The sequence below is a fragment of the Paraburkholderia sp. A3BS-1L genome (assembly GCF_051125215.1).
Taxonomy (GTDB): domain Bacteria; phylum Pseudomonadota; class Gammaproteobacteria; order Burkholderiales; family Burkholderiaceae; genus Paraburkholderia.
In genome coordinates, this window is the sequence record NZ_CP120443.1 from 110,751 (window position 1) to 167,937 (window position 57,187).

The window sequence follows — 57,187 nt, forward strand, 5'->3', positions numbered from 1 at the left end:
GGGCTTCGGAAAAGAGAAAATGGACCGCAGCAGCGAGACGCTGGATTCAATCCGCGAAATTAACTTGTCGTACCTGATGCTCGCGCAGCGCATGCTTCGCGAGGACAAGCCAGTCGGGATGTTCCGACTGGGCCTGTCGTCGGAACTGGCCGATCTGCTTTCCGGTCTGTCGCTCGCGCAGATCGTGAAGCTGGCCGCTTCCGACCAGCTCCTTTGTTTGTTCCGCTTCGACGATCACGCCATGCTGTCCGCGCTCACGCAGACAACCCGGCATGCCGACGTGGCGGCCACGCACACGGCCATCCTGCTTGCAGGACAGCCCGCTGTGCAGTTCGCCTGAGGAACGGGTCATGTCGACGAACCGGCGCAGCCTCACCGAAGACGCGCAAGAAGTCTTTCGTGCCATTGCGCTGATCGAACTGGGCGCACGCATGCAGGTGCTGGAGAGCGAGCTCTCGCTTTCGCGCGACCGCATGATCCGCCTGTATCGCGAGATCCGCGGCGTGTCGCCGCCCAAGGGCATGCTGCCGTTTTCGGCAGACTGGTACATGACGTGGCTGGCGAATATTCATGCATCGCTGTTCTACAACACGTACCTGTTTTTGAAGAATGAAGCGCGTTGCTCGCATCTCGACGCGCTCACCAAGGGGTTCCGGCTTTATCTGGAACACTGCAGCCACAGCGGGACCGAGCCGGTGCTCGATCTCACGCGCGCATGGACCCTGGTGCGTTTTTTTGATGCCGATATTCTGCAGATGACGCCTTGCTGCCGCTGTAGCGGCAGGTTCGTCGCGCACCGCCACGACTTGCAGCACAACGTCGTGTGCGGCGCATGCCAGCCGCCTTCGCGCGCGGGCAAGACGAAAAAGGCCGCTGCAGCGCGACGGGGCGCCGAGCAGACCGACCGCGACCTTCCGGAGCAGTTACCGGATGGCATTGCCGAGGCTGCATAAGCGTAGGAGACCAAAGATCCGGCGGGCGGAGCACGCTCAAAAACCGGACGCATCAAATCAGACGCGAAACCGTCCGGCGCTCGGAACGAGAGCCGGACGGCGAAGCGCCTTTCCCTTCTTCAGCTTCCCCTCAGCGTCCCCCAGACGAGCCAGGAATTTGCCGCCGTGATCACGGCGAAAAGCAGCCACGCAATCACGCGCGTGTGCAGCCGGTTCGCAAAATCCCCCATCAGCGCGCGATCGTTCGTCATGCGGATGAGCGGCCAAAGCGCGAACGGCAATTGCAGGCTCAACGCCACCTGGCTTGCGACCAGCAGCTTGCCCACCGCGCCATTGCCGAGCAGCCACACTCCCACGAAAGCAGGAATCAGCGCAAGCACGCGCGTGATGAGACGCCGCTGATAGCAGGGGATCTTCATCTGCAGGAAACCTTCCATTACGACCTGCCCCGCCACCGTGCCGGTGAAGGTCGAGCTCTGCCCGGAGGCCAGCAGCGTCACGGCGAACAGCGCGGACGCAACGCCGCTGCCCACCACGGGTGCGAGCAGCTTGTAGGCATCTTCGATCTCGGTGACCTGGTTGTGGCCGGTCGCATGAAAGGCCGCCGCCGCGAGAATCAGAATCGCCGCGTTGATCAGCAGCGCGAGCGTGAGCGAGCCGATGGTGTCGAGCCGCGACAGCCCGATAGCCTGCGCGAGGCTCGCGTGATCGCGCTTCACGGCGCGCGTCTGCACGATCGACGAATGCAGGTAGAGGTTGTGCGGCATGACGGTCGCGCCGAGAATGCCGATGGCGAGATACAGCGGCTCCTGCGACGAGACCGCTTGCCACGAGGGCAGCGCGCCCGCGAACACGGCGGGCCAATGCGGCTTCACGAGCGTCAGCTCGATCACATAGCCCAAGCCGATGGTGGCGATGAGGCCAGCCATGATTGCTTCGAGCGTGCGGAAATTCTTGCCCTTGAGGCCGAGCACGATCACGGTGTCGAACGCGGTGAGCACCACGCCCCATAGCAGCGAGCAGCCCAGCAGCAGATGAAACGCGAGCGCGCCGCCCAGCACCTCGGCCAGGTCGCACGCGATGATCGAGACTTCGGCCAGCGCCCACTGCCCGAGCGCAACCGGCCTGGCGTAGCGCGTGCGCGAAAGCTCAGCCAGATCGCGCCCGGTGACGATGCCAAGGCGCATCGCGAGGCATTGCAGCGCCATGGCCGCAATGCTCGACAGCATCACAACGAACAGCAACTGGTAACCGTAGCGCGAACCGGCCTCGATATCGGTGGCCCAGTTGCCGGGGTCCATATAGCCGATCGACACCAGCAAGCCGGGTCCGGCAAACTGCCAGAACTTCTTCCAGAATGGCGCGCGCGGCGAGACCTCCACGCTGCCCTGCACTTCGGACGGGCAAAACGGCGCCGTCGCCGTGGTCGGTAGTTTGAACTCCAACGGAACGTTCCTCGGGAAGCGGGCTGTCGCGCGCCCAGTTTCTCGAGTGTACCGATTCGGTTCAGGTCGTTCCCGCGCGTGCGCGCCAGCCGCCTTGCGGCTCGCGCGCATGTCGCCACGGCAGCGCTCAGCGTGAAGCGAGCGGCGCGGCAGTCGCCGAACTTGCGACGGGCGCACCGGCAGCAGGCGCTGAATCAGGCTTCGCATCGCCCCACCCGCCGCCCAGCGCGCGGATCAAATTGACGGTTGCCACCGCCTGCGAGCCTTGCAAATGGCTCGCCTGCAACTGCGAAACCAGCACCGAGCGTTCGCTGTCGATCACATTCAGATAGCTCACCTCGCCTTCTTCATACTGCGTGCGCGAGAGATGCGCGGCGCGTTGCGAGGCGCTCACCGCATCGTCCTGCGCGCCGATCTGGTCGCCGAGCAGGCGCAGGTCGGAGAGATTGTCCTCGACCTCGCGGAACGCCACGAGCACCTGCTGGCGATACTGCGCGACATCCTCGTCGTACTTCGCGCGCGACTGCGCGAGATTGGCCCGGCGCCGGCCACCGTCGAACAGCGGCAGCGTGAGCGCCGTGCCCGCGAGCGGCCCGAGCAGGAACGCGCGGCTCGACCACATGAACAGATCGCCGAGCGTCGCGGATTCATAACCGAACGCCCCCGTGATATCGAGCTTCGGGAAGAACGCCGCCTTCGCAAGGCCCACGCGCGCGTTCGCGGCCGCCATCGCCCGCTCGGCGGCGGCGATGTCGGGACGGCGTTCGAGCAAGGTCGAAGGCAGGCCGGCTGGCACCTGCACGACCACCGGCGCAAGCGGCGTCGCGGGGAACGTGAAGTCGGCCGGCGCCTTGCCCAGCAAGATCGCGAGACTATGCTCCGAAGCCGCGCGCTGGCGCGCCACGCCCACGGCGTCGGCGCGCGCGCTCGCGAGTTCGTTGCGCGCCTGCGAAACGTCGAGCTCGCTGATGTCGCCTTCCTTGAAACGGCGCTCGACGAGCTTGAGCGCGTCCTCGCGCAACGCGACCGTGCGCCGGTAGAGATCGACGTCGGAGTCGAACTGGCGCAACTGGAAGTAGTTCTGCGCGACATCGGCCTGCAACGCGAGCTGCACCGAACGGAACAGCGCCTCGCTCTGCTGCGCATCGGCCTGGGTTGCGTGCACATTCGAGCTCACGCGGCCGAACAGATCGACTTCGTAGCTCGCCGTCGCCTGTGCCCGCCACAGCGTCTGCGCAGGCACGTTGGCGTTCTGCGGCAGATACAGCGAGGCCGGCGAGGCGCGCTCGCGAGTCGGCCCGAAGCCTGCGTCGATGGACGGGAACCACGAGGCGCGCGCCGCCTGCGTCACCGCGCGCGCTTGCTGCACGCGCGCGGCTGCAGCCTTGAGGTCCTGGTTCGCGGCTTGCGCCTGTTCCTCGAGCTGATCGAGCGTGGGGTCGCCGAACGCCTTCCACCACTCGCCGCGATGCGCATCGTCGGCGGGTTGCGCGGGCGTCCAAGTGCCTACGTCGTGCGGACCGGCGAGCTGATCCTGCGTTTGCAGCGGCGCTTCCTTGTACGCCTTCGGCACACCTGCATCGGGCACCTTGTAGGTGGGCTCGACCGAGCACGCGGCCAGCCAGGCGAAAAGCGCCACGCCCGCGGCGAGCCGCGTCACGCGCCAGAATCGGCTTATATCTTCCATGCCGCGATGTTGCGCGGGCGAGGCTGAATAGTTAGTCATCTTTATCATCCTTGCTTACGCGTCCACCGTGGACCTTGTGGTGCGTGCGTTATCTTTTTGCGCGACGTGGATCTTGCCGCCCGCGATCGTGCGCAGCACGACATAGAACACCGGCGTCAGCAACAGGCCGAAGGCCGTCACGCCGAGCATGCCGAAGAACACCGCTACGCCCATCGCGTGACGCATCTCCGAGCCCGCTCCCGACGACAGCACGAGCGGCACCACACCCATGATGAATGCGATGGACGTCATCAGAATCGGGCGCAGGCGCAGCCGGCTTGCCTCGATGGCGGCCGAAAGGGGCGTATATCCGTCGTGTTCGAGTTCGCGTGCGAACTCGACGATCAGGATCGCGTTCTTGGAAGCCAGGCCAACCAGCACCATCAGGCCGATCTGCGTGAAGATGTTGTTGTCGCCCTGGGTGAGCCACACGCCGGTCAGCGCACATAGCACGCTCATCGGCACGATCAGGATCACCGCGAGCGGCAGCGTCAGGCTCTCGTAGAGTGCGGCCAGCACGAGGAACACCAGCAGCACGCTGATCGGGAACACCCAGATGCCCGAGTTGCCCGCGAGGATCTGCTGATACGTGAGGTCGGTCCATTCGAACTTGACGCCGCGCGGCAGCACCTCAGCCGCGATGCGCTCGGCCGCCGCCTGCGCCTGGCCCGACGAGTAGCCCGGCGCGGGCCCGCCGTTGATGTCGGCGGCCGTGTAGCCGTTGTAGCGCACCACCATTTCCGGACCGTAAGTGGGCGTCACCGTCACGAGCGACGAGAGCGGCACCATATCTCCGGCGGCGTTGCGCGTCTTCAGCTGCAGGATGTCGTCGGCCTTCTGGCGGAACGGCGCATCGGCCTGCACGCGCACCTGGTACACGCGCCCGAAGCGGTTGAAGTCGTTCACGTAGAGCGAGCCCAGATAGATCTGCATGGTCTCGAACACATCCGTGACCGGCACGCCAAGCTGCTTGGCCTTGGTACGGTCGAGATCGACATTCAGTTGCGGAACGTTGATCTGATAGCTCGAGAACGTCGGGCCCAGCTCGGGCGTCTTCGCCGCACGCTTCACGAAGTCCTCGGTTGCGCGATTGAGCGCCTCATAGCCGAGCGCGCCGTGGTCCTCCAATTCCATCTTGAAGCCCCCCAGCGTGCCGAGGCCGAGCACCGGCGGCGGCGGAAACACGGCGATGAACGAGTCCTTGATCGCGCCATATTTCTGGTTGAGCGCGCCCGCAATCGCGCCCGCCGCGAGCGCCTTGCTCTTGCGCTCCTTGAACGGCTTGAGCGTGACGAACACGATGCCCGCGCTCGAGCTATTGGTGAAGCCATTCACCGAAAGGCCCGGGAACGCCACCGCGCTTTCCACCCCCGGCTGCTTGAGTGCGATTGCGCTCATGTCGCGAATCACGGTTTCCGTGCGGTCGAGCGAAGCGCCATTGGGCAATTGCGCGAACGCGATCAGGTACTCCTTGTCCTGCGCGGGGACGAAGCCGCCCGGCACGACGCGCGCCATCAGCACCGTGGCGCCGATCAGCACCGCGTACACCGCAAGCATCGCGCCCTTGTGGCGCAGCACGCCGTTCACGCCGCGCCCATAGTCCTCCGAGCCTCGATGAAACACCTTGTTGAAGCGCCGGAAAAAACCGCCCAACAGCGTATTCATCACCCGCGCGAGCCAGTCTTCCTTCTCGCCGTGGCCGCGCAACAAGAGCGCGGAGAGCGCTGGCGAAAGCGTGAGCGAGTTGAACGCCGAAATCACCGTCGAAATCGCGATCGTCATCGCGAACTGCTTGTAGAACTGGCCCGTGAGGCCGCTCATGAACGCGAGCGGCACGAACACGGCCACGAGGGTGAGCGCGATCGCGATGATCGGCCCGCTCACCTCCTGCATGGCTTTATAGGTGGCGTCGCGCGCGGAAAGCCCGCTGGCGATGTTGCGCTCGACGTTCTCCACCACCACGATCGCGTCGTCCACCACGATGCCGATCGCGAGCACCATCCCGAACAGCGACAGGGCATTGATCGAGAAACCGAACGCCAGCAGCAGCGAGAACGTCCCCACGATCGACACCGGCACGGCGATCAGCGGAATGATCGACGCGCGCCACGTTTGCAGGAACACGATCACCACGACCACCACCAGAGCGATGGCTTCGAGCAGCGTATGCACGACTGCCTCGATACTGGAGCGCACGAACTGCGTCGGGTCGTAGACGATGCGGTAGTCCACGCCCGCGGGCATGTCCTCCTTGAGCGCCTTCATCGCCTCGCGCACCTGGTCGGAAATCGCGAGCGAATTCGCGCCCGGCGCCTGGTTGATGGCGAGCGCAACGGCCGGCTTGTTGTCGAGCAGCGAACGCAGGCCATATTCGGACGCGGCGAGTTCGATACGCGAGATGTCACGCAGATAGGTCACGCCGCCATCAGGATTGGTCTTGACGATGATGTTGCCGAATTCGCTTTCCGTGCGCAGACGCCCGCGCGCATTCACGTTCAGTTGCAGCGGCGTGCCGGGCACGCTCGGCGACGCGCCGATCACGCCCGCCGCGACCTGCACGTTCTGCTCGCGAATCGCATTCACTACGTCTTGCGCCGTGAGATTGCGCTGCGCCACCTTCTGCGGATCGAGCCAGATGCGCATGGCGTAATCGCCCGAGCCCCACAGCTGCACCTGGCCCACGCCGCGAATGTTCGAGAGACGGTCCTTGACGTTGAGCAGCGCGTAGTTGCGCAGGTACGTCATGTCGTACTGATTGTTCGGCGAGATCAGGTGCACTACCATCGTGAGCGTGGGCGAGCTCTTGATGGTCGTGATACCAAGGCGCTGGACGTCCTCGGGCAGGCGCGGCAGCGCCTGGTTCACCCGGTTCTGCACGAGCTGGGTGGCCTTGTCGGGGTCGGTGCCCAGCCGGAACGTGACCGTGAGCGTGAGATTGCCGTCGCTATTGGCCTGCGACTGCATGTACAGCATGTTCTCGACGCCGTTGATCTGCTCTTCGAGCGGCGCGGCCACGGCTTCGGCAATCACCTTGGGGTTCGCGCCCGGATACTGCGCATGGACGACCACCGAAGGCGGCACGACTTCGGGATACTCGGAGATCGGCAACTGGAACAGTGCTATCACCCCGGCCAGCAGAATCAGCACGGACAGCACGCCCGCGAAGATCGGCCGGTCGATGAAGAATTTCGAAATGTTCATGGGTCGCTCTATATTTCGGATGACTAACTGGCGGCGAGATCGCGCTCGCGCAGAGGGCGAGCACCGCGCTTCAGGAAGCCTTGGCCGCCCTGGCAGGGGAATTTTCAGGCGAAGGCGCAGCCGCATTGGCCACGCCCGCGTCCGGGTCGCCGTTCATCGGCACCTCGTGGGAGCGCACGGCCTCGCCCGGCCGCACGCGCTGCGTGCCGTTCACGATCACGCGCTCGCCTGCCTGCAGGCCGCCCACGATCACGCGCAAATTGCCCTGCTGCCCGCCGGTGCGCACGGTGCGGTACGCGACCTTGCCCGCGCCATCGACGACATACACGAACTTCTTGTCCTGGTCCGTGCCGATGGCCGCTTCGTCGACGAGCAGCGCAGCGTGAGGCGCGCTGCCGCTCACCTTGATGCGTGCATAGAGGCCCGGCACGAGCGCGCCGTCGGCGTTGTCGAAGCGCGCACGCACGCGGATCGTGCCCGAGGACGTGTCGAGCCGGTTGTCCACCGACTCGATCGTGCCGCTGCGCGAATAACCGGTTTCGTTCGCGAGTCCCAGTTCAACGGGGACTTTGGAGCCGTCTTTCATGCGGCTGATGTAGTCGAGATAGGTCTGTTCGTCGGCGTCGAATTCGGCGTAGATCGGCGACACCGAAACCAGCGTCGTGAGCGGCGGCGCGCTCGCCCCCGCCGACACCACGTTGCCCACCGTGATCTCGGCGCGCGAAACGCGGCCCGACACCGGCGCGACGATGCGCGTATAGCCGAGGTTGATCTGCGCGGCTTCGAGCGCCGCTTGCGCGGCCTTCAAATTCGCATTCGCCTCGCGCGCGGCATTCTGCTTTTCGTCGTAGTCGCGCTTCGCAATGGCGTTATCGCCAATCAGGCGCTGCGCGCGCTGCCAGTCGCTCTGCGCGTAGCCAGTGCGCGCCTGCGCGGCGGCCAGTTGCGCGGCGGCCTGATCGACGGCGGCTTGATACGGGCGCGGGTCGATCACGAACAGCGTGTCGCCCTTGTTCACGAGCGCGCCATCACGGAAATTCACCGAGACGATCGTGCCGGAAACCTGCGGGCGCACCTCGACTTTCTCGACGGCGGCCATGCGGCCCGAGTAGCTCTGCCAGTCGGTGACGTTGCGCTTGAGTACGGCGGCGACATCCACCTCGGGTGCGGGTGGCGCTTCGGCGGCCACGGCCGGGTGCGAATCGAGACGCATGGCGACGAGCGAGCCGAGCCCCGCAACGACGAGAACAGCGGCCACCACGAGTGCAATGCGCGTACGTGAATGCGAGTTGAGAGACATAGCGAGCTCCAGCGAAATGGATTGATTGTTTTTCGATAAATACTTTTGCGCGCCGCTGCGGCGGCGCTACCAGACCACGCCGGCTTCGAAACAACAGCGGAAAAAGCGCACCGCCTCGGCCAGCGCTTCGGGATGCGCACCAATCTGCGCATGCGAAACGCTTGGATAACGCATTACGTGCGTGCGCACACCCGCTTCGATCAGGCGCGTTGCATACTTCTCCGCTTCGATATGCAGAACATCGTTTTGCGCCGTGACGATGAACGTGGGCGGCAAGCCGGCGAGGCGCGAAGACTCCAGCGGCGCTGCATACGGATGCATGCGCTGCGAGGCTTCAGGCAAATAGGCGCGATAGCAGGCCGCGCATTCGCTCGCGGAAATGTCCGAAGCGAGCCGTGCTTCGTCACCCAGGCGCGTGAGGCTCGGGTCGAGCATCGGCGCAAACAGCGCCTGTGCGGCGAGGCGCACATCGCCGCGATCGCGCGCCATGAACGCGAGCACATTGGCGATCTGGCCGCCCGCGTCATGCCCCGCCGCAACGACGCGCTTCGCGTTGCCGCCGAATGCGCGCGCCCGTGCGCGCACCCATTGCGCAGCGAGATACGCGTCTTCGGGCGCGGCCGGAAACGGAAACCGGGGCGCGAGCGAATAATCCACCGAAACCACGAGCGCTGGTAAGTGCTCTGCGAAAAAGCGGGCGGCGCGATCGGCGTCGTCGAGCGTGCCGCGCACGAACCCGCCGCCATGGAAATACAGCAGCACCGGCAAATTGTTCGCGCCGCGCGGGCGGTACATGCGCAGCACGATGTCCTGCGCATGACCGGGGATCGTCGCTTCGCTCACGTCGATGGGCTTGGGCGCGCGTGTCTTCGCCGAAGAGGCCGCTGCCTGGCGCACGGGCGCGGGTTTATCGGCGAGCACGGACAAGTCAGCGGAAATCCACGGCGTCGAGCGTTTGAAGGGATCCATGTCGAAACAGCGCAATGCGCGAGATTAGATTCGAATGATGCGCATTGTGGGTTCGGCAGATCTGCAAATAAATGCCTATAATCCGTCAACACAATTCGGCGCACCTGAACAATCAGTTTCCTTTTATTCGCGCGACCGGCCCGGCAAAAGCGGGTGCGGGTCGGCGCGGTGTGCGTCCGATGTCTTTCGGAGAGTGGCAATGGACCGCCTTCAGGCCATGCAGGTGTTCACCCGCGTCGTCGATACCAACAGCTTCACGCGCGCAGCCGAGACGCTCGACATGCCGCGCGCCTCGGTCACGACGATCATCCAGAATCTCGAAGCGTTTCTCGGTGTGCGCCTCATGCACCGCACCACGCGTCGTCTTTCGCTCACGCCCGATGGCGCAGCGTATTACGAGCGTTGCGTGCGCATTCTTTCCGACGTGGAAGAGACCGAGCAAACCTTCCAGGACCGCAATCGCAAGCCGCACGGCAAGCTGCGCATCGACATGCCCGGTTCGATCGGGCGCCTCATCGTGATTCCATCGCTATGCGAATTTCATGGGCGCTATCCTGACATCGATCTGCAACTGGGCTTGACCGACCGTCCCGTCGACCTGCTCCAGGAGGGCGTGGATTGCGTCGTGCGCGTGGGCGCGCTGCAGGATTCGTCGCTGGTCGCGCGCCGCATCGGCTTGTTCGAAGGCGTGTCGTGCGCGTCGCCTTCGTACCTGGAACGCCACGGCACGCCGCAAACGCTAGAAGAGCTCGCGGAGCATCGCGCCGTGAATTATTTTTCGCAGCGCACGGGGCGCGTGATCGACTGGGCGTTTCTCGTCGACGGCAAGGAAGTGGAAATCAAGCTCAAGAGCATGGTTTCGGTGAACGACGCCGACGCCTATGTGACTTGCGGCATCGAAGGCTTCGGCCTGATTCAGGGGCCGCGCTACATGGTGCTGCCGCACCTGAAGTCCGGGGCGCTCGTCGAAGTGCTGCCCGACTTCAAGCCGCTGCCCATGCCGATTTCGGCCGTGTATCCGCATAGCCGGCATTTGTCGCCGAAAGTGCGCGTGTTCGTCGACTGGATCGCCGAAGTCTTCGACCGTTGCCCGCTGTTGAGCGGCCGCGCCTCGCTCGACAAGACCTGCACGATGCGCACGCTCGAAGAGCGGGAAAACGCACCGGCGCTCGAAACGCCGGTGATTTCGGAATGGGCCGCATAGGCCGGGCGGCATGGACGCTGAAGCTTGCGGACCTCCATTCGCCCCCGTCAAAATGAACTACACCCCAACGGCTGGACGGAGATCCAGTCTTCGGGGTGTTGATTGCCCCGCCCGGTCACGCGCCGCCGCACAGGTAGGCCGCGACGGCGCATAACCAGGTTTCGATCAGAACTCGTAGCCGACCTGAGCACGCGCGGCGGTATTGCCGGTGTTGGTGACCGATACGCCGCCGTTCACGAGCCAGCGCATGTTCGTCGAACGATACGTCACGCCCACGGCCGCCGCACTGCCGCCCATGTAGTAGCCGCCGCCGGCCGCGACCACGGTGCGCCCCGGACCCGAAGGCGTGAGGTTCGGCATGGCCATCGCCGCCGCCACGCCCGCGTATGCGTTCTTCGAAACCATGTTGATCGAGCTCTGCAGATTGCCGACCTGCTGGCCGAACGTGTTCGATTGCTGCGCGATCGAGTTGTTCAACTGGTTCAGGTTGACCGCATCGGTGCCTTCGGTGCCGGCCGCGACGTTGGTGATCTGACGCTCGCTGCCGCCCGCCCCAACCGAAACGGAGTTATCGCGGTTGGCCATCGAGCCCGCGCCCAGCGCGACCGAGTTGTGCGCCCGTGCCACCGCGCCCGCGCCGACCGCCGTCGACTGGCCGCCGGCCGCCACGGCATTCGCGCCCGCGGCAGTCGCGTGCGCGCCTGTTGCAGCCGCGACTTCGCTGTTGCGGTCGCCGGTTGCCGCGAACATCGGGGTGCCGCCGTTCTGCGCGATGTTGGTCACCGTGGTAATTGCATCGTTTAACTGACCGACGTTGACTGCATCGGTAGTAGCCGTACCGGCCGCCACGTTGTGGAGCGCAACCGCCGTGGCCGAGCCGTTGCCGCCGAGCGTCACCGAATCGTGCGCCGACGAATCGTACGCCACTGCATTCGCCACCTGACCGCTCAGGTTCGACATGTTGCCCTGGCGGCTGGCGATATCGGTCGTGTTCTGCGTCACGCGGCCATCGAGGTTCGTGACCGCCGAGCCCACGTCGTTGACCGTCATGCCGCCCACCACGTACGAAGGCGCGGTGACCGTGCCATCGCTGCTCACCGCCGATCCGCCGCCCAGCGCGCGAGCCGTAGAAACAGCTTGTGCGAAGAGTTGCGAGCCGTTCACGGCATCGGTGCTTGCGGCATTCACCTTGCCCGCCGACACGCCGGTCAGCGCGCGCGTACCCGCCGTGCCCGCGAAGTCCACGACCGTGCCGTCCGTGCTATTCGCGACCGTGATGTTGCGTGTCGCCGCGTCCTGTTGCACCAGACCCACCGAACCGCTGCTAATCTCGTCGGCAAGACTGGTTACGCGCCCATCGAGGTTCGTGAGCGAGTCGCCGACGTTGTCGAATGTCTTGCCGCCCACCACATACGCCGGGGCCGAGATCGAACCATCCGGATTGACCTTTGCACCGCCACCCATCGCGCTCGCCGTCGAACTGGCCACGCCATGGAGCTGCGAGCCATTCACCGCATCGGTGCTCGCGGCAGTCACCGCACCGGCCGCCACACTCTTCAGCGTGCGGGTGTTGCCGCTCTTGTCGGCAAAATCCACCGCTGCGCCATCCGTGTCCTTGCCAACGGTGAGGTCCGCGCCCGCCGATGCCTGCTGCACCATGCCAATCGTGCCGCTATTCAGGTTGTTGTTGATCGTGCTGATGTCGCCCTGAATCGAGGTGATGTCCGTGCTGTTTTGCGTCACGCGGCCGTCAAGATTCGTGATCGAAGCCGTGTTGGCTTCAATCGACGACGTGTTCGATTCGACGTGCCGATGGCGATGGCGATGGAGCGCAGCCCGCTCGGCATTGGCGGACTGGCCCATGCTGATGGCGCCTGTGCCGGTAGCGGTCGAGACGAAGCCGTTGGCGATGCTGTAGTTGCCATTGGCGAGAGACTCACGGCCCATGGCGATCGCACCGAGACCGCCAGCCGTCGAGTTGCCGCCAAGCGCCATGGAAAAGTTTCGGCTTGCGGAGGAATGCGCGCCCAACGCAACGCCGGTCTCCCCCATCACCGAAGCGCTGTCGCCCAGCGCAACGCCACCGCCGCGGCCATTGCTGTTGTAGCCGTCGAGTTTGAAGATCGCGTCGTCGGCCTTGTTGACCTTGGTGGACGCATAGATACCGATCGACACATAGGCGCCCAGTGCATACTGGTTGTCCCAACCCTTCGTGGGTGCGTACGCGCCGTTGCGGTAGAGATACTGATAGTAGTCGGTCGTGGCGCTGTCGTAGGTGCCGTACAGCGCCGTGCCGTTGGCCGCCACCGAACCGGCCTCGGCAATCCCCCGGCGCGGCCAGGCCAAACGTCAGGGTCGTCAGCGCAATCGCGGCAATCGACGACAAGAGTCGAGCCTTGCGCGAAGCGCCCTTCTTGCGCCCACAAGCCAATTCCGAAGCCGCAACCCAACTTGCGGTAGTTTCATTCCAGACGACGCGATATGCCTTATTCATAATTTTCCACCAGAGCCAGGAAATGACTGGACAGGCGTGGTCCGCGCGGAACGCAATACGTCCGCGGATCAAAATCCTCAGTTGCCAATCCAGCGATTTATTACTTGACGAATAATTTGCAGTCCTGCTTTTTCAGCAACACAGCTATAGGTTCATCACCGTGAAATCCGGCGGGTGCGGGTTTCGTGCGCGCCACCTCACGGGAGATCACTGAAGCTCATCGACTACGTTTGTAGGATTATTCGCACAGGACCTGGCAATGAATAAGACGATTTCTATTTCGATATAGGAATCCAGGAACCTGCCGCAAAAGCCTTTTGACTCGCGGTGCGCTGTCGGGCGCAGCGGACAATGCACCACCGCCCCAAGTATTTAGGGGCGGATATTAAAGGAGATTCGGAGAGGCCCGAAAGTGACGTCGTCAGCCGATTCGTGACGAACAGCGGGACTATGATGGGGTCAGGATAAAGGCCATGGCGTTCATCGATGTCGCCATGGCCCATGCAGATTAAATTAAATCGCGCTTAGCGCTTTACGAAATCCGGTTCGAAGAACACCCAGCGCACCACCGGAAATCTCGCCTGCAAATCGGCTTCGATTACATTGATCGCCTCGACCATCGTGCGGCTATGGTCGTAATCGATCATCTCGGCCTGCACGGCGACGACCACCTCCTTGCCCCATTGCAGCGTGATGAGGCTGATGATGCCGCGAATCTCCGGCCGCGCACGCAAGAACGCCTCGATGTCGCGACGCATTTCCGGGCTCGCCGATTCGCCCACGATCATCGACTTCACCTCGCGCGCGATGAACCATGAAATCAGCATCAGCAGCACGCCCACGCCGATCGAGCCGCACGCGTCCCATACCGGATTGCCGGTGATGACCGTCGCCAGCACCGCCGCGAACGCAATGGCGAGACCTGCGAGCGCGGCAATGTCCTCGCCGGCCACCACGAGCAGATCGGAGTCGCGCGTTTCGCGCGCCCAGCGCCACAGCGACTTCGTGGGCGCGCCCTTGCGAATTTCGCGCAGCGCCCCGTAAAGCGAGAGCGCTTCGAGCACCACGGAAATGCCCAGCACCGCGAGCGCCACATACGTGTATTGCAGCGGCTCGCGCGCGATCAGCCGGTGAATGCCTTCGTACACCGAGAACGCGCCGCCCACGAAGAACAGCAGCAGCGCCACGAGCAGCGAATAAAAGTTGATCGCGCGGCCCGCGCCCATCGGATGCAGCGGCGTGGGTGGCTCGCGCGACTGGCGCAGGCCGAACAGCAGCAGCAGTTGATTGCCGCAATCGGCCGTCGAGTGGATGGCCTCCGCGAACATCGAGCCCGAACCCGTAAACGCCGCCGCTGCGTACTTGCAGATCGCGATGCCGGTGTTCGCCGCGAGGGCGTAGATAATGGCCTTCGGCGACTCTCCGCTCATGCGACTTCCACGCGTGCGGGCCCGTCCGTCAATTCGCCGATCACGCGCGCATCCGCGAAGCCGTCCGCGTGGAAGCGCGCAAGCACGGCATCCACTTGCTCCGGCGCGCAAGCCACAAGCAGGCCGCCCGAGGTTTGCGGATCGGTGAGCAGCGTGCGTGCGCTGTCCGGCAACTGGGCCGCGAGCGTCACGCTCTCGCCATACGAGGCCCAGTTGCGGCCCGACGCGCCCGTGAACACACCTTGCGCCACGAACGCCTCCACGCCCGGCAGCCACGGCAGATCGGCATAGCGCACGCGCGCCGTGAGATTCGCGCCGCGCGCGATTTCGAGCGTATGGCCCAGCAGGCCGAAGCCGGTCACGTCGGTCATCGCGTGCACGCCATCGAGTTCGGCGAGCGCCGCGCCCGGCTTGTTGAGCATCGTGGCGGCCGCAACCATCGCGCGGTAGCCGGCGTCGTCGAGCAGGTCCTTCTTGAGCGCGGCCGACAGCACCCCCACGCCCAGCGGCTTGCCGAGCACCAGCACGTCGCCCGCGCGCGCCGAGGCATTGCGCTTCACGCGCTCCGGATGCACGATGCCGAGCGCGGCGAGCCCGTAAATCGGCTCGACCGAATCGATCGAATGGCCGCCCGCCACCGGAATGCCGGCTGCCGCGCACACGTCCTCACCGCCGCGCAGCACCTGGGCGATCACTTCGTGCGGCAGCACGTTGATGGGCATGCCCACCAGCGCAAGCGCGAGAATCGGCTTGCCGCCCATCGCATAGACGTCCGAGAGCGCATTCGTGGCCGCGATGCGGCCGAAATCGTAGGGATCGTCGACGATCGGCATGAAGAAGTCGGTGGTCGCGACGATGGCCTGCTCGTCGTTGAGCTTGTAGACGGCGGCGTCATCGGCCGTTTCGGTGCCGACCAGCAGGTTCGGAAACGTGGCCGTGAGCGGCGTGCTGCGCGCGAGCAGCGCGGAAAGTACGCCCGGCGCGATCTTGCAGCCGCAGCCGCCGCCGTGCGAGAGGCTCGTGAGGCGCGGCGCGGCGGGCGCGGGGCGGTCGTTGTCGTTCGTGTGCGTCATATGCGGAGTGTTCCAGGGGAAAGCCGGAAAAACGGTCCGCATATTATGGGGCAAACCCCGCGGGCGCGATGGCGCGCTGCGGCCCGGCCTCGCAAACCGCATCCACGAGCCATTGCGGGTCGTCGTGCGGCAGATCGTGGCCCGCCCACGGATGCTCGCGATGCGCCGCGCTCCACGCCCGCGCGAGCCGCGCCGAGCATGCTGGATTCACGAGACGATCCTCGCGCGAAGACAGCACGAGCGCCGGACAAGGCGGCACGCCGCGCACCTCGTAGCGCGCCGCCGCCAGCATCTGGCGCAACGCATTGGCGCGGCTCACGGGAGCGCTCGCGCGGATCGCGCACCAGTCGTCGAGATCGGAGGCGAGCGTGTCGCAGCGCGCGCAGGTGCGCGCGTGGATTGCCGCTTCGGCCACGCCATCGCGCCAGTGCCAGGCCGCACGCAGCAGCGCGGGCCACGCGGCGGGCCGCAGCCGCTCGTAAAAGCGGCTATAGGGCCGCATGCTCGTGTTGACGAGCACGAGCTGCTCGATCTCGTCGGGAAAGCGCAGCGCCCACGCCGAAGCCACCATGCCGCCCAGCGACATCGCCAGCACCCGATGCGGCGGCCGCGCGCCGCGCCGCTGCACTTCTGCGCGCACGGCGTCCACATAGGCATCGACATCGATGGGCGAGCGCAGATGCGCAAGCATGCCGTTGCCGGGCAAGTCGAGCGGCAGCACCGCGCCGCAACGCGTTTCGAGCAGAGGCGCGAACGCGCCCCAGTGGCGCGACTCGCGCGTAAGGCCGCGCAGCAGGATCCAGCGCGCCGTCATGAACCCGGCTTCCGGTACCAGTGCCCGATCGCGCTTTGCAGCACCTGCTGGCGCGCCACGCCCTGCGGCAGCCAGCGCGGCGACGAAAACGCGGCGCGCGTGAGGAATTCGAACAGGTTCGCGTGACGCCGCAAAACACGCGCGGTGCGGTGCTGCATGACCGGATTGAACATGCCCTGGCGGGAAAAAAGCTGGCGCGGATTCTTCTTGATCCAGAGCCACGAGCCCAATTCGAGCGTGAGCGGCAGGAATATGCTGGCCGTGGGCGCGCGGTCGTACGCGCAATCCCAGAGATCGCCGTGCAGCAGATACTGGTGGCTCTGCGGCTCGAACGTATAGCCGTGATGCGGATGCGCACGCTCGAACATCGTCTTGAGCACGTACATCTCGGGCAAGTGGCGCATGAGCTGACGCGTGCGCGCGTACGGAAACCAGATGCTGTCGCTCCAGCCATAGCCCGAGTGACAATCGAGCGCGAACGCGAGTGGCCGATGCGCGAGCTCCTCGTCGACGACCTTCAGCAGCGCCGCCGCCTCCGGCTCCATGCGCGCGCCGCGCTCGCCGCGATACCACGGCAGCCAGGAGCCTACGCGCTGGCCGCCCGCGAGAAACGGCACATGCTCGTCGGCGTCCTGCGGCGCGTTGCGCATGAGGTCGACGCCGTTCGGATTCGCGCGCGTGGCGAGCCACATGCCGCCGGGATTGACGATCGGCATGATGACGAGCCGCACCGATTCGAGCTGGCGCATCAGCAGTTCGTCCCACGCGAGACGCCCGATGAGCGCGCGCATGTAATCGAGCACGAGTTGCGAGCCAATGCGCTCAAGCCCGTGAATGCCGCCGAAAAAGCCGATCGCAGGCGCATCCGGATCGCGCGAGCCCGCCGCAGCCACGTAAAGCGAGAACGCGCGGCCGCGCACTTCGACCTCGCCCGCGCTGCGGATGTCGAACCAGTTGGCGCCGGCATCGAGAAGCGTTTTCAGGTCCTCGTATTCCGCGAAGCTATCGGGTAGGAAGCTTAGTCCGGGCATCTCTGTCCAATGGATTTGCCATGAAAAACCGGGGCCAGCACGCACGTCTGCCCACAATATAGCCCGTTCGCCGGGCGTTGCGCGTGACACGTGAGAGGCATCACACAGATGTCACGCGCGCTCGCGCTGTCATGTGACCGACATGTTTCGGACCCGCCCGAAGCGCACAGAAATCACTCGAAAAGCGCACGGTCCCGCAAGACATGTAGTCGTCTAGACGTCGCGATGCCTTCACTCAACCGTCATAGTCGCTTCCTGGAATGTCCCGGACTCAATCAACGACGCGTGGCCACACGACGAATCGGCATGAACGCAATCCGTATCGAACGTCTCTCGAAGACCTTTGGTGGGGGGCGCCCTGGCAAGGGCGCCTCAGCCGGAGGCGCGAACCGCAAGGCGCTCGACGAAATCAATCTGCACGTGAGCGTGGGCGAGATGGTCGCGCTGCTCGGCGCATCGGGCTCGGGCAAGTCTACGCTGCTGCGCCATATCGCTGGCTTCGTGGCTGCCGATCCACAACCTTCGCAGATCGAAATACTTGGCCGGCCGATTCAGCGCAACGGACGCATCGTGCGCGAAGTGCGCCGCATTCGCCGCGATATCGGCTTCGTGTTTCAGCAGTTCAATCTCGTGAACCGGCTCACGGTGGAAACCAACGTGCCGATTGGCGCACTCGCGCGCCTGCCGCCGTGGCGCCGCCTCACCGGGTGCTTTCCGCGCAGCGAGCGTGAACGCTCGGCGGCGGCGCTCGCGCAAGTGGGCATCGGCGACAAGGCCGGCGAACGCGCCGCGAATCTCTCGGGCGGCCAGCAGCAGCGCGCCGCGCTCGCCCGCGCGCTGGTGCAGCGCGCGCGTGATTCTCGCCGACGAACCGATTGCCTCGCTCGACCCGGAATCGTCGCGCCGCGTGATGGACATGCTGCGCATGCTCAACCGCGATCACGGGCTCACGGTGGTGGTGTCGCTGCATCAGGTCGATATCGCAATGCAGTACTGCCCGCGCACGGTCGCACTGCGCGATGGCCGCGTGGTCTACGACGGCCCGTCCGCCGCGCTCACGCCCGCCCTGCTGCAACAGCTTTACGGCAGCGCCGCGCTCGAATTGCTCGAAGCCGATGCGGCTGCTCACGCGGTCGAGCAGTGCTTCGGCGCGCAGTCCAAAGCAGTCTGATCACGCCAACCTTCCCCTCACACATACGGACCCGCCCTCTCATGAAACTGCTCCGTTCCATGCTCTCCTGGTGCGCCGCCGGCGCCGTCGCGGTCGCCTCGCTGGGCGCCGCGGCCGCTCACGCGGAAGACATCGACTTCGGCATTATCTCGACCGATTCCTCCGCGGTGCTCCAGCAGCGCTGGCAGCCGTTCATCGACGACATGAACCGCCAGACCGGCTTGCACGTGAGCGCATTCTTCGCCACCGACTACTCGGGCATCATCGAAGCGATGCGCTTCAACAAGGTGCAGATCGGCTACTTCGGCAACGCCTCCGCCATGGAAGCCGTGGACCGCTCGAACGGAGAGATCTTCGCGAAGGTGCTCTACGCCAACGGCGCCGCGGGCTACAAGTCGGTGCTCATCACCAACGTCAACAGCCGCGTGAAGACGCTCGACGATGTATTCAGGAACACCAGGGATCTCACGCTCGGCTGGGGCGACCCGAATTCCACCTCGGGCACGCTGATTCCGGGCTATTACCTGTTCGCGCAGCGCGGCGTCCAGGTGAATGCGTCGACGTTCAAGACGGTGCTGCCGTCGAGCCACGAAGCGAACCTGCTCGCGGTAGTCAACAACAAGGTCGACATCGCGACCAACAACACGCTAGAGCTCGCCAACCTGCAACAAAAGCATCCGGACCAGTTCGCCCAGGTCCGCGTGCTGTGGACCTCGCCGCTGATCCCGTCCGATCCGCTCGTGTGGCGCAAGGATCTGCCCGAAGCGACCAAACAGAAGCTGCGCGACTTCTTCTATCGCTATGCGAAAACCGATCCGAAGGAGAAGCAGATCATGGCCGGCATCACGGGCTACGCAGGCTTCGCGCCCGCCTCCGACGCCCAGCTGGTGCCGATCCGCGAAGTCGCGCTGTCCCGCCAGAAAGAGAAGATCGCCGCCGACACGCACCTCTCCGACGCAGACCGCAAGAGCCAGATCGCGGCCATCGACGCGAAGATCGGTGCGCTCTCGAACGCCGCGAAGCCGTAATGGGCACGATGGACTTCGACGCATCGCGGCTCGCGCCACCGACGTCCAATCCGACGTCCAATCCGGCGGTCGCAACGCAGGGTGCAACGCAAGCCGCCGCAGCGGGCAAGCGCAGCTGGTGGTCGCTCGTGCCGTGGGCGCTCGTGTTCGTGCTGCTCGGCGCAGCGTGGCGCGGCGCGGACATGCGCCCGCTCGAACTCTTCGCCGACTCGCAAAACATGGGCACCTTCGCGCTCGGCTTCTTCCCGCCCGACTTCACCGAATGGCGCACCTATGTGCACGAGATGTGGGTAACCGTGGCGGTGGCGCTGTGGGGCACGGCGCTCGCGATCGTCTGCGCGGTCCCTTTCGGGTTGATGTCGTCGCACAATCTCGCGCCGCGCTGGCTCCTGCATCCGGTGCGCCGCCTGATGGACGCGTGCCGCGCCATCAACGAGATGGTGTTCGCGATGCTCTTCATCGTCGCGGTGGGCCTCGGGCCATTCGCAGGCGTGCTGGCGCTCTGGGTCCACACCACGGGCGTGCTTGCCAAGCTCTTCGCCGAAGCCGTCGAAGCCATCGATCCGCGCCCCGCCGAGGGCGTGCGCGCGACCGGCGCCACGCCGCTCGACGAGATCATCTATGGCGTGCTGCCCCAGGTCATGCCGCTGTGGATCTCGTACGCGCTTTACCGGTTCGAATCGAACGTGCGCTCGGCGATGGTGGTAGGCATGGTGGGCGCGGGCGGCATCGGCGTCGTGCTCTATGAGGAGATCCGCTCGTTCGACTATGCGCAGACGAGCGCGGTGCTGATCATGGTGATCGCCGTGGTCACGGTGATCGACCTTGTCTCGGCGAAGCTGCGCGCACGCGTGATCTGACGCTGCCCGCGCGCATCCCCTGCTCATCGCCGGCGGGCGAGGCGAAGCGCGGGCTGCATGGCATCCGCCGTGCAGCCCGCGCTTTTTCTTTTGGGCGGCGCTGCCTGGCGTTCTGGCGCTACGGCAGATTCGCTGGAATAATCGGCTGCTTGCGGCCGCAACCGCATCCTCCTCCCCATTCTTCGCGCTCGTTCGATGGCAAGCTTCGTGGTCCTGCTGGTTCTGCTTTCGGCGCTCATGCATGCGAGCTGGAACGCCTTCCTTCACCTCTCGGGCGACCGCGTCTGGCTGCTCGGCATGTTCTCGGTGCCTTATGTGCTGGTGAGCGCGGTCGGCGTATGCGTGCTGCCGCCGCCCGATCCCGCGAGCTGGCCGTATATCGCGGCATCGGCGCTGCTCGAATTCGCGTACTGCTTCGCGCTGATCCGCGCCTACCGCAGCGGCGACTTCGGGCAGATCTACCCGATCGCGCGCGGCCTCTCGCCGTTGCTCGTGTTCGTGGGCGCGCTGGTATTCGCGCACGAGGATCTGCATGCGCTCGCCGCCACCGGCGTGCTGCTCGTCTCGCTCGGCATCATGTCGCTCGCGTTCCGGCGCGGCATGCGCTTTTCGGGTGAAAGCGTGCCCTGGGCGCTGGCGACGGGCTTCTTCATCGCAACCTATTCGATCGTCGATGGCCTCGGCGCGCGCCTCGCCGGCAACCCGCTCAGCTACATCATGTGGGTCTATCTGCTCTGGAACGTCCCGCAGTTCATCGTGGTGTGCAAGCTGCGCGGCGGCGCGGCGCAAATGTTCGTTTCGAAGGGCAACGCCGTGCGCGGCATGCTCGCGGGCGTGCTGGCGCTCACCGCGTATTGCCTCGTAATCGAGGCGTTCCGCTATCTGCCGATCGCGATGGTGTCCGCGCTGCGCGAGATGTCGTCGATCTTCGCGGTGCTGATCGGGTGGCTGTTCATGCGCGAAAAACTCACGGCGCGCCGCCTGGTTGCCTGCGTGCTGGTGACGTGCGGGGCGGTGTTGATCCGGATGTAACGGACGCGAGCGAGGCATCGAGCCGATGCCGCCGGCGCTTCACCCCAGCACCGGCAAACTCGCATCGATCGCCTCCGCAAGCGTATCGAACGCCGGCGCGATCTCCTCGTCGGGCACGCACGCATAGCCGACCAGCAAGCCCGACGCCGCGCGCTCGCGCGCCGAGTAATAGCCGGAAAGCGGCCGCACGACGATATTGCGCGCGAGCGCGGCCTCGGCCACGGCGCGGTCGTCGCTGCCCTCGGGCAACTGCATGACTACGTGCAGGCCCGCGTCGCCGCCCATCGCGGGCAACGCGTCGCCGTAACGGCGTGCGACCGCATCGAGCAGCACCTGGCGGCGCTGGCCATACAGCGCGCGCATTTTGCGGATGTGCGAGGTGAAATGCCCTTCGGCGATGAACTCCGCCAGCACGGCCTGCTGCAAGAGCTGGCCCTCGCGATATAGCTCGGCGCTCGCGGTCGCGAAGCTTTCGGCAAGCGGCTCCGGCGCGACGAGATAGCCCACGCGCAGCCCCGGAAACAGCGTCTTGCCGAAACTGCCCACGTAGATCACCTGCCCCGCCGTGTCGAGCCCCTGCAGCGACGCGAGCGGCCGGCTGCCGTAGCGGAACTCGCTGTCGTAGTCGTCCTCGATGATCCAGCATTGGTGCTGGCGCGCGTACTCGAGCAGCATGCGGCGGCGCGCGAGGCTCATCACCATCCCGAGCGGGTACTGGTGCGAGGGCGTGACGAGAATGAGCTTCGGCGGCGCGGCGGCGAAATCGTCGGGCGACGGGTTGATGCCCTCGCTGTCCACCGCGATCGGGCGCGGCTTGAGGCCGGAGACCTGCATCACGCTGCGCACGCCCCAATAGCACGGGTCTTCGGTCCAGATCGTGTCGCCAGGGTCGGAGAGCAGACGCACGGCCAGGTCCACCGACTGGTGAATGCCCGTCGTGATGATGATCTGCTCGGGCGAGCAGCGCACCGAGCGCGACGTGCGCAGGTAATCGGCCAGCACGTGGCGCAATAGCGCGAGGCCGCCGCCCGGCGCATAAGTGAGCAGATCGGGGCGCAGGCTGCGCCAGTACTTGTTGTGCAGGCGCGTCCAGATGCGCGCCGGGAAGCGCGAAACATCAGGCACGCCCGGCATGAATGCGCCGCCCTGTCGCTTCGAGACGCCCGCGCCCGCAATCAGGCGCGCGCCGCGCGTGGAGAGCGCGCGGGCTGCCGTGCGCTGGGCCAGGGTCGCGAGCGGCACGGGCCCGCTCAAGGCATCGGCGCGACGATTCGGTGTGGCGGCCATCTGCGCAGCCGGCGCGGAGGGCACTGCCGGCGCCGCACCCAAGCTCGCCCATGCCTGCCCTGCAAGGCTGTTAGTTGCGATGCCCCCCGGATCCCCGCCCCTGCGCGCCGGCCCAAAATAAGGCGCGGATCCAGATCTATCGACATTTCTGCCCCCTTGCAGAGAGCCAATTTCCGCCGCGCCAACGATCTCGTCGGGCGACGTATCGGCAACAAAGGTGCCGCGCCCCGTCGCCGAAGTCACATAGCCTTCGAGCACTAGCTGCTCGTACACCTGCGTGACGGTATTGCGCGCGATCCCCAACTCGGCCGCCAGCAGCCGCGACGACGGCACTCGCGCGCCCGCCGGCAGCTCGCGCGAGAGGATCGCCTGCTGCAGCAGACGGTGCAGTTGCCGGTAGACCGGCTGCCCGCTGCCACGCTCGAGCCGCTGGGCCAGCCAGTCGGACAGAACACTCGCTCGCACGAAATTGGCTCCTATGAATTTATCTGAATGGCTCTGAATTTTAGAGCCAAACCTGAGTATAGTCGCGGCATGGACCCAGCAGTGGTCCGCCCATCCAACCAGCATCCGACACCGTTTTTGAAGGAGACGACCGTGAGCAAGAACGCCGAACTGCAGAACCGCAAAAACGCCATTACCCCGCGCGGCGTGGGCGTGATGTGCGACTTCTACGCCGAGCGCGCCGAGAACGCGGAACTGTGGGACGTCGAAGGTCGCCGTTTCATCGACTTCGCGGCCGGCATCGCCGTGTGCAACACGGGCCACCGCCATCCGAAAATCGTCGCCGCCATCAAGGCGCAACTCGACCACTTCACCCACACCGCCTACCAGATCGTCCCCTACGAGTCGTATGTCTCGCTGGCCGAGAAGGTCGCCCAGCGCGCACCGGGCAACTTCGCCAAGAAGGCCGCGTTCTTCACGACCGGCGCCGAAGCCGTCGAGAACGCCGTCAAGATCGCCCGCGCCCACACCGGCCGTCCGGGCGTGATCGCCTTCGCGGGCGGCTTCCATGGCCGCACGCTGATGGGCATGGCGCTCACCGGCAAGGTCGCTCCGTACAAGCTCGCGTTCGGCCCGTTCCCGGCCGACGTCTACCACGCTCCGTACCCCAACTCGGTCCACGGTATCAGCACGGCTGATTCGCTCAAGCACATCGAGATGCTGTTCAAGGCCGATATCGATCCGAAGCGCGTCGCCGCGATCATCTTCGAACCGGTCCAGGGCGAAGGCGGCTTCTACCAGGCGCCTGCCGACTTCGTGCGCGGCCTGCGCAAAATCTGCGACGCGCACGGCATCCTGCTGATCGCCGACGAAGTGCAAACGGGCTTCGCGCGCACCGGCAAGCTGTTCGCGATGGAGCACTACGACGTCACGCCGGACCTCATGACGATCGCCAAGAGCCTCGCCGGCGGCATGCCGCTGTCGGGCGTGGTGGGCCGTGCGGAAGTCATGGACGCGGCAGCGCCGGGCGGCCTCGGCGGCACCTACGCGGGCAACCCGCTGGCTGTCGCTTCGGCGCACGCGGTGATCGAGATCATCGAAGAAGAAAAGCTGTGCGAGCGCGCCACCAAGCTCGGCGACAAGCTCAAGGCCAAGCTCAACGCGATGAAGGCCGACGTGCCGCAAATCGCCGACGTGCGCGGCCCGGGCGCGATGAACGCCGTGGAATTCTGCAAGCCGGGCACGAGCGAGGCCGACGCCGACTTCACCAAGCGCGTGCAGACCGCCGCGCTCAACCGTGGCCTGCTGCTGCTCGTCTGCGGCGTGTACTCGAACGTCGTGCGCTTCCTGTTCCCGCTGACCATCCAGGACACCGTGTTCGACGAAGCACTCGCGATCCTCGAAGAGTCGATCAAGGAAGCCGTGGGCGTGCCGGCGTAAGCCTGCGCCGCAAAACCTCGGCAAAGTCCATCGGCCCGCCGCGCGCGGGCCGTCCACGAAACGGCACACCGGCGTTTGCCGCTGTGCCGTTAGTCGTTGTTACTGCATTGATTTCGAATCGAATCAACGTTATCGGGAGCTCAGGCATGAACCTGAAAGACGCATCGCTGCTGCAAAGCAAGGCCTATATCAACGGCGAATGGCAAGGCGCTGAAGACGGCGCCACGCTCGACGTGACCAACCCCGCCACGGGCGCGCTGATCGGCACGGTGCCGCGCATGGGCGCCGCCGAAACGCGCCGCGCGATTTCGGCCGCGAACGCCGCATGGCCCGCATGGCGCGCCAAGACCGCGAAGGAGCGCAGCGTCATCCTGCGCAAGTGGCACGACCTGATGATGGCCAACGCCGACGACCTCGCGCTCATCCTCACCACCGAGCAAGGCAAGCCGCTCGCCGAGGCGAAGGGTGAAATCGGCTACGCCGCGTCGTTCCTCGAATGGTTCGCCGAAGAAGGCAAGCGCATTTACGGCGACACGATTCCGACCGTCGCCAGCGACAAGCGCATCGTCGTGACCAAGGAACCGGTGGGCGTGTGCGCCGCCATCACGCCGTGGAACTTCCCCGCCGCGATGATCACGCGCAAGGTCGGTCCCGCACTCGCGGCCGGCTGCCCGATCGTGCTGAAGCCCGCCGAAGCCACGCCGCTCTCGGCGCTCGCGCTGGCCGTGCTGGCCGAGCGTGCGGGCGTGCCTGCCGGCATATTCAGCGTCGTCACCGGCGACCCGAAGGCCATCGGCGGCGAGCTCACGAGCAATCCCACGGTGCGCAAGCTCTCGTTCACGGGCTCGACGCCGGTCGGCCGCCTGCTCATGGGCCAGTGCGCGCCGACGGTCAAGAAGGTCTCGCTCGAACTGGGCGGCAACGCACCGTTCATCGTCTTCGAAGACGCCGATATCGACGCGGCAGTGGCAGGCGCCATCATCTCCAAGTATCGCAACAGCGGCCAGACCTGCGTGTGCACGAACCGCTTCTACGTGCACGAGGCCGTGTACGACACGTTCGCGGCGAAGCTGCGCGATGCCGTGGAAAAGCTCAAGGTCGGCCTCGGCACCGAAGCCGGCGTCACGCAAGGCCCCCTCATCAACGAAGCGGCCGTGCTGAAGGTGGAATCGCACATCGAGGACGCGCTCGCGAAGGGCGCGCAAGTGCTCACGGGCGGCAAGCGCCACGCGCTCGGCCACGGCTTCTTCGAGCCCACCGTGATCACCAACGTCACGCCCGCGATGAAGGTCGCTCGCGACGAAACGTTCGGCCCGCTCGCGCCGCTGTTCCGTTTCTCGTCGGACGAAGAAGTGATCAGGATGGCGAACGATACCGAATTCGGCCTCGCCGCCTACTTCTACAGCCGTGACATCGGTCGCGTATGGCGAGTGGCGGAAGCGCTCGAATACGGCATGGTGGGCATCAACACCGGCCTGATCTCGAACGAAGTCGCGCCGTTCGGCGGCGTGAAGCAGTCGGGCCTCGGCCGCGAAGGCTCGCACTACGGCGTGGATGACTACGTCGTCGTCAAGTACATGTGCATGGCCGGCATGTAAGCCGTTGCCAGAAACTCAGCATGACGAAAAACGGGTGCCGCAAAGGCGCCCGCCAGTAACAGAAACGCCGGCATATTGCGATGGATTCGCGATATGCCGGCGTTTCTGTTTGTTCCTGCGTTTCTGCTTGCGACCGGGCCTCGCGGCCCGGTGCAGCTGGTTGTACTGCTTAGTTCGTAGCGCCAACCGGCGTGATCTGCGTCGCATAGGCGGAAACGAACACGGCGTGGATCGTGTCGCCCACCTTTAGCTTCTTCAGGTCGATGTCGGGCGTGGCTTCCAGCGTGACCGTCTGATACGCGCCGCGCAGCGTCACTTCGCGCTTCTTCGCGTTGATGTGCTGCACGGTGGCCTGGACTTCGACCTGGCGCGCCGCGTCATAGCCCGACGACGCCGGGAGGTACACATTCGTGTCGACGCGCTTGCGAATGCCCTTGTCCTTGCCCGTCACCTTTTCAGCCGTCACGAGTAGCGCGTTCTTGTAGAGCACGTCGACGGTATCGCCCACGTTGAGCTGGTCGAAGTTGCTCACTTGCTGGCTCAGGGCGATCTGGACTTCGTTGCCGCGCGGGCCACGCACCGTGATCACGCGCGATGCGCGGTCGATGCCGACGATCTTGACTTGCACGTGAACCGGCGGTGTATTCGCAACGAGATTCTGCGTCGCGCTCGCGAGCGCCGATTGGGCCTGGGGCGCTGACGCCGGCTGCTCCGTTTGCGCCGATGCCGCTTGCGCGAACGCCATGCCAAGCACAACTGCCGCCAACGCTGTTGCCTTCATCATCCGTATTCTCCTCAAAAGTCGGGGGGCACTTTCTCTGCAACGGCTTGCGCCGAAGTCTGACGATTCTACGCGTGCCGCTCGAAAACCGACTAGTGGATGGCCACGAGCCGTATCAGATTAAGCAGAACGTATAACAAAAATCAACGCGCCATTGATCTGCATCGCGAAACAATACTGACAATTTTTGCCGATCTTGAAACGTCGCCTTGCCTCGCAGGATGAAAAAAGCCGCGAATCCGAAGATTCGCGGCTTGGGTAACGCCTTGGCGAAGCGGCGGCTCAAGCTTGCTTCAGCCGCCTGATCGACATTAAACGCGCTCGATGGCGATAGCGATGCCCTGGCCCACGCCGATGCACATCGTGCACAGCGCATAGCGCCCTTGCGTGCGGTGCAGCTGATACATCGCCGTGGTCACGAGACGTGCCCCGCTCATGCCCAGCGGGTGACCCAGCGCGATTGCGCCACCGTTCGGGTTGACGCGGGGATCGTCGTCGGCCACGCCGAGCATGCGCAGCACAGCCAGGCCCTGCGAAGCGAACGCTTCGTTGAGCTCGATCACGTCGAACTGGTCGATGGTCATGTTCAGGTTCGCGAGCAGCTTCTGCGTGGCGGGCGCCGGTCCGATGCCCATCACGCGCGGCGCCACGCCTGCGGTCGCGATGCCGAGCACGCGCGCACGCGGCGTGAGACCGAAACGCTTCGCATTGGCCTCGTTCGCGAGCAGCAGCGCGCACGCGCCGTCGTTCACGCCCGACGCATTGCCCGCGGTGACCGAACCATCCGGGCTCACGACGCCCTTGAGCTTCGCCAGCGTCTCGAGACTCGTCTCGCGCGGATGCTCGTCGCGCGACACCACGAGCGGATCGCCCTTCTTCTGGGCGATCGTCACCGCAACGATTTCCTGCGCGAGCGTGCCGTCTGCCTGCGCGCGCGCAGCCTTCTGCTGGCTGCGCAGCGCGAACGCGTCCTGATCGGCGCGGCTCACGCCGTAATCGACAGCGACGTTCTCGGCGGTCTCGGGCATCGAGTCCACCCCGTACTGCTGCTTCATCAGCTTGTTGACGAAGCGCCAGCCGATGGTCGTGTCGTAGATCGCGGCGTCGCGGGCGAAGGCGCTTGCCGCCTTGCCCATCACGAACGGCGCGCGGCTCATGCTCTCCACGCCGCCCGCGATCATCAGGCCAGTCTCGCCCGACTTGAGCGCACGCGCGGCAATGCCCACGGCGTCCATGCCCGAGCCGCAGAGGCGGTTCACCGTCGAGCCCGGCACGGCCTGCGGCAGGCCCGCCAGCAACGACGACATGCGCGCGACGTTACGGTTGTCTTCGCCCGCCTGGTTCGCGCAGCCGTAGATCACATCGTCGATTACTGCCCAGTCCATCTCCTTGTTGCGCTCCATGAGCGCCTTGAGCGGCACCGCGCCGAGGTCGTCGGCGCGAACCTGCGCAAGGGCGCCCGCGTAGCGGCCGATCGGCGTTCGTATCGCGTCGCAGATGAATGCTTCCGTCATGAGAGTCTCCAGGTTCAGATGCAATTTGTTCGATAACCGAACTCATGATCGATAACCGAACAATTGGCATCCATAATATGCGTCGCGTTGTGCGGGTGTCAAGCTGGCATCTCTCCTGATCGGCGAGGAAAATTCCATCATATGAAATGAAAACGGCCACACAGAACCAGTGTCTGTGCGGCCGTCACCCTGCGGACCAAGCTCCCGGGAGAGGCTTCCCGAGGCGCCGTGCAGAACCCATGAACTACCGTGACATCATGTTCATGCCGACGTTGTGCATGACCCAGATCGTGCCGAAGATCAGGAACGCAGCAGCCAGCACAGTATAGGCGAGCGAGAGCGCGTTCCAGCCCTGTCCCGACGACGTGTTCAGATGCAGGAAGAACACAAGGTGCACGACCACCTGCACGAAGGCAAGCACGGCGAGCACGACCATCATGGTGTTCGGCGCCATTGTGCCGTGTATGACGATGCCGAACGCGCCGGCGGTCAACAGCACCGCGAGAATAAAGCCCGCCACATAGCTGCCGAGGCTGCCATGGGCTTCGCTATGAGAATGCGCCATTTAAATCACGCTCCCGAGATAGACAAAGGTAAACACGCAGATCCACACCACGTCGAGGAAGTGCCAGAAAAGGCTCAGGCACGTGAGGCGGCGCACTTCCCGCTCGTCCAGTTCCGGACGGCGGATTACCTGCATCATCAGCACCGCCATCCAGACGAGGCCAAAGAAGACGTGCAGACCGTGCGTGCTGACCAGCACGAAGAACGACGAGAGGAACGCGCTGCGTTGCGGGCCCGCGCCCTCGGCAATCAGGTGCGAGAACTCGCGCAGCTCCAGCACGAGAAACAGCGCCCCCAGAACAAAGGTCACGGCCAGCCAGCCGACAACCGCGCCGCTCTTGCGCTGCTGCGCACCGAGCATGGCGAAGCCGTAGGTGATGCTGGAAACCAGCAGCACCGCGGTCTCGACTGCAACGTCGCTGATGTTGAACAGGTCCTTGCCCGTTGGGCCGCCCGCGAACTGATGCCCGAGCACGCCGAACGTCGCGAACAGCGCCGCGAACAGGACGCAGTCCGTCATCAGGTAGACCCAGAACCCGAACACGGAATGCGACGGCGGGTGATCGTCGTGATCGAAATCGGCAAGCGTTGCCGCATTGGTTTTTTGTAACATCGATTAAGCCTCCACAGCTTCCATCTCGCGCTCGGCGGCAACCGCCGCGCGATGGCGCTTCTCTTCGATCTCGCGAACCTTCGCGGCCGGAATGTAGTAGCCGTCGTCGTCGCTAAAGCTGCGTACAGCAACGGTAACGACGATGGCGATAAAGGCGAGCACGCCGAGCCACGTGATATGCCAGACACCCGCGAAACCCAGCAACAAGCTGAACACGCCGATGAAGAAGCCAGCCGACGTATTCGACGGCATGTGAATGTCCTTGTACTTCGCGGCGAGGCCCATGCCACGGCCCGTTTCCTTCATGTGCGTAAAGGCGTCGAGCTCCTGCACCTGCGGGATGAGCGCAAAGTTATAGACCGGCGGCGGCGACGAAGTCGCCCATTCGAGGGTGCGGCCATCCCACGGATCGCCCGTGACGTCGTGGCACTCCGCCTTGTTGCGATTCACGAACGCCATCACCCACTGCAGCACCTGGAACACCACGCCAACTGCGATGATGGCCACGCCGATGGCGGCCACGATGAAATACGGCTGCCATGCGGGGTTGTCGTAGTGGTTCAGACGACGCGTTGCGCCCATGAAGCCGAGCACGTAGATCGGCACGAATGCCACGTAGAAGCCCACGAACCAGCACCAGAACGACGCCTTGCCGAGCTTTTCGCTGGGCTTGATGCCGAACACCTTCGGGAACCAGTAATGGAGGCCCGCGAGGTAACCGAACACCACGCCGCCGATGATGGCGTTATGGAAGTGCGCAATCAGGAAGAGCGAGTTGTGGAGCACGAAGTCCGCGCCCGGAATAGCCATCATCACGCCGGTCATGCCGCCGATCGAGAACGTGACCATGAAGCCGATCGTCCAGAGCACCGGCGCGGTGAAATGCACACGCCCGCGATACATGGTGAACAGCCAGTTGAAGATCTTCACGCCCGTGGGGATCGCGATGATCATGGTGGCGATGCCGAAGAACGCGTTGACGTTGGCGCCGGAGCCCATCGTGAAGAAGTGGTGCGCCCACACGAGGAACGCAAGAATCATGATGGCGCACGACGCATAGACCATCGTCTTGTAGCCGAACAGCGGCTTCTTGCAGAACGTGGCCATGACTTCCGAATAGATGCCGAACGCGGGCAGCACGAGGATGTACACCTCGGGGTGGCCCCACGCCCAGATCAGGTTCAGGTACAGCATCATGTTGCCGCCACCGTCGTTCGTGAAGAAGTGCATCCCGAGGTAGCGGTCGAAGCCCAGCAGCGCAACGGCGATCGTGAGGATCGGGAACGTGGCCATGATGAGCACGTTCGAGCACAGCGCCGTCCACGTGAACACCGGCATCTTCATGAGGCTCATGCCCGGCGCGCGCATCTTGATGATGGTCACGAAGAAGTTGATGCCGGTAATGAGCGTGCCAACGCCCGAAAGCTGCACGGCCCAGATGTAGTAGTCGACCCCGACGCCTGGACTGAACTGCAACTCGGACAGCGGCGGATACGCGAGCCAGCCCACCTGCGCGAACTCGCCGATCACGAGTGAGACGTTGATGAGAATCGCGCTGATGGCCGTCATCCAGAACGACAGCGAGTTCAGGAACGGGAACGCCACGTCGCGCGCGCCGATCTGCAGCGGCACGACGAGGTTGAACAGGCCGACCATGAGCGCCATCGCCATGAAGAAGATCATGATGACGCCGTGCGCCGAGAAGATCTGGTCGTAGTGATGCGGCGGCAGGTAGCCCGGCGCGTCGAGCGCGATGGCCTGCTGGATGCGCATCATGACGGCGTCGGCAAAGCCGCGCACGAGCATGAGCACGGCCACGATCATGTACATGACGCCAATGCGCTTGTGGTCCACGCTCGTGATCCACTCGCTCCAGATGTACTTCCACTTGCCCGTCACAGTGACGAGACCGAGCACGCCGATTACGATCAGCGCCATGAATGCCGCGGCGCCCATGATGATCGGCTGATCGAACGGAACTGCCTCTAATGTAAGTTTGCCGAACATGCCGCTTACCCCTTGGTCACGCACGACGGGTCGGTGAAATCCGTGACGTGGCCGTTGTTGTACTTCCCAATGATGTTGTTGAAGAGCTTCGGATCGACCGTCGAGAAGTACTCGACCGGTGCCTTCTCGCTCGGCTCCAAAACCTTCGCGTACTGGTCCATCGACAGCGCGGTTTGCGACGCCTTGACCTTCTGGACCCAGGTGTCGAAGTCCTGCTGGCTGGTGGCGAGCGTGCGGAACTTCATGTCCGAAAAGCCCTTGCCGCTGTAGTTAGCCGAGATGCCCGCATAGTCGCCGGCATGGTCGGCGATGAGGTGCAGGCGCGTTTGCATGCCCGCCATCGCGTAGACCTGAGTGCCCAGTTGCGGAATGAAGAACGAGTTCATCACCGAATCCGACGTAATGCGGAAATTGACCGGCGTGCCCACCGGTACCGCGAGCTGGTTCACCGTGGCGATGCCGAGGTCCGGGTAGATGAAGAGCCACTTCCAGTCGAGCGCGACGACCTCGACATTGATGGGCTTGACGTTCGATTCGATCGGCTTGTACGGGTCGAGCTCGTGAGAGGTCTTCCAGGTGAGGATCGCGAGGAACAGGATGATGACGGCCGGAATGCTCCAGACGACTACTTCGATCGCGGTGGAATGCGCCCATTTGGGGGCGTAGGTGGCGTTGCGATTAGACGCGCGGTAGCGCCAGGCAAAAAAGAGCGTGAGCAGGATCACCGGCACCACCACGAGCAGCATGGCCCATGTGGCGGTGGCGATGAGGTGCTTTTCGGCCACGCCGATACTGCCCTTGGGATCGAGCACGGTCAGCTCGCTGCACCCCGCGAGGGAGGCGAGCAGCCCGCTGCCGAGGGGGATTAACCACCTTTTGAAGGCTTTTCTCTTCATGTTTGCCTGCGTTTTCGTTTAACTACCTGGACGCTTTCATGTATTTCCATCGCAAAAATGCCGACGCAAAATACACCCCTTACGTGTTTGGCGAAATTCTACGGAAAGGCGTTATCCGAAAATTTGATCCAAGCTAAGGTTTTCTGCTTGCGACAAAGCTATCCCGCACAAGCGCGACGGAAAGACGCAATTAACTTTCATCCGCCCTACAGATGTGCACACAGCCCCGCACAGCGGGCTTCTCGCGTATGACGAATTTCCGGCAATGTGAAAACGCGCGCGGAGACAGAGCGTCGAAAAAAGGGGAATCAGACAATCCCGGCCTGAGTCCGACAGTACTATTCGACTAGTCCAATGGAAAATAATCTGATAAAGAGGCTCAGCCTTATTCAAGGCACTTTCACCACTTCAATATTTATGTCAATATCAATATAAAGCTGGTGAATTGCGGAAAATCAAATATGAAGCGATAAAACCTGCGAACAACTTGAATTTTTCCGTCTCGACCGGCGTAGTTCGCCGTGCACCGGTTGGCGAATCCATGCGCTTGCGCTATCGTCATGGGTTCCTTACGCGCCGCCTCCCGCCCTTGATCCGACGCCACGACGCCATGAACCCCGCCAGCCGCGCTTCGCACGCCCCTTCCGACGAGCAGCCGGAGTCCCCCGAAAAACCGGGCGACTCCTACGTGCAGTCGTTCGCGCGCGGGCTTTCCGTGATTCGCGCGTTCAATGCCGAGCGCCCCGAGCAGACGCTCACCGACGTCGCAGCGGCCACTGGCCTCACGCGCGCCGGCGCGCGCCGCATCCTGCTCACGCTGCAAACGCTCGGCTATGTGGAGGCCGAAGGGCGCCTGTTCCGGCTCACGCCCAAGATTCTCGACCTTGGCTTCGCGTATCTCACGTCGATGCCGTTCTGGAATCTGGCCGAGCCGGTCATGGAGCAACTCTCGGCCGAGGTGCACGAAAGCTGCTCGGCCGCCGTGCTCGACCGCACCGAGATCGTTTATGTGCTGCGCGTGCCCACGCACAAGATCATGACGATCAACCTCTCGATCGGCAGCCGTCTGCCCGCCTACTGCACCTCCATGGGCCGCGTGCTGCTCTCGGCGCTCGACGAGCCGACGCTCGACGCCACGCTCGGCGCGACGCCGCTCTATGCGCACACGCCGCGCACCGTCACCGACAAGGACGAGCTCAAGAGGATCATTGCGCAGGTGCGCCAGCAGGGCTGGTCCATCATCGACCAGGAGCTGGAGGGCGGACTCATCTCGATCGCAGCGCCGATCCGCAACCGCCAAGGACGCGTGATCGCCGCCATGAACATCAGCGGCAATGCCCAGCGCACCTCGGCGAAGCAGATGGTCAAGGCCTTCCTCGAACCGCTCCAGCAGGCCGCCCAACGCGTCTCGGAGATGGTGGCGCTGCGCACCTGATCCCCACCCTCTCGCCAACCCCTCTCCCTCTTAGGGAGAGGGGCTTTGGGTCACCTTGCTGCTGCCGCCACACGCTGCACCGTCTCTATGAAAGCCAGCCCCGCATCCTCCAGCCGCCCCGAGTTGTCGATGTGCGTGAGCGACGCCCCCGCCGGCACCTCGAACGCCGCGCGCCGCGCAAGGCGCGCGGCGATCTGCTCCGGCGTCTCCCGGGCGCGCGAGGCAAGCCGTGCGGCCAGCACGTGCTGCGCGGCGTTCACATGCACGAGCGTCATCTGCGGATAGCGCGCCAGCGCCTCGTTCACGTACGCACGTGAGCCGTTCAGCACCACCGTGCAGCCGAGCGCGAGCCACTGGTCGATCTCCACGCCGATGCCATACCTCAGCGCGTGGCTGCGCCATTGCAGCGCGAACAGACCAAGGCGCGAGCGCGCCTCGAATTCGGCGCCGGTGAGCGCGATGTGGTTCTCGCCGCCGTCCACTTCGCGCGTGATATAGCGGTGCGCGAAAAGCACCCCATCGGACGCGAGCCGCGCACGCGCAAAGCCGAGCAGCGAGTCCTTGCCCGCGCCCGAGGGGCCCATCACGTAGATCAGGCGCGATGTCGTGTCCGTTGTCGCTCCGGTGGTCATGCGTGCTCCCGTGCCTGCATGTGCGCCGGTTGGTCGGCGGGAAAATCCACCCGTTGCCACAACGAGAACGGTTCGCCCGGACGCGGCTCGACGTAGAACGCGACGCCCTCCACGGGCAGCATGCCCGCATCGCGCATCTGGGCATTCCATGCGTGCGCGAGCGCGGCGCACACGGCTGCGTCGTCGAGCGAATCGGAGAGCGTCATGTGGAAGCGGAATTCGTCGAACACATACGGATAGCCCCACTCTTCGACATAGGCGCGCTGGCGCGGCGTGAGCGGCCCATCGAGCCGCTTCGCAAGCTCGTCGGCGGTCTGCGCGGCGCGCAGGTGGCCGAGCGTGCGCAGGGCGTCGGCGGCGAGTTCGCGCAACGCCTGCGCGCCGTTTTCGTCGGCGGCCCGCAGCGCGACGAAGCGCCCGAGCATGGCCGCCTCCACCGCGACTTCGAAGCGCGCGCGGCCCGCCGCCCACGCCTGCGCGGCAGCCACGAGCGTTTGCGGCGTCACGCCTGCCGCAAGCCGGAACGGTGGCACGAGCGTGCCATGCCAGCCGTAACGGCGCGGCGCGCCGGTGAGCGCATCGAGCGGCGGCGCGAGTCCGGCCGGCTGCGGCGGTGCGAGCGTTTCGCCGCTTTCCGGGTCGCGGCCAAGCCAGGCGCAGCCGGCCCGCCACCACGCCGAGGCGCGCGGCGGCGCGTAATAGAGCGCGAAGCGCGTCGCCTCGCTCCAGTCTTCATGCGGCGCGCTCATACGTCGTGCTCCACCATCAACTGCACGCGGTCCGCCGCGAAATGCGTGATGCCGTACTTGATGGGCACGCCATCGAGATCGACATCGACGTTCTCGACCCACAGCACCGGCTGCTGCCGGTTGATATTCAGCCGCCGCGCCACTTCGGGCTCGGGCAGCACGCTGCCGATGCGGCTCCACTTGCGCAGATAGTCGCTCACGCCGAATTCGGCGAGCGCCTTCGAGGTGCTGTCCACGCGCGCCATGACCGCGGGCAGATCGGCGAAGCGCGCGGCGGGATACCAGCTGCGCGCATAAGTGAGCGGCACGCCTTCCGACTCGTGCAGTGTTTCGAGCCGATACACGAACGCGCCGGCACGCATGGCAAGCGCCTTCGCCACGACCGGATCGGCCTTCACGCGCGACGACGCGAGCAGCTTGCCAACCGCAGAATGCTGATGACGCTGCAAATTCTCGGTGAAGCGCGTGCGCTTGCCGATGGTGTAATCAATCGCGCCGGGCTGCACGAAGGTGCCGCGCCCCTGCTCCACGCTCACGAGACCTAGCGCGGCAAGCCCCAGCATGGCGCGCCGCACCGTGTGGCGGTTCACGTCGAAGCGCCGTGCCAGTTCGCCTTCGCTCGGCAGCCGGCCGTCCTCGCCAAAGCCCTTTGCCGCGATCTCGGCCGCGAGAATCTGCTCGATCTGCCGCCACACCGCCACGCCTGCGCCGCGCTCGAGCGTGCTGTGCGGGGCCTCGTCGTTCGATGTCATGGTGCTGTCATTCCTCCGGGGTTCAATATCGGCTGTAGCTTGCGCATTGTAGTGCGCACGGCGTGATGGAAATATGAAAACGTTCTGCGTTGCACCCACGCGATCATTGTCCGCATAAACGTCTAGACGTTTAGACGTATAGATGAGTAGATGCTTCAATGTACATCTCCGGTCACGACACAGGAACTCCGATGAACGCATCTTCGGTCCCGCCCGCCGCCGCGCCCGATGCGCGCCGCGCCTGGATGGCGGTTCTCGCGCGCACGCCGCGTGCCGAGATCGAAACGGCGCTCGCCGCCGCGCTGGGCGGCGAGCGCATGCCGGCTTTCGAGTGGCTGCGCGCGCCCCAGACCGGGCTCGCGATGGTGCGCGGGCGCGTCGGCGGCACCGGCAACGCCTTCAATCTCGGCGAAGCCACGGTGACGCGCGCGACGCTGCGACTGCGCGCACCCAGCGGCGCAGACGCGACCGTGGGCGTGGCGTGCCATCTGGGCCGCGACAAGCGCCGCGCCGAACTGGCCGCGCTCGCCGACGCGCTGCTGCAACAGCCGGAGCGCCACGACCGGCTCCACGCGCTGTTGATCGAGCCGCTCGCGGCGCGTCTGGCAGCGCAACGCGCGGCGCAACGCGAGGCGACCGCCAGCGCAAAGGTCGAGTTCTTCACGATGGTTCGAGGCGACGCATGAACGAACAACGCAACAGCACCGCCCTGCACGAGGCGCTCGGTACGCTCGCACCCGGTTTCGCCGATCCGGTCCACGACACGCAGACCGTATTTCGCACGCTGCTCGGCGCGCTCTCGCGCCCGGGCACCATCGCCACGATCGAGACGCCGCTGCCCGCGGCCGAATCGGCATACAACGCGACGAATGCCGCGGCGCACGACGCGCCGCGCGCGAGCCGGGCGGCCTTTGCCGCGCTGCTCACGCTCTGCGACTACGCCACGCCCGTATGGCTTGCGCGGCCCGACGCCGCACTGGCAGCCGCGCTGCGCTTTCACGCGGACGCGCCGCTCGCGGGCACGCCAGGCGAAGCGGTCTTCGCCTACGTGCACGACGCCGCCGCGCTGCCGCCGCTCGACGCATTCGCGTGCGGCACGCCCGAGTCGCCGGAGCAATCGGCCACCGTGTTCGTGTGCGTCGATGCCCTGGCCGACGGCCCGCCGGCCACGCTGCGCGGCCCCGGCATCGAATCGGCGTGCACCGTCGCACCCGCCGGCCTGCCCGCGCGCTTCTGGCAAGAACGCGCGGAACTCGCGCCGCTCTTTCCGTGCGGCATCGACTTCTACTTCGTTTGCGGCGCCCGCATCATGGGCCTGCCGCGCACGACTCGTGTGGAGGTGAACTGATGTATGTCGCCGTCAAAGGAGGCGAGCGCGCGATCGAAGCATCGTGGCGCCTGCTCGATCAAGCCCGCCGGGGCGATACGCGTGTGCCCGAACTCTCCGTCACGCAGATCCGCGAACAGATGCGTCTCGCCGTGGCGCGCGTGATGGCCGAAGGCTCGGTCTACGACGAAGAACTTGCCGCGCTCGCAATCAAGCAGGCCGCCGGCGATCTCGTGGAGGCGATCTTTCTGCTGCGCGCGTATCGCACGACACTGCCGCGCTTCGGCTACACGCTGCCGGTGGAAACCGGGCAGATGGCCGTCGAGCGCCGCATCTCCGCCACGTTCAAGGACGTGCCCGGCGGCCAGGTGCTGGGAGCGACCTACGACTATACGCAACGCCTGCTGGATTTCGCACTGCTAGCAGAGGGCGACAATGATTCGGATCTCGAATCGTCTAACAGGCCACGCTTGCAACACGGCACGCAGGACGAACCGGAGTCCATGCCGCGCGTGGTCACGCTGCTCGACAAGGAAGGCCTGATCGAGCAGGAAACACCATCGAGCGAGGCACGCGAACCTCGCGACCTCTCGCGCGAACCCCTCGCATTTCCCGCCGACCGCAGCGTGCGCCTGCAAAACCTCGCGCGCGGCGACGAAGGCTTCCTGCTCGCGATGGGCTATGCCACGCAGCGCGGCTATGCGCATTCGCATCCGTTCGCGGGCGAGATCCGCTTTGGCTCGGTAGCCGTGGAAATGGTGCTCGATGAACTGGGCGAAGCGGTCGAGATCGGCGAGATCGAATTGACCGAGTGCCAGATGATCAACCAGTTCGCGGGCAGCAAGGATGCGCCGCCCGCCTTCACGCAGGGCTACGGCCTCGCATTCGGCCACGCGGAGCGCAAGACGATGGCGATGGCGCTCGTCGACCGCGCGCTGCGCGCCGCGGAACTCGGCGAAACGCTGGCCTCGCCCACCCAGGACATCGAATTCATGCTCTCGCACAGCGACAACGTGGAAGCCTCGGGCTTCGTGCAGCATCTGAAGCTGCCGCATTACGTGGATTTCCAGGCGGAACTCGAACTCGTGCGCCGCTTGCGTGCGCAGCACGCGTGCGGAGATCAGCCCTCCGGGGAGGCCGCATGAACGCACCCGATACTTTCGAAGCCGCGCTCGCCTCGCATGAAACGCAGGCTGCCGGTGGCTACAACTTCGCGTATCTCGACGAGCAGACCAAGCGCATGACCCGCCGCGCGCTGCTCAAGGCGGTGGCCGTGCCCGGCTATCAAGTGCCGTTCGCCTCGCGCGAAATGCCGCTGCCGTATGGCTGGGGCACGGGCGGCATCCAGGTGACGGCCGCCATCATCGGCGCGAACGACACGCTCAAGGTGATCGACCAGGGCTCCGACGACACCACCAACGCCGTCAACATTCGCCGCTTCTTCGCGCGCACGGCCGGCGTGGCCACCACGCGGCGCACCCGCGATGCGACGATCGTGCAGACGCGTCACCGCATTCCCGAAACGCCGCTCACCGAGAAGCAGATCCTCGTCTACCAGGTGCCGATGCCGGAACCGCTGTTCCGTTTAGAACCCCGCGTAGCCGAGTGCAGGAAGCTGCACGCGCTCGCCGATTACGGGCTCATCAGCGTGAAGCTTTACGAAGACATCGTGCAGCACGGCAGCATCGCCACGACCTACGACTACCCGGTCACGGTGAATGGCCGCTATCTCACCTCGCCCTCGCCGATTCCGAAGTTCGACAATCCCAAGCTCCATATGAATCCTGCGCTGCAATTGTTCGGCGCGGGCCGCGAGCGCCGCATTATGCGATTCCGCCTTATACGCCGGTGAAAAGCCTCGACTTCGACGATCGCCCGTTCGAGGTTCAGCGCTGGGATCACGCGTGCGCGCTGTGTGGCTCGCGCGAGAGCTTCCTCGACGAAATGGTCGTCGACGATGCGGGCAAGCGCATGTTCGTCTGCTCGGACAGCGACTATTGCCACGAGCGGCGGGAAAGTCAGGATAACCAGGCGAGTTCGCAAACGAAGCCATCGGGAGAACACGCATGACGCCGGGTTTCGCGCCTCTGCTTCGCGCCCGCCATCTCACGAAGCAATACGGCGGCCGCAACGGCTGCCGCGACGTGAGCTTCGATTTGTATTCCGGCGAAGTGCTGTGCATCGTCGGCGAATCGGGCTCGGGCAAGACCACGCTGCTCAACACGCTCGCGCTGCGCACCGAAGCCGATGCGGGCGCGCTCGACTACGTGAACACGAACGGCGAATCGCTCGACCTGCTCACGCTTTCCGAGCCGCGCCAACGCTTGCTCGCGCGCACCGAATGGGGCTTCGTGCAGCAAAACCCGCGCGACGGGCTGCGTGCCGGGGTCTCGGCGGGGGCCAATATCGGCGAGCCACTGATGGCCGTGGGCGCGCGCCACTACGGGCGCATTCGCCAGACCGCGCAGCAGTGGATGCAGCGCGTCGAGCTCGACGCCGCGCGCATCGACGAATTGCCCGCCGCGTTCTCGGGCGGCATGCAGCAACGTCTGCAAATCGCGCGCAATCTCGTCACGGGCCCGCGCCTCGTGTTCATGGACGAACCCACCGCCGGCCTCGATGTTTCCGTGCAAGCCCGGCTGCTCGACCTGCTGCGCACGCTCACCACGACGCTGCATCTCTCGGTGCTGATCGTCACGCACGACATCGGCGTCGCGCGCCTGCTCGCGCACCGCCTGATGGTGATGCAGGGCGGCGCCGTGGTCGAAGCGGGTCTGACCGACCAGGTGCTCGACGATCCTCAGCATCCCTACACACAAACGCTGGTGGCCTCGGTGCTGCCTGCATAGGACGAGCCATGACTCCGGATCCCTCGATTGCGCACGCGTTCGGCGAGCGCCCCGCCCTGATGCTGCGCGCGGAGGACGTGCGCAAGACCTTCACGCTGCACGCTCAGGGCGGCATCGGCATCGAAGCGCTCGCGGGCGTCTCGCTCGACGTGGAGCGCGGCGAATGCGTGGTGCTGGTCGGACCTTCGGGCGCGGGCAAGAGCACGTTTCTGCGCTGCCTGTACGGCAACTATCTCGCGAGCGGCGGCTCGATCGCCATCCGCGACGACGCGGCGCCCGGCCAGCACCTCGAAATCACCGGCGCGGAGCCGCACGACGTGCTGCGCCTGCGCCGCAGCGTGGTGGGCTACGTGAGCCAGTTTCTGCGCGTGATTCCACGCGTGAGTACGATCGATATCGTGGCCGCGCCGCTCGTCTCGCGCGGCGTGAACGAAGACGAGGCACGCGAGCGGGCCGCCGCGCTGCTCGCGCGCCTAAACGTGCCGCGGCGCCTCTGGACGCTTGCGCCCGCCACTTTTTCAGGCGGCGAGCAGCAGCGCGTGAACATCGCGCGCGGCCTGATCACGCAGCATCGCGTGCTGCTGCTCGACGAGCCCACGGCATCGCTCGACGCTGAAAACCGCGCCGTGGTCGCGAGCCTGATCGTGGAAGCGCGCGAGCGCGGCGCGGCAATCGTCGGCGTCTTTCACGACGAGGACACGCGCGGCCGCGTGGCCACGCGGGTGCTGGCGCTGAGCGCACCCCTCGCGAGCGCAGCTGTCGCTGAAATGGCCTGAAAGTGCCTTGAAAAGTCGTGGCCTGTCATTTGCGTCAGGCACACTCACGTTTGAACTCCGGAGCCCGACGATGTTGATCAAGAACGCGCGCATCGTGACGCGAGACGAAGTATTCACCGGTACGCTGCGCGTCGAAAACGGCGCGATCCGCGAGCTTTCGCGCGGCACGACCGCCGCGCCCGAGGCCGTGGACTGGGAAGGCGACTTCCTGTTGCCGGGGCTGGTCGAGCTGCACACTGACAACCTCGAAAAACACCTCGCGCCGCGTCCCGGCGTGCACTGGAACACCGACGCCGCGTTCGTGATCCACGATGCGCAGATCGCCGCCGCCGGCATTACCACGGTGTTCGACGCGCTCGCCATCGGCACGCGCGCAGCCGTGGGCGTGCGCGGCCGCGAGGTGCAGCTCGCCAGCGCCGCCGCGCTCACGCGCTTCTCGGAGCGCAAGCTGCTGCGCGCCGAGCACTTTCTGCACCTTCGCTGCGAGGTCGCGACCGAAGACGTGATCGAGCTGTTCGACACGCTGGGCGAGCATCCGCTGCTGCGCCTCGCCTCGGTGATGGACCATACGCCGGGCCAGCGCCAGTGGCACGACCGCACGCAATGGCGGCGCTTCCAGGAGCGCCACGGCAAATGGACCGACGAACAGGCCGCCACCATGCTCACCGAAATGACCACCGAGCAGGAGCGCTACGCCGACGCGCATCGCCATGCGATCGTCGAGCAAGCCGCGCGCGAAGGCATCGTGCTCGCCGAATTTCCGACCACGCGCGCGGCGGCGGCCGAGGCGAAAAAGCGCGGCATTGCCACGATCATGGGCGCGCCGAACGTGGTGCGCGGCGGCTCGCATTCGGGCAACGTCTCCGCGCTCGAACTCGCGCAGGCCGGCCTGCTCGACATTCTTTCGTCGGACTACGCGCCGTCGAGCCTGCTCACCGCCGCCTTCGATCTCGTGACCCGGGCCGACTGGACGCTGCCGCGCGCGCTCGCCACGGTCTCGTGGGAGCCGGCGCACAAGGCTGGTCTCGCGGACCGCGGCGCGATCGCGCCCGGCCTGCGTGCCGACTTTGTGCGCGTGGCGATGCTCGACACGCTGCCGGTGCCGCGCGCGACGTACCGCGCGGGCACGCGCGTGGTCTGATTCAGGCGCTCATATCACTCGCGCCTTACACGCAAACCAACAGCAGGCCATCGTTTCTTTTTCAACTCGCCGACATACGCCTGCACGCCCTCCATGCCCCGCCGCGCATTCTTCCGACTGTTGCGGCGCTGCATCGCGACCTGGCCCTCGCCGGTGCCGTGCGCAGCGCCCGGTCCGCGCCCCGAATGCCTTGCCCCACAAGGCTTTGCGCTGTTCCGCAACAGTGCGCGAACGTTCGTTAGCGCGCTTCGAATCCCGCCATCCGGTATAACACTAGCCACGCAGCAATTTTGACCTGGGTAAGCTTTGCGCCGCCGCTCGCTCCCAAGCCAGCGAGCCCAAGCAGAGTTCCTGCGCGAGCCGCGCCGGAACCATGCGCAGCGACGGCACAACCGCCCGCTGCGCGCCCTGAACCATACGAGGAGTCCACATAGTGAAAAAACTGCTTGCCACCCTGTCGGTAGCCCTGCTCGCGGTCTCGGCCGGCGTCGCCCACGCGAAGGATTGGTCCACCGTGCGCTTCGGCGTCGACGCGAGCTACGCGCCGTTCGAATCGAAGGCACCCGATGGCAAGCTCGTCGGCTTCGACATCGACCTCGGCAACGAAATCTGCAAGCGCCTGAACGCCAAGTGCGTGTGGGTCGAGCAGGACTTCGACGGCATGATCCCGGGCCTGAAGGCGAAGAAGTTCGACGGCGTGCTCTCGTCGATGACGATCACCCCGCAGCGCTCCGAGCAGATCGCCTTCTCGGCGAAGCTGTTCAACACGCCCACGCGCCTCGTCGCCAAGAAGGGCACCGCCCTCCAGCCGACGGCCGACGCGCTCAAGGGCAAGTCGGTGGGCGTCGAGCAGGGCACGATCCAGGAAACCTACGCGAAGGAAAACTGGGCGCCGAAGGGCGTGAACGTGGTGCCTTACCAGAACCAGGACCAGGTCTATGCCGACCTGCTCTCGGGGCGCCTCGACGCAGCGCTGCAGGATGAAGTGCAAGCCGACCTCGGCTTCCTGAAGACGCCGCGCGGCGCGGGCTTCCAGTTCGCCGGCAAGGAAATCCCGACCGGCGCCGCCGCCATCGGCCTGCGCAAGGAAGACGCCGATCTGAAGGCGAAGATCGACAAGGCCATCGCCGACATGATCAAGGACGGCACGTACAAGAAGATCGAAGCGAAGTACTTCGACTTCGACGTGTACGGCAGCTAAGCCCCGCACGCCCTGCGCAAAAGCCAGTGCCGCGTGAAAGCGCGCTTCGGCTGAACAATGATGGTAGAGAGCCCGGCCTTTGCGCCGGGCTTTTGTTTTTCTGGCTGGCCCGCCCTCATCAGGTGCGCCCGCGCTGGCAAACGCCAGCTTTCAGCCCGCTGTCCAGATCGGCTAAGATCATGGGCACCGGCCCGCCAGCGGGCCCTCCCTACCCTCACACTGAACGCGTCGCGCGCCCCCACGCGCCGCGCGAGCCCATCATGCAAACTCACCACCACCCGTTGATAGCGCCCGCCCTCGGCACCGCGCGCCAGATCACGAGCTTCCACTATGGCCAGCCCGGCGGCAAGAAGGTGTACGTGCAAGCGTCGCTGCATGCCGACGAGTTGCCTGGCATGCTCACGGCCTGGGCGCTGCGGCGCAAGCTGGCCGCGCTCGAGGCGGCGGGCAAGTTGCGCGGAGAAGTGGTCGTGGTTCCGGTACCGAATCCAATCGGTTTGAACCAGCATTGGCTCGGCCATCTCATCGGCCGCTTCGAGTCGAACACCGCGCAAAACTTCAACCGCAACTTCTACGATCTCACGGCGCTCGTGCTGCCGCGCATCGAGTCGCGCCTCGGGCCCGACGCCGATGCGAACCGCGACACCATTCGCGCCGCGATGGGCGAGGCGCTCGCGACGCAAACGCCGAAAACCGAAATCGAATCGCAGCGCCTCGCGCTGCAACGCCTCTCTTACGACGCCGACATCGTGCTGGACCTGCATTGCGACTGGGAAGCCGCGCTGCACATCTACACGAACCCCGAACTCTGGCCCGAGGTCGAGCCGCTCGCGCGCTATCTGGACGCCAAGGCGTCGCTGCTCGCGCTCAACTCGATTGGCAATCCGTTCGACGAGATTCACAGCTTCTGCTGGTCGGAGCTGCGCGAGCGCTTCGGCCAGCGCTTTCCGATTCCGCACAGCTCGATTTCCGTGACGGTGGAATTGCGCGGCCAGCGCGACGTCTCGCACGAATTCGCCGAGCACGACGCACAGGCCATCGTCGAGTATCTGACCGGCTATGGCGCGATCGACGGCGCGGCGGCCCCGCTGCCGCCGCTCGCGCATCCGGCCACGCCGCTCGCAGGCACGGAGCCGATCGTCGCGCCCGCCAGCGGCGTGATCGTGTTCCGCGCCGAATGTGGTGCATGGATCGAAGCGGGCGCGCCGGTTGCCGACATCGTGGACCCGCTCACCGACACCTTGACCACGCTGCACGCGGGCGTGAGCGGCGTGATGTACGCGCGGCATAGCGCGCGCTTCGCCACGGCCGGCATGGAGGTCGCACGCATTGCCGGCGACAGGCCGATTCGCACGGGGTCGCTGCTGTCACTCTGAACGAAGCGTTACGCGCAGATCGGCGACTCGGCGTCGAGCATCTGCGCGCCGTCGGGCAGCGGTTCGCAGAACCCGGTGGCCGTGCGCCTCGGCATTCGCCACAAGCTCCAGGCAAGCGCCAGCTCCGTGCGGCGCCATGCTGGCTGCCGCTTCGCGCGCGCTTCTGGTACGCTGCGCCCTTTCCCCTCGCAGCGATCGAATCGATGGAACTCCCTTTCAACGAAGCTGGCGTCTCGGTCACGCGCACCGCACTCTCTGCTGCTGGCCAGGTCTTTCCGCTGCGCGACATCGACGACTTGCGCATCGTCCCCGGACAGCGCAAGCGCACCGTGCCCATCGCGCTGTCGCTGATCGGCGTGGCGCTCGCGGCGGTGGGCGGCGCATTCGGCTCGGGTGCCGGACTCGCATGCGGCGTGATGCTGGTGGTGGTGGGCTGGCTCGCGTGGATCTGGCAGGAGGCCCGGCATCAGTTGATCGTGGTGAGGGGCGGCGAATCCCGTGAAGCGGTCTGGAGCGCCGATATCGTCTTCCTCGAACGCGTCGAGCAGGCCGTGCGCTCGGCGAAAGCCGCAAGCGCTGCCAGCAATCCCGGCGCCCAGGCCAGCGCATCGCGCCCCGCCACACAGTAAATCCACCGCCTGCACGGCGCGTCGTCAGTTCGGCGGCGCAAATCAGGGGCGCAAATCAGCGCCCCATTTCAACCGGCTTCGTGCGCCAGATCTCCCTCGCGTACTCCGCAATCGCACGATCCGATGAGAACATGCCCATGCCCGCCACGTTCTCGATCGCGCTCGCAGTCCAGCTGTGCATGTCGATGAAGCGCCGGTCCGCGGCCTCCTGGGCCTGAACAAACGCGGCGTAGTCGGCCAGCACCATGTAGTGATCGCCCCAGTCCACGAGCGTGTGGAAGATCTCCTGGTAGCGCGCCGGATCGTCGGGCGCGAAAAAGCCGCGGCGGATCTGGTCGAGCGCCATGCGCAACTCGGCATTCTCCTCGTAGATCTGACGCGGCCGATAGCCCGCGCCGCGCAGCGCGTCGACCTGATCGGCCGTATTGCCGAAGATGAAGATGTTGTCGGCGCCCACGGCCTCGCCGATCTCGATGTTCGCGCCGTCCAGCGTGCCCATCGTGAGCGCGCCATTGAGCGCGAGCTTCATGTTGCCGGTGCCTGACGCCTCGGTGCCCGCTGTCGAGATCTGCTCGGAAAGATCGGCGGCCGGAATCAGCAGTTCGGCTACGCTCACGCCGTAATTCGGCACGAACACCACCTTGAGACGATCGCCCACGACGGGGTCGTGATTCACCTTCGCGGCCACATCGTTGATGAGGCGAATGATGGTCTTGGCCATGCGGTACGCCGAGGCCGCCTTGCCCGCGAACAGCACGACGCGCGGCACCCAGTCCCGTTCGGGCGACTGCACGATGCGGTTGTAGCGCGTGATCACATGAAGCACGTTGAGCAATTGCCGCTTGTACTCGTGGATGCGCTTGACCTGCATGTCGAACAACGCGTCGGGGTTGAACGCGAGGCCGGTGCGCGCGGTCATGCGCCTGATGAGGCGCACTTTGTTCTCGCGCTTGGCCGCGCGAAATGCCGCTTCGAACGCAGCGTCGCCAGCCAACTTGCGCAGCGCGCCGAGCTCGAACAGATCCTTGCGCCACTGCGTGCCGATAGTCTCGTCCACGAGCCGCGCGAGCGGCGGGCTCGCCTGGGCGAGCCAGCGCCGCGGCGTGATGCCGTTGGTCACGTTCGTGAAGCGCTCGGGATAGAGCCGCGCGAAGTCAGCGAAGATATCGCGCGTCATCAACTGGGAATGCAGCTTCGAGACGCCGTTCACCTTGTGGCTCGCGACAATCGCGAGATAGGCCATGCGCACGCGTCGCTGGCCGTATTCGTCCACGAGCGAAATGCTGCGGATGAAGTCGAGATCGTGCGGGCCTTTCTCGCTCGCCTCGCGCAGAAACGCGGCGTTGATGTCGAAGATGATTTCGAGGTGGCGCGGCAGCAGGCGCGCCAATAGTTCGACATCCCAGGTTTCCAGCGCTTCGGGCATCAGCGTGTGATTCGTGTACGAGAACACGCGCTTGATATGGCCCATCGCTTCTTCCCAGGGCATGTGGTGGACATCCACGAACAGGCGAACCAGTTCGGGAATCGCCAGTACCGGGTGCGTATCGTTCAGGTGCACCGCGACCTTGTCCGAAAAGCGGCCGAACGTGCTGTGCGTGCGCAGATAGCGGCGGATCAGATCCTGCATCGTCGCCGAGACGAAGAAGTACTCCTGGCGCAGGCGCAGCTCGCGGCCCGCCATGGTCGAGTCGTCGGGATAGAGCAGGCGCGAGACGTTCTCGGAGACGTTGCGCGCCTCCACCGCGCGTTGATAGTCGCCCTGGTTGAACGCGGAAAGATCGAGTTCTTCGCAGGCGCGCGCGGACCACAGGCGCAGCGTGTTGGTCGCGCTCGTCGCATAGCCTGGAATGATGGTGTCGTAGGCCATCGCGTTCACGGTGTGCGTCTCGATCCATTCGACGGTGCCGTTGCGCTGCACGGTGCGCCCGCCGAAGTGCACGGGGTACTGCACCTCGGGGCGCGGAAACTCCCATGGGTTGCCCGAGCGCAGCCAGTAGTCGGGCTCCTCCACCTGCTCGCCGTTGACGATCTGCTGGCGAAACATGCCGTAGTCGTAGCGGATGCCGTAGCCGAAGCCCGGAATGCCGAGCGTGGCCATAGAATCGAGAAAGCACGCGGCGAGCCGCCCGAGACCGCCGTTGCCGAGCGCGGCGTCGGGCTCCAGGTCGATGAGCGCCTCCATGTCCACGCCGAGACTCGCGAGCGCCTCTTTCATCGGCTCGTAAATGCCGAGCGCGAGCAGCGCGTTGGAGAAGGTGCGGCCAATGAGGAACTCCATCGACAGGTAGTAGACGCGCTTGGCGTCCTGGTCGTACTGGCTGCGCGTGGTCACCATCCAGCGCTCGACGAGGCGGTCGCGCACGGCCAGCGCGGCGGCATGCAGCCAGTCGTGCGGACGCGCGGTCACGGCGTCCTTGCCGACGCCGTACATCAGGCGGTTCGACACGGAGCGGCGCAGGGCGTCGGCACTGCTCTTCAATTGGTCGAATTCAAGACCCACTGCTGTCATCAAATGTCTCCCGTAAAACGGCGGGCGGAGCGGAGGCGGACAGGGCAAATGCTGACGTCAATGCAGCAGCCCGACCGCCACAAGTCAGTTTGCAGAGTAGGACATTTTTGGGTGGCGTGCGGCGCTGCGCCATTGGCTTCGCGCGCCGCGGCGCGCGTGAATGCGCAGCGTGGCGGCGGCTCGCGCGGATTGCGCATACTTGGCAGTTAGTTGCGTTGCTATCGGCGATGCCTCCCGGCCCTGTCCCCTTTGAAGCATCCGCTGCAGAATCGCGCAGGGTCTGCAACAATCGCCAATTTGCGCGCGCCGCGCCTGCCGCGTCCGCGTATTTCCCTGCCCCAGCTTCGCATCGCCCGAGACCCGCCGTGTCCGATACCCGCACCGCGCAAAGCCTCATCGAGCGCGCCGACGCGCCCATGTCGCCCCAAAACCGCCGCGCGATGGCCGCCATCATGCTTGCCGTCGCGCTCGCGACGCTCGACACCGCCATCGCCAACACCGCGCTGCCCGCCATCGCCACCGATCTGCACGCGGCGCCCGCCGCCTCGGTCTGGATCATCAACGCCTACCAGCTCGCGATGGTGGCGACGCTGCTGCCGCTCGCCGCGCTCGGCGACATCATCGGCCATCGGCGCATCTATATCAGCGGGCTCGCCATCTTCACGGTAGCCTCGCTCGCCTGCGCGCTCGCGCCCACGCTCACGGCGCTCGCGGGCGCACGCGTGCTGCAGGGCGTCGGCGCGAGCGCGATCATGAGCGTCAACACGGCGCTGATCCGCTTCCTGTACCCGCCGCACCGACTCGGGCGCGGGGTGGGCATGAACGCGCTGGTCGTGGGGGTTTCGTTCGCCGTGGGGCCGACCGTCGCCTCGATCATCCTTTCGGCGGGCACCTGGCCATGGCTGTTCGCGATCAACGTGCCGCTCGGCGCGGTCGCGCTCGTGTTCGCGCTGCCCGCGCTGCCGCACACGGAACGCGGCAAGCACGCGTTCGACCCGCTCGCCGCGCTGCTCAATCTCGTGACCTTCTCCGCGCTGATCTTCGCGCTCGGCGAAGCAGCGCAGCGCGCGCCGGCAAAAGAAGTGATCGTGGCGGCGCTCGCCGCGCTCGGGTTCGGCGCGCTGCTGATCCGCCGCGAGGCCGGCCATCCCGCGCCGATGCTGCCCGTGGATCTCTTCAAGCGCCCCGTGTTCGCGCTCTCTTCGATTACGGCCATGTGCGCGTTCGCGGCCCAGGGGCTCGCGTTCGTCTCGCTGCCGTTCTATTTCGAAACCGTGCTGATGCGCAGCCAGGTGGAGACCGGCTTCCTGATGACACCGTGGTCGGTAGTGGTGGCCGCCGCCGCGCCCATTGCGGGACGGCTTTCCGACCGCTATCCGCCGGGCCTGCTGGGCGCGGTCGGCCTCGCGATCCTCGCGGCCGGCATGGCGTCGCTGGCGATGCTGCCCGCGCATCCGAACGTGCTCGACATCGTGATCCGCATGTCGATCTGCGGCGCGGGCTTTGGCTTCTTCCAGTCGCCGAACCTGAAGGCGATCATGTCGTCCGCGCCGCCCGAGCGCAGCGGCGGCGCGAGCGGCACCATCGCGGTCTCGCGCCTGCTCGGACAAGCGACGGGCGCGGCGCTCGTAGCGTTGTGCTTCGGCGTGGTGGGCGCGCATGGGCCCACGCTGGCGCTGGGCCTCGGCGCCATATTCGCCGCGGCGGCGAGCGTGGCGAGCGGGTTGCGGCTGTTCGCGCCGTCGCACCGCGCGATCAAGCGATGAGGAGCCGTGGTGAGCGGCGGTGAGCGGCGGCCGCGCCGCCGGCGCGGCGCGCTTCGCTTTGGCCTTCAGCGCGTGAAGTAACCCTTCACCGCCGCAACGAACGTATCGATATCGGCGGCGCTCACGTCGAGGTGCGTCACGAAGCGCGACGCATAAAGCATTTGCGTGAGGATGCCGCGCTCCTTGAGCCACGCCTCCAGCGGCGCGCAATCGGCCTGTGGGAACTGCGCGAACACCATGTTGGTAGCCTGCGACGCCACCTTCACTTCATCGATCTGCGCGAGCCCGGCCGCGAGACGCGCGGCGTTTGCGTGGTCGTCGGCGAGGCGCGCCACGTTGTGATCGAGCGCGTAGAGGCATGCCGCCGCGAGCACGCCCGCCTGGCGCATGCCGCCGCCCAGCATCTTGCGCCAGCGGTGCGCCGAATCGATCAGCGCCTTGCTGCCCACCAGCACCGAACCAACCGGCGTGCCCAGACCCTTCGAAAAGCAGATCGACACCGAATCGAAGCCCTCGGTCAGCGCCTCGAGCGACTGGTTCGAGGCAACCACCGCATTGAACACGCGCGCGCCGTCGAGGTGCGTGGCAAGCCCGCGGCCATGCGCGAACTGCGTGGCCTCGGCGACATAGGCCGCGGGCAGCACCTTCCCGCCGATGGTGTTCTCGAGCGCGAACAGGCGCGTGCGCGCGAAGTGATCGTCGATTGGCTTGATCGCTGCGGCGACACGCTCAAGCGGGATCGTGCCGTCCTCGGCGTTGTCGAGCGGCTGCGGCTGGATGCTGCCGAGCACCGCCGCACCGCCGCCTTCGTATTTGTACGTGTGAGCCGCCTGGCCAACGATGTATTCGTCGCCGCGCGCGCAATGCGCCATCAGCGCGGCAAGGTTGCTCTGGGTGCCGCTGGGAAAGAACAGGCCCGCCTCCTTGCCGGCTTCCTCGGCCACGCGCGCCTGCAGGCGCAGGACGGTGGGATCGTCGCCCCAGACGTCGTCGCCGGTTTCGGCGCTGGTCATGGCGGCAAGCATGGCGGCGCTCGGGCGGGTAACGGTGTCGCTACGCAGATCGATCATGCGGATGGGTTCCTCATAATGGCCGTGCGCGCACGGCGCGTTCCGCCGCCTTGCGCGGCGTGGAAACCATCGAGTGTATTTTCAAACGGCTTGCGAAGGGAAGCCTGAAACACGGAAGCCTGAAACGAAACCGGGGCGCATGGCCCCGGGGTGCAATGGTCCGGCCGCCGCGTGCCTAGCGCGGCAGCAGTTGCAGCGGATCGACCGGCTTGCCGTCGCTGCGCACTTCGAACACCACGCCCGGAATGCCGTCGTTGTCGACGCCCATTTCGGCGATCGGCTGGCCTTGCGAAACGACGTCGTCTTCCTTCACGAGCAGCCTGCCGTTGCGGCCGTACGCCGTCACGGTCTGGTCGTTGTGCTTGATGATGACGGGCGGGCCATAGGCCTCGATGCCCGAGCCCGCGTAGACCACGCGGCCCGCGGCGGCGGCCCTGACCTGCTCGCCCTGGGTGCCGCCGATCACGATGCCGTTGGACTTGCCCGGCGAGAAACGCTGCAGGATAGGGCCGCGCACGGGCCACGCCAGCGCGAGCGCAGCCGGTGCGGGCGAAGGTGCAGCAACGCCGGCGGCCGCGGGCGCGGCGCTCGTGTAAGCGGGCGGCTGGGGAGCCGCATTGGCGTAGCCCGGCGGGGGCGCGACACGCAGCACCTGGCCCGGCAGCACTTGCGCGTTCGGCGGCATCTGATTCCAGCTCGCGAGGTCTTGCGGACGCTGGCCATAAGCGCTGGCGATACGCGAAAGCGTGTCGCCGGGGTTGACGCGGTAGTAGCCGGCCGGCACGCCGGTGGAGGTCACGGCGGGTGCCGGAGTCGTATTGCTCTCCCAAGGGGGCATGACCGTGCTGCAGGCGCTACAGGCTAGCGTGAGCGCGGCCAATGCCGCGTACGCGCCCGGGTTTCGCCGTTGTCGATTCATCTTGCTGTACCTCGCTGGTTCCTCGCTGTTTCCACGCCACGTACGGCGCGGATACGTATCCGGGATGCGCGTGGGGCCGCTGGCGTTCGCCTGCGATACCCTGCCAAGCCGGAATTGGCGAACGGCCCCCATTATATCGTCCCATGCGTGGCGCTCTTCTTTCGCGCGCAGCCGCGAGCGCCGCGCATGGGCAGCGGCGCTGCCCGCCCAGGCTCGCGCACGCCCGGCCCATTCGCTTGCGTGCTCGCCTATACTGGGTCCTGCTGCTCTCATCAGACAATCAGACAATTAAGCGAAAGGCCTCTCGCTGTGGTGCAACGTCCGTGAGGAACACCAGGATGAATAAAGCCACTTTCCTTTCCGTGCAGATCAATGTCGAAGACGTCGCCGCCTCGCCTGGCCTCGTCGAATTGCTGAATAACCATCTCGTCTTTGCTGCCGACGTCGCGGAAGCCGCCGACGAACTGATTCAGCACGCCAGTATCGCGCGGCTTTCCGGCGGCCGGGAAGCCACGGTCGAAATTCCGGCCATCGTGGTCGAGCGCCTGCGCGACGCGCTCGACGCTCTGAGCGGTTATGACGAAACCTGGCTGTTAGCGCTCGAACCCGGCCACACGCTATTCGACGATATTGCACGCCAGCGTCGCCTGCTGCATTGAGCGTGCGCGTAGCGCAGGCCACCCCGGCCGCGCGCCACGAAGCGTGACGTGACATTTTGGGGGAAACGCCGTGAAATCGTTCCTGAATCGCCGCAGCGCCGGGCTCTCCAACGGCGCCTCGCATCTCGTCGCCGTCGAACCCGGCACGCCACCCGAAGCCGCACCCGAGAGCGATGCTGCGCACGCCGCCGGTGGAGGCGTCGTCATCGACGATGGCGCGCCCAGCGGCGCCGAAACGCTTGCTCCGAACTCGCCCGATGCCGGCCCGATGGCGCGCCCGGTCTCCACGCTGCACGCGGTGCCGGCCGTGCCCGCACATCTGAGCAACCGGCCCGTGCAAGTCGCAGAGGGCGCTTCGTTCGAAGCGCTCGCAGCCGCCGGCGAACTCATCACTTTCCGCGTGTTCCGCAGCTTCGACTATGTCGTGACACTGCTGTTTCATGGCCCCACGCTCTCTTACTTCGTGACCCTGCATCAGGACAATACGCTCTGGCACGCCTTGCGGGCCGCCGATCTCGATTCGGCCAGCGCGGCGTTTCATCATCTCGAAGACCAGGCGACGCGCCTTGCCGACGGTGAAACCCGTCTCGCCCAACTGGCGGCGCAAAACACGCTGCTCACAAAGCAGATCGAGCAGGCGGAAACGCAGGCCGAACGACTGCGCGTGGACCTGCAGCGCCATGCGGAGCAGGAGCACCGCGTGAGCGCACGCCAGCATCAGGTGCGCAAGGACGTGGCGCAGCTCGAAGCGCAACGCATCGCCGCCCAGGCGCAGCTGAACAAGGCGCACCGAACAATCCATCAACTGAGCGTGGCGAGCAACGAAGGCGTGCCGCATCTGCCGGGCCGTTGAAGCCTTCCTGCCAATCGCATGAACCGCATGCCCAAAAGAAAAGCGCGGGCCGGAAAAATACCGGGCCGCGCTGGGACTGCATACTGCTACTGCGTACTGCAACTTCGTGCTACGTACTGCAACTGCTAATGCAACCTCTTTGCTAACTGCACCTTCTACTGCTGACTACGTGTTGCTACTGCCTGCTGATACTGCAACTGCCAACTACACCTCTTTGCTAACTTCACCTTCTACTGCTCACTGCACCTTCCACTACTGACCGCTGCGCAAAACAACATCTACTACGTACTGCTTACTCCAACTGCTACACCTTCTACTTGCGTACTACCACTTCCACTACCTGCTGCATAAAACAACTTCTACTACACACTACACTTTCCAACCGCCACCTGCGCGAAGCCACTCTGCGCGATTTCGCTTCAACCTGCGGCCACTAACCACTTAGTGACCGAAATAAACCGATTGCGACGGGGCAACTTGCCGCGACTGCACTGCCGGGCCGCCCGCCTGCGAGGTGCCCACAGCCGGCGCGCCGTAACCGCTGGTATCGCCACGCGCGAGTTTTTCCTGGGTCACGCGGGCCTGCGCGGCCTGCAGATTCTTCGGATAGTTCACCTGGTTATCCGCCGGGTTGTAACCGGCCTGTTCGAGCTCGACGAGCTCCGCGCGCACCTGGGCGCGGGTCAAACCTTGCTGGCTCGACTGTGCAAACGAAACGGCCGGGATAGCGAGTGCTGCGGCCACCACAACTACAGGGAAGAACTTTTTCATGATTTGACCTCCATCTGGTTTTGTGTCCGCTTCGAACTCTTTGTTCGTCAGCGTTTGATGTAAGTCTAGGCGTTTACCCGCACAAGGGTAAACCCCAATTACGCAAAACATCGTTGCATAAACGTCAATAAAAAAGGGAACCCGATGGCTCCCTTTTTCTCTCAACAGCGTTCAGCAAGCGTTAGCCCTTGTGCGCCTCATGACCAGTCGGCGTGGAAGTTGCCAGGCTTGTCCACACGCTCGAAGGTATGCGCGCCGAAGAAGTCGCGTTGCGCCTGCACGAGGTTCGCGGGCACGCGCGCCGAGCGATAGCCGTCGAAGTACGCGATCGCCGACGAGAACGCCGGCACCGGCACGCCCGAGTTCACCGCCTGAACCACCACTTCGCGCAGCGCCGCCTGGTAGTTCGCGGCGACGTCGCGGAAATAAGGATCGAGCAGCAGGTTGTCGAGCTGCGGGGCCTTCGCGTAGGCGTCCATGATCTTCTGCAGGAAGCGCGCGCGGATGATGCAGCCCGCGCGGAAGATCTTCGCGATCGTGCCGTACTGCAGATCCCACTTGTACTCGTCCGAGGCCGCGCGCAGTTGCGCGAAGCCCTGCGCATACGAGATCACCTTCGAGAAGTACAGCGCGCGGCGCACCGCTTCGACGAACGCCTTGCGCTCACCCGGGAACGGCTTGGCGTCCGGGCCCGCGAGCACCTTGCTCGCGGCCACGCGCTGCGTCTTGACCGACGAGAGCACGCGCGCGAACACGGCTTCCGTGATGAGCGGCAGCGGCGCGCCCACGTCGAGCGCGTTCTGGCTCGTCCATTTGCCGGTGCCCTTTTGCGCGGCGCGGTCGAGAATCACGTCGACGAGATACTGACCCGTCTCCTCGTCCTTCTTGCCGAAGATCTTCGAGGTGATTTCGATCAGGTAGCTGTCGAGCTCGCCCTGGTTCCATTCCGTGTAGACCTGGCCCAGCTCCTCGTTCGAGAGCCCGAGCACCTGCTTGAGCACCGCGTAGCTTTCGGCGATCAACTGCATGTCGCCGTATTCGATGCCGTTGTGGACCATCTTCACGTAGTGGCCCGCACCGTCCGGACCCATGTACGCGACGCACGGCTCGCCATCGGGCGCCTTCGCGGCGATCTCGGTGAGGATCGGCGCAACCAGATCGTAGGCGTCGCGCGGGCCGCCCGGCATGATCGACGGGCCCTTGAGCGCGCCTTCCTCGCCGCCCGAGACACCCGTGCCGATAAAGTGCAGGCCCGCCTTCGCGAGCTCCTGGTTGCGGCGGATGGTGTCGGTGAAATGCGTGTTGCCGCCGTCGATCAGGATGTCGCCCTGGTCCAGCAGCGGCTTGAGCGCGGCGATGGTGGCGTCGGTGGGCTCGCCGGCCTTCACCATCATCAGGATGCGGCGCGGCCTTTCGAGCGACGCGACGAACTCTTGGAGCGTGTAGGTCGGCACGAGCTTGCGCTCGGGGTACTCAGCGATCAGCTCGTCGGTTTTCTCGCGGGTGCGGTTGAACACCGACACCGCATGACCGCGGCTCTCGATGTTGAGCGCGAGATTGCGCCCCATCACGGCCAGACCCACCACGCCGATTGGCTGTTTGCTCATGTTGAATCTCCACTTCAATCGATTGGGGCAATGCCGCGCGGCTTCGATCGGACAATGCTGCGCGGCATCGATCGTGCAAGGATAAGGGAATCCTCCTCCCCGCGGCGTGCCGGAGCGCGCAAGAGTGCGGCCATCGCCTACTGGCTCGCCGTAGCCGCCTGCTTGCGAAAGACCACGCTGAAGTTATTGGCCGGCATCCGCACCACGGCCTCGCAGGTAAAACCTTCGGCCTGCGCGAGCGCTTCGACGGCTTCGAGGTCGCGCACGCCCCACGACGGATCGCGCGCGCGCAAATCGGCATCGAAGGCCTCGTTCGAGGGCGCCGTGTGCACGCCGCCGCGCCGGTACGGACCATAGAGCACCAGCGCGCCGCCCGCAGGAACGCGCGCGCCCGCGCCCTTCATCAACGCGACAGCCGCCTCCCAGGGCGCGATGTGAATCATGTTGATGCAGACGATGGCGTCCACGGCATTCACGGGCCAGGGCTCGCGGCGCACGTCGAGATCGAGCGGCTCGCGCAGGTTCGCGAGGCCCGCATGCGCGCGCCACGCGGCGATGGACAGGCGGGCGCGCGGATCGGCGTCGCTCGGCTGCCACTCGATGCCGGGCAGCGCAGCCGCGAAATGCGCGGCGTGCTGGCCCGTGCCGCTCGCGATCTCCAGCACGGTGCCGCGCGCGGGCAGCGCGCTGCGCAATACGTCGAGGATCGGCGCGGCGTTGCGCGCGGCGGCGGGCGCCGTAAGGCGGTGGATATCGTGATCCTCGGGATCGTTCATCGTGTCGTGGATTCGGGTTGCGTGGATATGCGTGGAATTGCGTGGATCGGTCAGTACAGGCTCTTCTTCATGCGCTCGGCAAGGTCGGCCTCGTAGCGTTCGACGTCGAAGGTCTCGCCGTATTGCTCGGCGTTCACGCGCCGCAGCATGTCGCCCGCGCTCGGCAGCTGCGAGCGCTCGACATGGCGCGCCGGATCCCAGAGGTTCGAGCGCACGATCGCCTTCGCGCAGTGGAAGTACACGCTCTGCACGTCGATCAGCAGCACCGAGCGCGGCGGCTTGCCATCCACGGCGAAGCTCGCGAGCAGATCGGGGTCGAGGCTCACGCGTGCGCGGCCGTTCACGCGCAGCGTCTCGCCCACGCCCGGCACCATGAACAGAAGGCCGACCTGCGGCGCGGCCACCACGTTGCGCAAGCTATCGACGCGGTTGTTGCCCGGGCGGTCGGGCAAGGCCAGGGTGCGCGAATCGAGGATGCGCACGAAGCCGGGCGCGTCGCCGCGCGGGGAGCA

General features: G+C 65.6%; 48 protein-coding genes and 3 pseudogenes (1 of these 51 running past the window's edge). 23 read left to right on the forward strand and 28 right to left on the reverse strand.

Features of this window, described 5'->3' with window-relative positions; all coding sequences use genetic code 11:
- The first annotated feature begins 19 nt into the window (after nt 1-19).
- Both flhD and flhC read left to right on the forward strand, forming a co-directional pair.
- The gene (gene flhD / locus P5W99_RS15745) at nt 20-340 is read left to right on the forward strand and encodes a flagellar transcriptional regulator FlhD (protein WP_175195331.1); all 321 of its coding nucleotides are present in this window, start codon (nt 20-22) and stop codon (nt 338-340) included.
- 10 nt (nt 341-350) lie between these two features.
- Nucleotides 351-953 (forward strand): flagellar transcriptional regulator FlhC, encoded by a 603-nt coding sequence (gene flhC, locus P5W99_RS15750; RefSeq protein WP_421026119.1) that lies wholly within the window; start codon nt 351-353, stop codon nt 951-953.
- Nucleotides 954-1,072: 119 nt separating this feature from the next.
- On the opposite strand, the gene P5W99_RS15755 is transcribed toward flhC, so the two are convergent.
- From P5W99_RS15755 to P5W99_RS15775, 5 genes are all read right to left on the reverse strand, one after another.
- On the reverse strand, nt 1,073-2,398 hold the full coding sequence (locus P5W99_RS15755) for an Nramp family divalent metal transporter (protein WP_434663708.1): 1,326 nt from the start codon (nt 2,396-2,398) through the stop codon (nt 1,073-1,075).
- Nucleotides 2,399-2,525: 127 nt separating this feature from the next.
- Nucleotides 2,526-4,085: an efflux transporter outer membrane subunit gene (locus tag P5W99_RS15760; RefSeq protein ID WP_421027041.1), complete on the reverse strand. Its 1,560-nt coding sequence runs from the start codon at nt 4,083-4,085 to the stop codon at nt 2,526-2,528.
- A gap of 54 nt (nt 4,086-4,139) precedes the next feature.
- Nucleotides 4,140-7,325, reverse strand: a complete 3,186-nt coding sequence (locus P5W99_RS15765; RefSeq protein ID WP_434663711.1) for an efflux RND transporter permease subunit — start codon at nt 7,323-7,325, stop codon at nt 4,140-4,142.
- A 70-nt stretch (nt 7,326-7,395) separates the two neighbouring features.
- Entirely contained in the window at nt 7,396-8,625 is a 1,230-nt protein-coding gene (locus tag P5W99_RS15770) for an efflux RND transporter periplasmic adaptor subunit (RefSeq protein WP_421026122.1), read from the reverse strand.
- A gap of 66 nt (nt 8,626-8,691) precedes the next feature.
- Nucleotides 8,692-9,594 (reverse strand): alpha/beta hydrolase, encoded by a 903-nt coding sequence (locus P5W99_RS15775; protein ID WP_421026123.1) that lies wholly within the window; start codon nt 9,592-9,594, stop codon nt 8,692-8,694.
- A 199-nt stretch (nt 9,595-9,793) separates the two neighbouring features.
- Between P5W99_RS15775 and P5W99_RS15780 the strand changes: the two genes are divergently transcribed.
- Entirely contained in the window at nt 9,794-10,798 is a 1,005-nt protein-coding gene (locus P5W99_RS15780; protein ID WP_421026124.1) for a LysR family transcriptional regulator, read from the forward strand.
- 165 nt (nt 10,799-10,963) lie between these two features.
- On the opposite strand, the gene P5W99_RS15785 is transcribed toward P5W99_RS15780, so the two are convergent.
- The 6 genes and pseudogenes from P5W99_RS15785 to P5W99_RS15810 form a co-directional block, all read right to left on the reverse strand.
- Nucleotides 10,964-13,144, reverse strand: a complete 2,181-nt coding sequence (locus P5W99_RS15785) for a YadA family autotransporter adhesin (protein ID WP_434663716.1) — start codon at nt 13,142-13,144, stop codon at nt 10,964-10,966.
- A gap of 64 nt (nt 13,145-13,208) precedes the next feature.
- Nucleotides 13,209-13,292: pseudogene (locus P5W99_RS15790) on the reverse strand (ESPR domain-containing protein); the annotation flags it as partial.
- A gap of 524 nt (nt 13,293-13,816) precedes the next feature.
- Complete coding sequence (locus P5W99_RS15795) at nt 13,817-14,722, reverse strand: cation diffusion facilitator family transporter (protein WP_421026126.1); 906 nt, start codon at nt 14,720-14,722, stop codon at nt 13,817-13,819.
- Nucleotides 14,719-15,795, reverse strand: coding sequence for a selenide, water dikinase SelD (gene selD, locus P5W99_RS15800; protein ID WP_421026127.1), 1,077 nt, complete (start codon nt 15,793-15,795; stop codon nt 14,719-14,721). Before selD ends, P5W99_RS15795 begins: the two co-directional genes overlap by 4 nt.
- Nucleotides 15,796-15,838: 43 nt before the next feature.
- Nucleotides 15,839-16,609 carry an alpha/beta fold hydrolase gene (locus P5W99_RS15805; RefSeq protein ID WP_421026128.1) on the reverse strand — a complete coding sequence of 257 codons (771 nt, stop codon included), beginning with the start codon at nt 16,607-16,609 and terminating at the stop codon, nt 15,839-15,841.
- Entirely contained in the window at nt 16,606-17,640 is a 1,035-nt protein-coding gene (locus P5W99_RS15810; RefSeq protein WP_421026129.1) for a M14 family zinc carboxypeptidase, read from the reverse strand. Before P5W99_RS15810 ends, P5W99_RS15805 begins: the two co-directional genes overlap by 4 nt.
- Before the next feature lie 306 nt (nt 17,641-17,946).
- Between P5W99_RS15810 and phnC the strand changes: the two are divergent.
- From phnC to P5W99_RS15830, 4 genes and pseudogenes are all read left to right on the forward strand, one after another.
- Nucleotides 17,947-18,811 (forward strand): annotated as a pseudogene (gene phnC / locus P5W99_RS15815) (phosphonate ABC transporter ATP-binding protein).
- A gap of 41 nt (nt 18,812-18,852) precedes the next feature.
- The gene (phnD, locus tag P5W99_RS15820) at nt 18,853-19,839 is read left to right on the forward strand and encodes a phosphonate ABC transporter substrate-binding protein (protein WP_434663721.1); all 987 of its coding nucleotides are present in this window, start codon (nt 18,853-18,855) and stop codon (nt 19,837-19,839) included.
- Nucleotides 19,840-19,847: 8 nt separating this feature from the next.
- The gene (gene phnE / locus P5W99_RS15825; RefSeq protein ID WP_421027042.1) at nt 19,848-20,699 is read left to right on the forward strand and encodes a phosphonate ABC transporter, permease protein PhnE; all 852 of its coding nucleotides are present in this window, start codon (nt 19,848-19,850) and stop codon (nt 20,697-20,699) included.
- A gap of 195 nt (nt 20,700-20,894) precedes the next feature.
- A complete protein-coding gene (locus P5W99_RS15830; protein ID WP_421026131.1) occupies nt 20,895-21,731 on the forward strand; it encodes an EamA family transporter in 837 nt (278 codons plus the stop codon).
- 39 nt (nt 21,732-21,770) lie between these two features.
- On the opposite strand, the gene P5W99_RS15835 is transcribed toward P5W99_RS15830, so the two are convergent.
- Nucleotides 21,771-23,483: a PLP-dependent aminotransferase family protein gene (locus tag P5W99_RS15835; RefSeq protein WP_421026132.1), complete on the reverse strand. Its 1,713-nt coding sequence runs from the start codon at nt 23,481-23,483 to the stop codon at nt 21,771-21,773.
- 132 nt (nt 23,484-23,615) lie between these two features.
- Here P5W99_RS15835 and gabT point away from each other — a divergent pair, with 132 nt between their 5' ends.
- The gene (gene gabT, locus P5W99_RS15840; RefSeq protein ID WP_421026133.1) at nt 23,616-24,902 is read left to right on the forward strand and encodes a 4-aminobutyrate--2-oxoglutarate transaminase; all 1,287 of its coding nucleotides are present in this window, start codon (nt 23,616-23,618) and stop codon (nt 24,900-24,902) included.
- 146 nt (nt 24,903-25,048) lie between these two features.
- Nucleotides 25,049-26,500 carry an NADP-dependent succinate-semialdehyde dehydrogenase gene (gene gabD, locus P5W99_RS15845; RefSeq protein ID WP_421026134.1) on the forward strand — a complete coding sequence of 484 codons (1,452 nt, stop codon included), beginning with the start codon at nt 25,049-25,051 and terminating at the stop codon, nt 26,498-26,500.
- A 169-nt stretch (nt 26,501-26,669) separates the two neighbouring features.
- Here gabD and P5W99_RS15850 read toward each other — a convergent pair whose 3' ends face one another.
- The 6 genes from P5W99_RS15850 to cyoA form a co-directional block, all read right to left on the reverse strand.
- Complete coding sequence (locus P5W99_RS15850) at nt 26,670-27,281, reverse strand: hypothetical protein (RefSeq protein WP_421027043.1); 612 nt, start codon at nt 27,279-27,281, stop codon at nt 26,670-26,672.
- 311 nt (nt 27,282-27,592) lie between these two features.
- Nucleotides 27,593-28,795, reverse strand: a complete 1,203-nt coding sequence (gene pcaF, locus P5W99_RS15855; RefSeq protein WP_434663725.1) for a 3-oxoadipyl-CoA thiolase — start codon at nt 28,793-28,795, stop codon at nt 27,593-27,595.
- 244 nt (nt 28,796-29,039) lie between these two features.
- On the reverse strand, nt 29,040-29,360 hold the full coding sequence (gene cyoD, locus P5W99_RS15860) for a cytochrome o ubiquinol oxidase subunit IV (RefSeq protein WP_421026136.1): 321 nt from the start codon (nt 29,358-29,360) through the stop codon (nt 29,040-29,042).
- Nucleotides 29,361-29,972, reverse strand: coding sequence for a cytochrome o ubiquinol oxidase subunit III (gene cyoC / locus P5W99_RS15865; protein ID WP_421026137.1), 612 nt, complete (start codon nt 29,970-29,972; stop codon nt 29,361-29,363).
- Between the two features lie 3 nt (nt 29,973-29,975).
- The gene (gene cyoB / locus P5W99_RS15870; protein ID WP_421026138.1) at nt 29,976-31,979 is read right to left on the reverse strand and encodes a cytochrome o ubiquinol oxidase subunit I; all 2,004 of its coding nucleotides are present in this window, start codon (nt 31,977-31,979) and stop codon (nt 29,976-29,978) included.
- A 5-nt stretch (nt 31,980-31,984) separates the two neighbouring features.
- Nucleotides 31,985-32,875, reverse strand: a complete 891-nt coding sequence (cyoA, locus tag P5W99_RS15875; RefSeq protein ID WP_421026139.1) for a ubiquinol oxidase subunit II — start codon at nt 32,873-32,875, stop codon at nt 31,985-31,987.
- Between the two features lie 610 nt (nt 32,876-33,485).
- Here cyoA and P5W99_RS15880 point away from each other — a divergent pair.
- The gene (locus P5W99_RS15880) at nt 33,486-34,310 is read left to right on the forward strand and encodes an IclR family transcriptional regulator (RefSeq protein WP_421026140.1); all 825 of its coding nucleotides are present in this window, start codon (nt 33,486-33,488) and stop codon (nt 34,308-34,310) included.
- Nucleotides 34,311-34,360: 50 nt separating this feature from the next.
- Here the strand turns inward: P5W99_RS15880 and phnN are convergent, their stop codons facing one another.
- Genes phnN through phnF form a run of 3 tightly spaced genes read right to left on the reverse strand, consistent with a single transcriptional unit; the run spans nt 34,361 to nt 36,443 of the window.
- Entirely contained in the window at nt 34,361-34,942 is a 582-nt protein-coding gene (phnN, locus tag P5W99_RS15885) for a phosphonate metabolism protein/1,5-bisphosphokinase (PRPP-forming) PhnN (RefSeq protein WP_434663731.1), read from the reverse strand.
- Entirely contained in the window at nt 34,939-35,691 is a 753-nt protein-coding gene (locus P5W99_RS15890) for a DUF1045 domain-containing protein (RefSeq protein WP_421026142.1), read from the reverse strand. Before P5W99_RS15890 ends, phnN begins: the two co-directional genes overlap by 4 nt.
- Nucleotides 35,688-36,443, reverse strand: coding sequence for a phosphonate metabolism transcriptional regulator PhnF (gene phnF / locus P5W99_RS15895; protein WP_421026143.1), 756 nt, complete (start codon nt 36,441-36,443; stop codon nt 35,688-35,690). The genes P5W99_RS15890 and phnF overlap by 4 nt, the downstream gene beginning before the upstream one ends.
- Before the next feature lie 191 nt (nt 36,444-36,634).
- Between phnF and phnG the strand changes: the two genes are divergently transcribed.
- The 10 genes and pseudogenes from phnG (at nt 36,635) to P5W99_RS15945 (ending at nt 45,742) form a co-directional block, all read left to right on the forward strand.
- Nucleotides 36,635-37,129 carry a phosphonate C-P lyase system protein PhnG gene (phnG, locus tag P5W99_RS15900; protein WP_434663735.1) on the forward strand — a complete coding sequence of 165 codons (495 nt, stop codon included), beginning with the start codon at nt 36,635-36,637 and terminating at the stop codon, nt 37,127-37,129.
- Nucleotides 37,126-37,791 carry a phosphonate C-P lyase system protein PhnH gene (phnH, locus tag P5W99_RS15905; RefSeq protein ID WP_421026145.1) on the forward strand — a complete coding sequence of 222 codons (666 nt, stop codon included), beginning with the start codon at nt 37,126-37,128 and terminating at the stop codon, nt 37,789-37,791. Before phnG ends, phnH begins: the two co-directional genes overlap by 4 nt.
- Nucleotides 37,791-38,915, forward strand: coding sequence for a carbon-phosphorus lyase complex subunit PhnI (locus P5W99_RS15910; protein ID WP_434663739.1), 1,125 nt, complete (start codon nt 37,791-37,793; stop codon nt 38,913-38,915). Before phnH ends, P5W99_RS15910 begins: the two co-directional genes overlap by 1 nt.
- A pseudogene (locus tag P5W99_RS15915) lies at nt 38,912-39,840 on the forward strand (alpha-D-ribose 1-methylphosphonate 5-phosphate C-P-lyase PhnJ). The gene P5W99_RS15910 and the pseudogene P5W99_RS15915 overlap by 4 nt, the downstream one beginning before the upstream one ends.
- Complete coding sequence (phnK, locus tag P5W99_RS15920) at nt 39,837-40,619, forward strand: phosphonate C-P lyase system protein PhnK (RefSeq protein WP_421026147.1); 783 nt, start codon at nt 39,837-39,839, stop codon at nt 40,617-40,619. The pseudogene P5W99_RS15915 and the gene phnK overlap by 4 nt, the downstream one beginning before the upstream one ends.
- An 8-nt stretch (nt 40,620-40,627) precedes the next feature.
- The gene (phnL, locus tag P5W99_RS15925) at nt 40,628-41,395 is read left to right on the forward strand and encodes a phosphonate C-P lyase system protein PhnL (RefSeq protein WP_421026148.1); all 768 of its coding nucleotides are present in this window, start codon (nt 40,628-40,630) and stop codon (nt 41,393-41,395) included.
- A gap of 70 nt (nt 41,396-41,465) precedes the next feature.
- Nucleotides 41,466-42,536 (forward strand): alpha-D-ribose 1-methylphosphonate 5-triphosphate diphosphatase, encoded by a 1,071-nt coding sequence (locus P5W99_RS15930; RefSeq protein WP_434663744.1) that lies wholly within the window; start codon nt 41,466-41,468, stop codon nt 42,534-42,536.
- A gap of 433 nt (nt 42,537-42,969) precedes the next feature.
- A complete protein-coding gene (locus P5W99_RS15935) occupies nt 42,970-43,737 on the forward strand; it encodes an ABC transporter substrate-binding protein (RefSeq protein WP_421026150.1) in 768 nt (255 codons plus the stop codon).
- Nucleotides 43,738-43,997: 260 nt separating this feature from the next.
- On the forward strand, nt 43,998-45,113 hold the full coding sequence (locus P5W99_RS15940; RefSeq protein ID WP_421026151.1) for a M14 family metallopeptidase: 1,116 nt from the start codon (nt 43,998-44,000) through the stop codon (nt 45,111-45,113).
- A 203-nt stretch (nt 45,114-45,316) separates the two neighbouring features.
- Nucleotides 45,317-45,742: a DUF6232 family protein gene (locus tag P5W99_RS15945; RefSeq protein WP_434663748.1), complete on the forward strand. Its 426-nt coding sequence runs from the start codon at nt 45,317-45,319 to the stop codon at nt 45,740-45,742.
- Between the two features lie 55 nt (nt 45,743-45,797).
- Here P5W99_RS15945 and P5W99_RS15950 read toward each other — a convergent pair whose 3' ends face one another.
- On the reverse strand, nt 45,798-48,254 hold the full coding sequence (locus P5W99_RS15950; protein WP_434663751.1) for a glycogen/starch/alpha-glucan phosphorylase: 2,457 nt from the start codon (nt 48,252-48,254) through the stop codon (nt 45,798-45,800).
- A 416-nt stretch (nt 48,255-48,670) separates the two neighbouring features.
- Between P5W99_RS15950 and P5W99_RS15955 the strand changes: the two genes are divergently transcribed.
- Nucleotides 48,671-50,020 (forward strand): MFS transporter, encoded by a 1,350-nt coding sequence (locus tag P5W99_RS15955; protein ID WP_421027044.1) that lies wholly within the window; start codon nt 48,671-48,673, stop codon nt 50,018-50,020.
- A gap of 65 nt (nt 50,021-50,085) precedes the next feature.
- Here the strand turns inward: P5W99_RS15955 and ltaE are convergent, their stop codons facing one another.
- Together ltaE and P5W99_RS15965 are read right to left on the reverse strand one after the other, a co-directional pair.
- Nucleotides 50,086-51,090, reverse strand: a complete 1,005-nt coding sequence (ltaE, locus tag P5W99_RS15960; protein WP_434663754.1) for a low-specificity L-threonine aldolase — start codon at nt 51,088-51,090, stop codon at nt 50,086-50,088.
- A gap of 175 nt (nt 51,091-51,265) precedes the next feature.
- Nucleotides 51,266-52,009 carry a peptidoglycan DD-metalloendopeptidase family protein gene (locus tag P5W99_RS15965; protein ID WP_434663757.1) on the reverse strand — a complete coding sequence of 248 codons (744 nt, stop codon included), beginning with the start codon at nt 52,007-52,009 and terminating at the stop codon, nt 51,266-51,268.
- Nucleotides 52,010-52,347: 338 nt separating this feature from the next.
- On the opposite strand from P5W99_RS15965, the gene P5W99_RS15970 reads away from it, so the two are divergent.
- Together P5W99_RS15970 and P5W99_RS15975 are read left to right on the forward strand one after the other, a co-directional pair.
- The gene (locus P5W99_RS15970) at nt 52,348-52,668 is read left to right on the forward strand and encodes a hypothetical protein (RefSeq protein WP_421026156.1); all 321 of its coding nucleotides are present in this window, start codon (nt 52,348-52,350) and stop codon (nt 52,666-52,668) included.
- A 70-nt stretch (nt 52,669-52,738) separates the two neighbouring features.
- Entirely contained in the window at nt 52,739-53,521 is a 783-nt protein-coding gene (locus P5W99_RS15975) for a DUF2968 domain-containing protein (RefSeq protein ID WP_421026157.1), read from the forward strand.
- A gap of 441 nt (nt 53,522-53,962) precedes the next feature.
- Here the strand turns inward: P5W99_RS15975 and P5W99_RS15980 are convergent, their stop codons facing one another.
- The 4 genes from P5W99_RS15980 to P5W99_RS15995 form a co-directional block, all read right to left on the reverse strand.
- Nucleotides 53,963-54,292: a DUF4148 domain-containing protein gene (locus P5W99_RS15980; protein WP_434663760.1), complete on the reverse strand. Its 330-nt coding sequence runs from the start codon at nt 54,290-54,292 to the stop codon at nt 53,963-53,965.
- 197 nt (nt 54,293-54,489) lie between these two features.
- Nucleotides 54,490-55,899, reverse strand: coding sequence for an NADP-dependent phosphogluconate dehydrogenase (gene gndA / locus P5W99_RS15985; RefSeq protein WP_434663763.1), 1,410 nt, complete (start codon nt 55,897-55,899; stop codon nt 54,490-54,492).
- A 137-nt stretch (nt 55,900-56,036) separates the two neighbouring features.
- Complete coding sequence (locus P5W99_RS15990; RefSeq protein ID WP_434663765.1) at nt 56,037-56,675, reverse strand: DUF938 domain-containing protein; 639 nt, start codon at nt 56,673-56,675, stop codon at nt 56,037-56,039.
- Between the two features lie 50 nt (nt 56,676-56,725).
- Nucleotides 56,726-57,187, reverse strand: partial view of a pyridoxamine 5'-phosphate oxidase family protein gene (locus P5W99_RS15995; protein ID WP_421026161.1) — the 3' portion only. The gene runs 156 nt beyond the window's last position; 462 of the gene's 618 nt are visible here — the last part of the coding sequence; its start codon lies off the right edge, out of view; the stop codon is at nt 56,726-56,728.

Excerpts from the sequence above, each read along its gene's own strand:
- flhD (WP_175195331.1), top strand. The coding sequence starts at position 20 with ATGGACCGCAGCAGCGAGACGCTGGATTCAATCCGCGAAATTAACTTG.
- flhC (WP_421026119.1), top strand. The coding sequence starts at position 351 with ATGTCGACGAACCGGCGCAGCCTCACCGAAGACGCGCAAGAAGTCTTT.
- P5W99_RS15760 (WP_421027041.1), bottom strand. The coding sequence starts at position 4,085 with ATGGAAGATATAAGCCGATTCTGGCGCGTGACGCGGCTCGCCGCGGGC.
- P5W99_RS15765 (WP_434663711.1), bottom strand. The coding sequence starts at position 7,325 with ATGAACATTTCGAAATTCTTCATCGACCGGCCGATCTTCGCGGGCGTG.
- P5W99_RS15770 (WP_421026122.1), bottom strand. The coding sequence starts at position 8,625 with ATGTCTCTCAACTCGCATTCACGTACGCGCATTGCACTCGTGGTGGCC.
- P5W99_RS15775 (WP_421026123.1), bottom strand. The coding sequence starts at position 9,594 with ATGGATCCCTTCAAACGCTCGACGCCGTGGATTTCCGCTGACTTGTCC.
- P5W99_RS15780 (WP_421026124.1), top strand. The coding sequence starts at position 9,794 with ATGGACCGCCTTCAGGCCATGCAGGTGTTCACCCGCGTCGTCGATACC.
- P5W99_RS15795 (WP_421026126.1), bottom strand. The coding sequence starts at position 14,722 with ATGAGCGGAGAGTCGCCGAAGGCCATTATCTACGCCCTCGCGGCGAAC.
- selD (WP_421026127.1), bottom strand. The coding sequence starts at position 15,795 with ATGACGCACACGAACGACAACGACCGCCCCGCGCCCGCCGCGCCGCGC.
- P5W99_RS15805 (WP_421026128.1), bottom strand. The coding sequence starts at position 16,609 with ATGACGGCGCGCTGGATCCTGCTGCGCGGCCTTACGCGCGAGTCGCGC.
- P5W99_RS15810 (WP_421026129.1), bottom strand. The coding sequence starts at position 17,640 with ATGCCCGGACTAAGCTTCCTACCCGATAGCTTCGCGGAATACGAGGAC.
- phnD (WP_434663721.1), top strand. The coding sequence starts at position 18,853 with ATGAAACTGCTCCGTTCCATGCTCTCCTGGTGCGCCGCCGGCGCCGTC.
- phnE (WP_421027042.1), top strand. The coding sequence starts at position 19,848 with ATGGACTTCGACGCATCGCGGCTCGCGCCACCGACGTCCAATCCGACG.
- P5W99_RS15830 (WP_421026131.1), top strand. The coding sequence starts at position 20,895 with ATGGCAAGCTTCGTGGTCCTGCTGGTTCTGCTTTCGGCGCTCATGCAT.
- gabD (WP_421026134.1), top strand. The coding sequence starts at position 25,049 with ATGAACCTGAAAGACGCATCGCTGCTGCAAAGCAAGGCCTATATCAAC.
- P5W99_RS15850 (WP_421027043.1), bottom strand. The coding sequence starts at position 27,281 with ATGAAGGCAACAGCGTTGGCGGCAGTTGTGCTTGGCATGGCGTTCGCG.
- pcaF (WP_434663725.1), bottom strand. The coding sequence starts at position 28,795 with ATGACGGAAGCATTCATCTGCGACGCGATACGAACGCCGATCGGCCGC.
- cyoD (WP_421026136.1), bottom strand. The coding sequence starts at position 29,360 with ATGGCGCATTCTCATAGCGAAGCCCATGGCAGCCTCGGCAGCTATGTG.
- cyoC (WP_421026137.1), bottom strand. The coding sequence starts at position 29,972 with ATGTTACAAAAAACCAATGCGGCAACGCTTGCCGATTTCGATCACGAC.
- cyoB (WP_421026138.1), bottom strand. The coding sequence starts at position 31,979 with ATGTTCGGCAAACTTACATTAGAGGCAGTTCCGTTCGATCAGCCGATC.
- cyoA (WP_421026139.1), bottom strand. The coding sequence starts at position 32,875 with ATGAAGAGAAAAGCCTTCAAAAGGTGGTTAATCCCCCTCGGCAGCGGG.
- P5W99_RS15880 (WP_421026140.1), top strand. The coding sequence starts at position 33,486 with ATGAACCCCGCCAGCCGCGCTTCGCACGCCCCTTCCGACGAGCAGCCG.
- phnN (WP_434663731.1), bottom strand. The coding sequence starts at position 34,942 with ATGACCACCGGAGCGACAACGGACACGACATCGCGCCTGATCTACGTG.
- P5W99_RS15890 (WP_421026142.1), bottom strand. The coding sequence starts at position 35,691 with ATGAGCGCGCCGCATGAAGACTGGAGCGAGGCGACGCGCTTCGCGCTC.
- phnF (WP_421026143.1), bottom strand. The coding sequence starts at position 36,443 with ATGACATCGAACGACGAGGCCCCGCACAGCACGCTCGAGCGCGGCGCA.
- phnG (WP_434663735.1), top strand. The coding sequence starts at position 36,635 with ATGAACGCATCTTCGGTCCCGCCCGCCGCCGCGCCCGATGCGCGCCGC.
- phnH (WP_421026145.1), top strand. The coding sequence starts at position 37,126 with ATGAACGAACAACGCAACAGCACCGCCCTGCACGAGGCGCTCGGTACG.
- P5W99_RS15910 (WP_434663739.1), top strand. The coding sequence starts at position 37,791 with ATGTATGTCGCCGTCAAAGGAGGCGAGCGCGCGATCGAAGCATCGTGG.
- phnK (WP_421026147.1), top strand. The coding sequence starts at position 39,837 with ATGACGCCGGGTTTCGCGCCTCTGCTTCGCGCCCGCCATCTCACGAAG.
- phnL (WP_421026148.1), top strand. The coding sequence starts at position 40,628 with ATGACTCCGGATCCCTCGATTGCGCACGCGTTCGGCGAGCGCCCCGCC.
- P5W99_RS15930 (WP_434663744.1), top strand. The coding sequence starts at position 41,466 with ATGTTGATCAAGAACGCGCGCATCGTGACGCGAGACGAAGTATTCACC.
- P5W99_RS15940 (WP_421026151.1), top strand. The coding sequence starts at position 43,998 with ATGCAAACTCACCACCACCCGTTGATAGCGCCCGCCCTCGGCACCGCG.
- P5W99_RS15945 (WP_434663748.1), top strand. The coding sequence starts at position 45,317 with ATGGAACTCCCTTTCAACGAAGCTGGCGTCTCGGTCACGCGCACCGCA.
- P5W99_RS15950 (WP_434663751.1), bottom strand. The coding sequence starts at position 48,254 with ATGACAGCAGTGGGTCTTGAATTCGACCAATTGAAGAGCAGTGCCGAC.
- P5W99_RS15955 (WP_421027044.1), top strand. The coding sequence starts at position 48,671 with ATGTCGCCCCAAAACCGCCGCGCGATGGCCGCCATCATGCTTGCCGTC.
- ltaE (WP_434663754.1), bottom strand. The coding sequence starts at position 51,090 with ATGATCGATCTGCGTAGCGACACCGTTACCCGCCCGAGCGCCGCCATG.
- P5W99_RS15965 (WP_434663757.1), bottom strand. The coding sequence starts at position 52,009 with ATGAATCGACAACGGCGAAACCCGGGCGCGTACGCGGCATTGGCCGCG.
- P5W99_RS15970 (WP_421026156.1), top strand. The coding sequence starts at position 52,348 with ATGAATAAAGCCACTTTCCTTTCCGTGCAGATCAATGTCGAAGACGTC.
- P5W99_RS15980 (WP_434663760.1), bottom strand. The coding sequence starts at position 54,292 with ATGAAAAAGTTCTTCCCTGTAGTTGTGGTGGCCGCAGCACTCGCTATC.
- gndA (WP_434663763.1), bottom strand. The coding sequence starts at position 55,899 with ATGAGCAAACAGCCAATCGGCGTGGTGGGTCTGGCCGTGATGGGGCGC.
- P5W99_RS15990 (WP_434663765.1), bottom strand. The coding sequence starts at position 56,675 with ATGAACGATCCCGAGGATCACGATATCCACCGCCTTACGGCGCCCGCC.